This is a genomic window from Nitrosospira sp. Nsp18 (assembly GCF_900103145.1).
In the GTDB taxonomy this organism is placed as follows: domain Bacteria; phylum Pseudomonadota; class Gammaproteobacteria; order Burkholderiales; family Nitrosomonadaceae; genus Nitrosospira.
Genome location: NZ_FMWY01000023.1, coordinates 1 through 52,799, shown reverse-complemented (window position 1 = coordinate 52,799; position 52,799 = coordinate 1). Strand labels below are relative to the sequence as shown.

The 52,799-nt window shown below is 52.8% G+C and carries 47 protein-coding genes; 11 read left to right on the top strand and 36 right to left on the bottom strand.

Translation table 11 applies throughout. The features are described 5' to 3' along the window. Positions 1–218, top strand: a 218-nt coding sequence (locus BLS94_RS15065; RefSeq protein ID WP_218124793.1) for a hypothetical protein, incomplete at its 5' end; no start/stop codon positions are given. Positions 219–412: 194 nt separating this feature from the next. Here BLS94_RS15065 and BLS94_RS10750 read toward each other — a convergent pair. After that, a complete protein-coding gene (locus BLS94_RS10750) occupies positions 413–1,162 on the bottom strand; it encodes a Nif3-like dinuclear metal center hexameric protein (protein ID WP_090960819.1) in 750 nt (249 codons plus the stop codon). A 55-nt stretch (positions 1,163–1,217) separates the two neighbouring features. Here BLS94_RS10750 and BLS94_RS10745 point away from each other — a divergent pair, with 55 nt between their 5' ends. Further along, positions 1,218–2,414: a Do family serine endopeptidase gene (locus tag BLS94_RS10745; protein ID WP_090960790.1), complete on the top strand. Its 1,197-nt coding sequence runs from the start codon at positions 1,218–1,220 to the stop codon at positions 2,412–2,414. 268 nt (positions 2,415–2,682) lie between these two features. On the opposite strand, the gene tatC is transcribed toward BLS94_RS10745, so the two are convergent. From tatC to hisG, 13 genes are all read right to left on the bottom strand, one after another. Beyond that, entirely contained in the window at positions 2,683–3,480 is a 798-nt protein-coding gene (gene tatC / locus BLS94_RS10740; RefSeq protein ID WP_090960786.1) for a twin-arginine translocase subunit TatC, read from the bottom strand. 203 nt (positions 3,481–3,683) lie between these two features. After that, positions 3,684–4,127 (bottom strand): Sec-independent protein translocase protein TatB, encoded by a 444-nt coding sequence (tatB, locus tag BLS94_RS10735; RefSeq protein ID WP_090960783.1) that lies wholly within the window; start codon positions 4,125–4,127, stop codon positions 3,684–3,686. Between the two features lie 108 nt (positions 4,128–4,235). Beyond that, complete coding sequence (gene tatA / locus BLS94_RS10730; RefSeq protein ID WP_090960780.1) at positions 4,236–4,463, bottom strand: Sec-independent protein translocase subunit TatA; 228 nt, start codon at positions 4,461–4,463, stop codon at positions 4,236–4,238. Between the two features lie 11 nt (positions 4,464–4,474). After that, complete coding sequence (locus BLS94_RS10725; RefSeq protein ID WP_090960777.1) at positions 4,475–4,828, bottom strand: histidine triad nucleotide-binding protein; 354 nt, start codon at positions 4,826–4,828, stop codon at positions 4,475–4,477. Positions 4,829–4,833: 5 nt separating this feature from the next. Beyond that, positions 4,834–5,157, bottom strand: a complete 324-nt coding sequence (locus tag BLS94_RS10720; protein WP_090960774.1) for a phosphoribosyl-ATP diphosphatase — start codon at positions 5,155–5,157, stop codon at positions 4,834–4,836. Beyond that, positions 5,154–5,543, bottom strand: a complete 390-nt coding sequence (gene hisI, locus BLS94_RS10715) for a phosphoribosyl-AMP cyclohydrolase (RefSeq protein ID WP_090960771.1) — start codon at positions 5,541–5,543, stop codon at positions 5,154–5,156. Before hisI ends, BLS94_RS10720 begins: the two co-directional genes overlap by 4 nt. 363 nt (positions 5,544–5,906) lie before the next feature. Beyond that, complete coding sequence (gene hisF / locus BLS94_RS10710; protein ID WP_090960768.1) at positions 5,907–6,665, bottom strand: imidazole glycerol phosphate synthase subunit HisF; 759 nt, start codon at positions 6,663–6,665, stop codon at positions 5,907–5,909. A 228-nt stretch (positions 6,666–6,893) separates the two neighbouring features. Beyond that, on the bottom strand, positions 6,894–7,661 hold the full coding sequence (hisA, locus tag BLS94_RS10705; RefSeq protein ID WP_090960764.1) for a 1-(5-phosphoribosyl)-5-[(5-phosphoribosylamino)methylideneamino]imidazole-4-carboxamide isomerase: 768 nt from the start codon (positions 7,659–7,661) through the stop codon (positions 6,894–6,896). A gap of 33 nt (positions 7,662–7,694) precedes the next feature. After that, entirely contained in the window at positions 7,695–8,393 is a 699-nt protein-coding gene (hisH, locus tag BLS94_RS10700) for an imidazole glycerol phosphate synthase subunit HisH (RefSeq protein WP_090960762.1), read from the bottom strand. Positions 8,394–8,419: 26 nt separating this feature from the next. Then, positions 8,420–9,007, bottom strand: a complete 588-nt coding sequence (gene hisB / locus BLS94_RS10695) for an imidazoleglycerol-phosphate dehydratase HisB (RefSeq protein WP_090960759.1) — start codon at positions 9,005–9,007, stop codon at positions 8,420–8,422. A 12-nt stretch (positions 9,008–9,019) separates the two neighbouring features. Further along, positions 9,020–10,120 (bottom strand): histidinol-phosphate transaminase, encoded by a 1,101-nt coding sequence (gene hisC, locus BLS94_RS10690; protein ID WP_090960816.1) that lies wholly within the window; start codon positions 10,118–10,120, stop codon positions 9,020–9,022. Between the two features lie 79 nt (positions 10,121–10,199). Next, entirely contained in the window at positions 10,200–11,516 is a 1,317-nt protein-coding gene (hisD, locus tag BLS94_RS10685) for a histidinol dehydrogenase (protein ID WP_176767859.1), read from the bottom strand. A 49-nt stretch (positions 11,517–11,565) separates the two neighbouring features. Beyond that, entirely contained in the window at positions 11,566–12,210 is a 645-nt protein-coding gene (gene hisG / locus BLS94_RS10680) for an ATP phosphoribosyltransferase (protein WP_090960756.1), read from the bottom strand. Positions 12,211–12,950: 740 nt separating this feature from the next. Here hisG and BLS94_RS10675 point away from each other — a divergent pair. Together BLS94_RS10675 and BLS94_RS10665 are read left to right on the top strand one after the other, a co-directional pair. Next, a complete protein-coding gene (locus BLS94_RS10675) occupies positions 12,951–13,976 on the top strand; it encodes a DUF6733 family protein (protein ID WP_256325393.1) in 1,026 nt (341 codons plus the stop codon). Positions 13,977–14,478: 502 nt separating this feature from the next. Next, positions 14,479–14,988, top strand: coding sequence for a hypothetical protein (locus tag BLS94_RS10665; RefSeq protein ID WP_090960750.1), 510 nt, complete (start codon positions 14,479–14,481; stop codon positions 14,986–14,988). Positions 14,989–15,093: 105 nt separating this feature from the next. Here BLS94_RS10665 and lpdA read toward each other — a convergent pair whose 3' ends face one another. The 11 genes from lpdA to sdhC all read right to left on the bottom strand — a co-directional run bounded on the left by lpdA (position 15,094) and on the right by sdhC (position 30,263). Next, positions 15,094–16,554 (bottom strand): dihydrolipoyl dehydrogenase, encoded by a 1,461-nt coding sequence (gene lpdA, locus BLS94_RS10660; RefSeq protein ID WP_090960746.1) that lies wholly within the window; start codon positions 16,552–16,554, stop codon positions 15,094–15,096. Between the two features lie 72 nt (positions 16,555–16,626). Continuing rightward, positions 16,627–17,937, bottom strand: a complete 1,311-nt coding sequence (gene odhB, locus BLS94_RS10655) for a 2-oxoglutarate dehydrogenase complex dihydrolipoyllysine-residue succinyltransferase (RefSeq protein WP_090960743.1) — start codon at positions 17,935–17,937, stop codon at positions 16,627–16,629. Positions 17,938–17,952: 15 nt separating this feature from the next. Further along, complete coding sequence (locus tag BLS94_RS10650) at positions 17,953–20,820, bottom strand: 2-oxoglutarate dehydrogenase E1 component (protein WP_090960741.1); 2,868 nt, start codon at positions 20,818–20,820, stop codon at positions 17,953–17,955. A gap of 31 nt (positions 20,821–20,851) precedes the next feature. After that, the gene (gene gltA / locus BLS94_RS10645; protein WP_072767878.1) at positions 20,852–22,153 is read right to left on the bottom strand and encodes a citrate synthase; all 1,302 of its coding nucleotides are present in this window, start codon (positions 22,151–22,153) and stop codon (positions 20,852–20,854) included. Between the two features lie 201 nt (positions 22,154–22,354). Further along, entirely contained in the window at positions 22,355–22,588 is a 234-nt protein-coding gene (locus BLS94_RS10640; protein WP_072767879.1) for an FAD assembly factor SdhE, read from the bottom strand. Beyond that, positions 22,585–23,280: a succinate dehydrogenase iron-sulfur subunit gene (locus BLS94_RS10635; protein WP_090960738.1), complete on the bottom strand. Its 696-nt coding sequence runs from the start codon at positions 23,278–23,280 to the stop codon at positions 22,585–22,587. Before BLS94_RS10635 ends, BLS94_RS10640 begins: the two co-directional genes overlap by 4 nt. A 157-nt stretch (positions 23,281–23,437) precedes the next feature. Further along, positions 23,438–25,921: a glycogen/starch/alpha-glucan phosphorylase gene (locus tag BLS94_RS10630; protein WP_090960735.1), complete on the bottom strand. Its 2,484-nt coding sequence runs from the start codon at positions 25,919–25,921 to the stop codon at positions 23,438–23,440. Between the two features lie 79 nt (positions 25,922–26,000). Continuing rightward, the gene (zwf, locus tag BLS94_RS10625; RefSeq protein ID WP_072767882.1) at positions 26,001–27,515 is read right to left on the bottom strand and encodes a glucose-6-phosphate dehydrogenase; all 1,515 of its coding nucleotides are present in this window, start codon (positions 27,513–27,515) and stop codon (positions 26,001–26,003) included. Between the two features lie 224 nt (positions 27,516–27,739). Continuing rightward, on the bottom strand, positions 27,740–29,503 hold the full coding sequence (sdhA, locus tag BLS94_RS10620; RefSeq protein ID WP_090960732.1) for a succinate dehydrogenase flavoprotein subunit: 1,764 nt from the start codon (positions 29,501–29,503) through the stop codon (positions 27,740–27,742). Then, positions 29,500–29,856 (bottom strand): succinate dehydrogenase, hydrophobic membrane anchor protein, encoded by a 357-nt coding sequence (gene sdhD / locus BLS94_RS10615; RefSeq protein ID WP_090960804.1) that lies wholly within the window; start codon positions 29,854–29,856, stop codon positions 29,500–29,502. The genes sdhA and sdhD overlap by 4 nt, the downstream gene beginning before the upstream one ends. Then, entirely contained in the window at positions 29,850–30,263 is a 414-nt protein-coding gene (gene sdhC, locus BLS94_RS10610) for a succinate dehydrogenase, cytochrome b556 subunit (RefSeq protein WP_256325392.1), read from the bottom strand. Before sdhC ends, sdhD begins: the two co-directional genes overlap by 7 nt. A 357-nt stretch (positions 30,264–30,620) precedes the next feature. On the opposite strand from sdhC, the gene BLS94_RS10605 reads away from it, so the two are divergent. The 4 genes from BLS94_RS10605 (at position 30,621) to BLS94_RS10590 (ending at position 35,466) form a co-directional block, all read left to right on the top strand. Continuing rightward, entirely contained in the window at positions 30,621–31,604 is a 984-nt protein-coding gene (locus BLS94_RS10605) for a malate dehydrogenase (RefSeq protein WP_090960727.1), read from the top strand. Positions 31,605–31,627: 23 nt separating this feature from the next. Beyond that, a complete protein-coding gene (prpB, locus tag BLS94_RS10600) occupies positions 31,628–32,521 on the top strand; it encodes a methylisocitrate lyase (RefSeq protein WP_090960724.1) in 894 nt (297 codons plus the stop codon). After that, a complete protein-coding gene (gene prpC, locus BLS94_RS10595) occupies positions 32,514–33,671 on the top strand; it encodes a bifunctional 2-methylcitrate synthase/citrate synthase (protein ID WP_090960722.1) in 1,158 nt (385 codons plus the stop codon). Before prpB ends, prpC begins: the two co-directional genes overlap by 8 nt. A 343-nt stretch (positions 33,672–34,014) precedes the next feature. Then, positions 34,015–35,466: a bifunctional 2-methylcitrate dehydratase/aconitate hydratase gene (locus BLS94_RS10590; protein WP_090960719.1), complete on the top strand. Its 1,452-nt coding sequence runs from the start codon at positions 34,015–34,017 to the stop codon at positions 35,464–35,466. Between the two features lie 44 nt (positions 35,467–35,510). Here the strand turns inward: BLS94_RS10590 and BLS94_RS10585 are convergent, their stop codons facing one another. Both BLS94_RS10585 and BLS94_RS10580 read right to left on the bottom strand, forming a co-directional pair. Beyond that, the gene (locus BLS94_RS10585) at positions 35,511–36,968 is read right to left on the bottom strand and encodes a hypothetical protein (protein ID WP_090960716.1); all 1,458 of its coding nucleotides are present in this window, start codon (positions 36,966–36,968) and stop codon (positions 35,511–35,513) included. Between the two features lie 17 nt (positions 36,969–36,985). Beyond that, a complete protein-coding gene (locus tag BLS94_RS10580; RefSeq protein ID WP_090960712.1) occupies positions 36,986–37,708 on the bottom strand; it encodes an esterase/lipase family protein in 723 nt (240 codons plus the stop codon). A gap of 314 nt (positions 37,709–38,022) precedes the next feature. Between BLS94_RS10580 and BLS94_RS10575 the strand changes: the two genes are divergently transcribed. Both BLS94_RS10575 and BLS94_RS10570 read left to right on the top strand, forming a co-directional pair. Continuing rightward, entirely contained in the window at positions 38,023–38,889 is an 867-nt protein-coding gene (locus BLS94_RS10575; RefSeq protein ID WP_256325391.1) for an SDR family oxidoreductase, read from the top strand. A gap of 152 nt (positions 38,890–39,041) precedes the next feature. Further along, positions 39,042–41,879, top strand: a complete 2,838-nt coding sequence (locus BLS94_RS10570; RefSeq protein WP_090960709.1) for an aconitate hydratase — start codon at positions 39,042–39,044, stop codon at positions 41,877–41,879. A gap of 140 nt (positions 41,880–42,019) precedes the next feature. Here BLS94_RS10570 and BLS94_RS10565 read toward each other — a convergent pair whose 3' ends face one another. The 9 genes from BLS94_RS10565 to BLS94_RS10525 all read right to left on the bottom strand — a co-directional run bounded on the left by BLS94_RS10565 (position 42,020) and on the right by BLS94_RS10525 (position 51,112). After that, positions 42,020–42,769 carry a Crp/Fnr family transcriptional regulator gene (locus tag BLS94_RS10565; RefSeq protein WP_090960706.1) on the bottom strand — a complete coding sequence of 250 codons (750 nt, stop codon included), beginning with the start codon at positions 42,767–42,769 and terminating at the stop codon, positions 42,020–42,022. Between the two features lie 569 nt (positions 42,770–43,338). Continuing rightward, positions 43,339–44,178, bottom strand: a complete 840-nt coding sequence (panC, locus tag BLS94_RS10560) for a pantoate--beta-alanine ligase (RefSeq protein ID WP_090960703.1) — start codon at positions 44,176–44,178, stop codon at positions 43,339–43,341. Between the two features lie 14 nt (positions 44,179–44,192). Continuing rightward, positions 44,193–44,984, bottom strand: coding sequence for a 3-methyl-2-oxobutanoate hydroxymethyltransferase (gene panB / locus BLS94_RS10555; RefSeq protein ID WP_072767893.1), 792 nt, complete (start codon positions 44,982–44,984; stop codon positions 44,193–44,195). A 69-nt stretch (positions 44,985–45,053) separates the two neighbouring features. Next, complete coding sequence (locus tag BLS94_RS10550; RefSeq protein WP_072767894.1) at positions 45,054–45,695, bottom strand: deoxynucleoside kinase; 642 nt, start codon at positions 45,693–45,695, stop codon at positions 45,054–45,056. After that, positions 45,695–46,204: a 2-amino-4-hydroxy-6-hydroxymethyldihydropteridine diphosphokinase gene (gene folK / locus BLS94_RS10545; protein WP_072767895.1), complete on the bottom strand. Its 510-nt coding sequence runs from the start codon at positions 46,202–46,204 to the stop codon at positions 45,695–45,697. The genes BLS94_RS10550 and folK overlap by 1 nt, the downstream gene beginning before the upstream one ends. Before the next feature lie 9 nt (positions 46,205–46,213). Beyond that, positions 46,214–47,620 carry a polynucleotide adenylyltransferase PcnB gene (pcnB, locus tag BLS94_RS10540; RefSeq protein WP_090960700.1) on the bottom strand — a complete coding sequence of 469 codons (1,407 nt, stop codon included), beginning with the start codon at positions 47,618–47,620 and terminating at the stop codon, positions 46,214–46,216. Between the two features lie 144 nt (positions 47,621–47,764). Then, the gene (locus BLS94_RS10535; RefSeq protein WP_090960697.1) at positions 47,765–48,550 is read right to left on the bottom strand and encodes an ABC transporter ATP-binding protein; all 786 of its coding nucleotides are present in this window, start codon (positions 48,548–48,550) and stop codon (positions 47,765–47,767) included. A gap of 67 nt (positions 48,551–48,617) precedes the next feature. Beyond that, entirely contained in the window at positions 48,618–50,663 is a 2,046-nt protein-coding gene (recG, locus tag BLS94_RS10530) for an ATP-dependent DNA helicase RecG (RefSeq protein ID WP_090960794.1), read from the bottom strand. Between the two features lie 59 nt (positions 50,664–50,722). Continuing rightward, positions 50,723–51,112, bottom strand: a complete 390-nt coding sequence (locus BLS94_RS10525; protein WP_072767898.1) for a RidA family protein — start codon at positions 51,110–51,112, stop codon at positions 50,723–50,725. A 344-nt stretch (positions 51,113–51,456) separates the two neighbouring features. Between BLS94_RS10525 and murA the strand changes: the two genes are divergently transcribed. Next, complete coding sequence (gene murA / locus BLS94_RS10520; RefSeq protein WP_090960694.1) at positions 51,457–52,707, top strand: UDP-N-acetylglucosamine 1-carboxyvinyltransferase; 1,251 nt, start codon at positions 51,457–51,459, stop codon at positions 52,705–52,707. Positions 52,708–52,799: the final 92 nt, after the last annotated feature.

The following is a 52,799-nucleotide window of genomic DNA, read 5'->3' as shown; positions in this document are numbered from 1 at the left end:
GTGACCAGCTTCAGCCAAGGTTTGACAACCATTTGTTCTCTCCTTTACTCCGTGTTGATTTGTTGTGTTCAATATCCAGACTTGAAACCATGATCAAAGTGCGATCAGGCGATGTCACTGCGGGAGATCAATGCCATGGAGCCGCTCGATGGGCGCTCCTTATAGATAAGGACATGACTCGCGTGATTTTTGAAATTTATTATGACCGTACTTTATAGCTGGTTTATATAAACGTGTAGCACCAGTACTATGACTCTTTCTGGTACCACTGATACCGCTTCAGCAGCCAGATAAAGCCACTGGCAGAGTAGTTGCTTTTATGTGTTTCCGGTAGCGGGTATACCCAGGCTTTGATGAGGAAGTATCGAGCGATACACAGTCAGAAAAATAAGGATAAACATTTTTGGTTTTTTCATACTGGACTGTCGATATCTATGAATTGATGAGTGATACCAAATTTCTGCGCGATATGATCGCCCAATGCCTGTACCCCGTATCGCTCGGTGGCATGGTGCCCGGCCGCAATAAAAGCAACGCCGGACTCGCGGGCTTCATGAACGGTTTGCTCTGAAATTTCGCCGGTGATAAACGCATCTACGCCCAGACGGATAGCCTCGTCGAAATAATCTTGAGCGCCGCCGGTACACCAGGCTATGCGTGTCACCGTCTTCAAATCCTCGCCGATTACCAAAGGTTCGCGCCGTAGGACGCGTTCGATATTCATGCGCAGTTCCTTCACGTTCGACACGCCCGGCAAAAGCGTTCCGTGCATGGCAATATCTTGATCGCCAAAACGGCTGGTTTCAACGAGACCTAACCTATGGGCCAGTTGAGCGTTATTGCCCAGCTCCGGGTGAGCGTCCAGCGGCAAATGATAGGAGAGAAGTCCGATGTCGTGCGCAATCAACCGCGCGATACGGCGGTGCTTCCTGCCAACAAGGCATGGGTCCTCACCGCGCCAGAAATAACCGTGATGTACGAGCAGCGCGTCTGCGCCTGCTTCTATAGCAGCTTGAATGAAATCCAACGAGGCGGTTACACCACTAACCAGATGACGCACCTCACTTCGGCCTTCCACTTGCAGCCCATTTGGGCAATAATCACGGAAATGGGCAATGTTCAGGAGTTGGTTCAAATAGATTTCGAGCTTATCCAATCGCATCATATTCGTCTGGTCTTTATAAAAATCATACTAAATCTCGAAACCTAAATCCCAAATGCACAAGCTCTGGCTGATTTTCGCACAAACGGTAACGATAGTCCTTGCCGCATTGTTTGTCGTTTCCACTTTAAGGCCCGAGCTGTTGCCCTGGCAATCGCGGGGGGGCGGCGGTGCCGTGGTAACTATAAAAGAAGCGGTTTCCGACACGGCGCACCCCAATGCGCCCCTGCCCGCCAGCTTCAGCGCTGCAGCGCAAAAGGCCATGCCATCGGTGGTCAACGTTTTTACCAGTAAAGAGGTGAAGATATCCTCCCATCCCCTGATGGAGGATCCTATGTTCCGGCGTTTCTTTGGCGATCGTTTCGAATCGCCGCAGAGCCGGCGTGCGTCGAGTCTCGGGTCCGGGGTAATTGTCAGTTCCGAAGGCTATATTCTTACCAATCACCATGTGATAGAAGCGGCGGATGAAATCGAGGTTGCGCTGGCCGACGGCAGGAAGGCCAAGGCACGCGTAATCGGTTCAGATCCGGAAACCGACCTTGCGGTTGTAAGAGTGGATATGGAAGCGCTTCCGACAATGACCTTCGGGCATTCCGATAATGCCCGGGTCGGCGATATCGTGCTTGCAATCGGAAACCCCTTCGGTGTGGGACAGACGGTTACGATGGGGATCATCAGCGCGCTGGGGCGGACACATATGGGCATCAATACCTTTGAAAATTTCATTCAGACTGATGCCGCCATCAACCCCGGCAATTCAGGAGGTGCCCTAGTTGACGTTTCCGGCAACCTGATCGGTATCAATACGGCGATTGTGTCTCGTACCGGTGGATCGCTCGGTATCGGCTTTGCCATTACAACCAGCGTGGCCAAACAAATAATGGAGCAGATTATCCAGACGGGTGGCGTAACGCGCGGCTGGATTGGAGTGGAAGTGCAAGACTTGACCGCGGAACTGGCTGAGTCGTTCAAGCGCCCCAACACCAACGGCGCCTTGATCGCGGGAGTGCTCAAGGGTGGACCCGCAGATCGGGCCGGTGTAAAGCCAGGGGATATTATTGTGGCGGTGAAGGGAAGCCCGGTGGTTGATTCATCCGTGATGCTCAATCTGATCGCCGCATTGTTGCCTGGAGAAGCAGCCAACATTACCGTGATGCGCAATCAGACGGAGAAATCCATCCAGATCAATGTGGGCAAGCGACCCATGCCTGCGCCTCAAGACCAGTATCAAGACCCGGATGCAATAGACTAAAAGCTCAGTTATGTAACGTATAAGAAGTCAATTGCAAAATCCGTACGCTTCCTCGAATTTGGCAACATACATCACCCGGTAAATGCTGCCGCCCCCGGAAACTTTAAGGTTGCCCAAAATATTCGGGGGTAGGCAAATCACGCTACCTTTAACGCAAAACGGCAGCGAGGTGCCTCCCATGGCGCAAATAGCGGTGCGGAATGTTGCAGCTGGACTTACCCGGTCGGCTGACGAAATTTGCGATCGCCCAGAGATTCCTAGAGATTCCTTAGTCGTTTCTTTTCCTCGTTTCAGCCTCTTCCAGTTCCTGCTCCGTATGCATGTCGTTTGACGGTCGGTGAGCTAATAGCTTCGCCGGTTGGGTAACGAGCCCTGCCACCAGTATGCCTAATTCGTAGAGTAAATAAAGCGGCACGGCGAGCATGAACTGTGAAACCACATCGGGGGGGGTGAATATGGCGCCGATGACGAATGCACCAACTAGAACATAACGACGTATTGCCTTTAGTTTTTCGACTGAGACAATGCCCGCGCGAACGAGTATCACGACCAATATCGGTACTTCAAAGGTGATGCCGAAGGCAATGAACATGGTCAGCACAAAATCGAGATACCTGCCGATATCAGTCATGACCGCCACGCCCTCTGGCGCGAATTGGGTGATGAATTCGAATACCAGGGGAAGAGCGGCAAAATAAGCAAACCCCATGCCGCATATGAACAGGAGGCTGCTGGTGAAGACGAGCGGCAGGACAAGGCGTTTTTCGTGGGAATACAACCCGGGCGCGACAAACGCCCATATTTGATAGAGCGTGTGTGGCAAAGTAATGATAAAAGCAGCCATCATGGCAACTTTCATCGGCACGAAAAAAGGCGTCACCACTTCGGTTGCAATCATCTGGCCCCCCTGTGGAAGTTTGTCCAGCAGAGGTTGTGCCAGCAATGAATAGAGTTCGCGGGCGTAGTAAGCGCAGGGGATAAAACCAAGCAGGAGCCCGCCGAATGCCCGTAGCAGGCTGGCACGAAGTTCCACAAGGTGGGAAATGAATGTTTCGTCGGTACTCATTATCCTAAATCCGGCAGTTGGCCCCTATAGCGAGCCCACCAAAAAGGTGAAGATCACGGGATAAAAAATGCTTTTCGATTATAGCGTTAAACCGGAAAATAAGCGGTCAACTGCCGGATTTAGGATTATTGTGAGCGGGGCCAAAAGAATTGAACCGGTAGATACCGATTCGTGTCAGCGAGTATATGTTCTCCGGCGCTAAACTACTCGCGATGTACTTCTGGTCCGGCTGCGTCGTGACTTGATTCCGCTTTGACTGATGGCGTAGCGGTGCTGACTGGAGTGGGGGAAGGGAACGATGCTGGAGTATCTTCCTCCGTGGCCTTGGGAGAAGATGCGGAAGCGGTCGTGGAAGGTTTTGGTTTTGGTTCTGCTTCCGTTTCCATCACGTCCTGGAACTGCGTCATTTCTTTTTGTACCGAGTCTTCGATGGAACGAGCAGCTCCCTCCACGGAAGCTTTCCATTTTTTGAGTTCTTCCAGTTCCATTTCTCGCTGGATGTCATTCTTGACATCATTGGCGTAACGTTGCGCCCGCCCGAACAGATGCCCTAGCGTACGCGCCACCTTGGGAAGCCGTTCAGGACCAATAACGACCAGCCCCACGACTGCTATAACGAGAATTTCCGTGAAGCTGATATCGAACATTTTTTATAGGAATTTACCGGTGCGTAGTGAGCGGCTATGAGATGCTATTTCCGCCATGCGCGAGCGATGCATCCCATTAGCTGGATTTTTTACCTTTGCTCACTGGCCTCAGGATTTTGACTGCGCCTTTTCCCTGGCTTCCGCCTCGATGGTCCGGGCACCGGTTTGATGAGGCACAGAAGATAGCTCCTCTTCATCAGCCGTTTTTACGCCTTCCTTGAAGCCTTTCACTGCACCGCCCAGATCACTGCCGATATTGCGGAGCTTCTTGGTCCCAAATACCAGAACAACAATCAGCAGAACGATCAGCCAATGCCAAATGCTGAATGATCCCATCATTTACTCCTTTATCTCGGATGATGAATCATAGCCGGCAAACGCTCGCTGCCGCCTACGATATGAATATGCAGGTGATGAACCTCCTGCCCACCAACGCGTCCGGTGTTGATAATGGTACGAAAGCCGTCCGTGCAGCCTTGCTCCCTCGCCAGCCTGGGTATCAGTACCATCATCTCGCCCAGCAAACTGCGGTGCTTATCTTCGACTTCGTCAAGTGAACCTATGTGTAGCTTGGGTATCAACATGAAGTGTATCGGTGCTGCGGGGTGAATATCGTGAAAAGCAAAAACGTCAGCATCTTCATAGATTTTTTCACTGGGAATTTCTCCCCGCACGATTTTACAGAAAACACAGCTGTCCATTTTTATCACACCTTCCGCGCTGCTTTTTCATCCAGCCCCGAAACTCCTTCCCTGCGGCGGAGCTCGTTCAGCACATCGTCGGGCCCCACGTTGTGGTGGGCTAACAGCACCAGGCAGTGAAACCACAGGTCTGCGACCTCTCGTATTACATGCGATTTGTCCTGCTCTTTGGAGGCCAGCAAGACTTCCGCCGACTCTTCCGCAATTTTCCTCAGAATCTTGTCCTGCCCCTCATACAGCAACTTTGCGACGTACGAAGTTTCAGGATCGGCATTTTTACGGCCTTCAATAACTTCAGTCAGCCGGTAAAGAATAGCTGGATCGGTCATTTTTTGTATATTTCTTCCGGGCTCTTGATTACTGGCGCTGCCACTGCCCATTGGCCGTTTTCAAGTTTATTGAAAAAACAATTATGTCTGCCGGTATGACAAGCGATGCCGTCAACTTGTTCCACTGTCAGCAACAGAACGTCCTCATCGCAATCCAGCCGGATTTCTTTTACTTTCTGAACGTGCCCTGATTCCTCGCCTTTATGCCAGAGCTTCCTGCGAGAGCGCGACCAATAATGTGCCTCGCCGGTTTGCACAGTAAGCTTCAATGCTTCGCGATTCATCCAGGCGACCATCAGCACCGCCTTGCTGTCGGCTTCCTGCGTAACGACTTGCACGAGTCCGTCGTCGGACCAGTTTATCTTGTTGAGCCAAATGTCGGACATGGGTATGCTTTAGGATCAGGTTATTCGGAACGCTTTAAATATAGGTTAAATGGAGCGCTTGGTGGCAAAGAGCTGATTCCGGGTTTCAGCTTGACTGGCATTAATGGATGCTCGGAAAGATGCGATAAAGACCGCCTGATTTGACGGCGCACCGGGGATAATAGATAAACAAGTGAGCGCCTGCTTCTGCAGATCGGGTGGAATGAAGGATTTTCGGAATCTGGTGTATCGGGTTTTCCTCGCTCCATAAAGGAAAGTAGAATAGCGATCATTCTCGTATTCGCCACTCCTTATCTTTTGGGGCATCCCATCCCTGACCCGCTGCGGCGTCGTCGCATCATGTGAACGGACCGTATTCTACTACTAAAGCCGTACCTCAATGCCATGTTCCGCCATATACCCCTTGGCCTGAAGTATACTGTAATCGCCATAGTGAAAAATACTGGCCGCCAGAACTGCGTCGGCATGGCCCTCTACGATTCCTTCCACCAGGTGATGTAAATTACCAACGCCGCCACTCGCGATCACCGGTACATCCACCGCGTCGGATACAGCGCGAGTCAGTGCCAGATCAAACCCGTTGCGAGTACCATCCTTATCCATGCTGGTAAGCAATATTTCGCCTGCCCCCAGCGATTGCAGTTTTTTTGCCCACTCGACCGTATCCATGCCGGTCGCCTGACGTCCCCCGTGAGTGAATACCTCCCAGCCGTTTTCCACCCGCTTGGCATCTATCGCCACTACGATGCACTGAGAACCGTAACGATCCGCTGTATCCGCCACCAGTCGAGGATTCTGTACCGCCGAAGTGTTGATGCTTACTTTATCGGCGCCCGCATTCAACAGCCTTCGCACATCTTCCACCTTGCGCACCCCGCCACCCACTGTTAACGGAATGAATACCTGAGCTGCAACTTCCTCAATGATACGAAGAATCAAGTCACGGTTATCAGAACTGGCAGTGATGTCGAGGAAGGTCAGCTCATCCGCTCCCTGATCACCGTAACGACGTGATATTTCGACAGGATCACCCGCATCCCGAAGCCCGACAAAATTAATGCCTTTGACAACACGGCCATTTGTTACGTCAAGACAGGGAATAATACGCTTGGCAAGACCCATACGATACCTTTATAAATCGCACATTTGCCGGCATCCGCTTCGCGAACAGATGCTCAGCCACTTCGTACCCTTAGTTAACAGATCATCTATCCAGAACGTGAATTCAGGGGTATCCGGAGAATTCAGCACCTCTTCCATAGAGGAAGCAAGATAAAGAAAAAGAGGTTTATAAATCCTGAAGCCGAATTTACCGCAGTTCTATTTTTTCGAAATGAAGGCCGAGCTTTATCAGGAAAGAGATTTATCGCGGGATATTTTCATACTTAGCTCATCCGCCAATGCTTGCGCCCGTTTGAAATCCAGAGCGCCTTCATACAGGGCGCGTCCCGTAATTGCACCCATGATACCTTCCAACTCGAGGTCGCAGAGCGCTTTCACATCGTCAAGATTACCGATGCCCCCGCTGGCAATGACGGGAATGGTAAGTGCCCTGGCCAGTTCCACCGTGGCCTCCACATTGACGCCGCTTAACATGCCGTCACGCCCGATATCGGTATAAATGATCGCTTCGACCCCATAATCCTGAAATTTTTTGGCGAGATCCACGACGTCGTGACCAGTAACTTTGGACCAGCCATTGACGGCCACCTTCCCGTCCTTCGCGTCCAGACCTACCATGATATGGCCGGGGAAAGCGTTGCAGGCATCGTGCAAGAATCCTGGCGTCTTCACCGCTGCGGTGCCGATGATAATGTAAGTTATGCCATCGTCGAGATAACGCTCGATAGTTTCGAGGTCACGTATGCCACCCCCGAGTTGTGTCGGAATTTCGTCACCAATAGCCTCAACAATATCACGTATGGCCGGTTCATTTTTTGGCCTGCCGGCAAACGCGCCGTTCAGGTCCACCAGATGCAATCGGCGCGCGCCCTGGCTCAGCCAATGGCTGGCTATGGCGGCTGGATCTTCGGAAAATACCGTGGCGTTTTCCATCACGCCCTGTTTCAGGCGTACGCACTGGCCGTCTTTCAGGTCTATCGCAGGAATAATCAGCATTTTTGAGTCAGGTTTAAGTGTAGAGGTGAGTTTTTAGGTTTGGAGCGGGAAGAGGTCATGCGTGGATGACTTGACTATCCCTTCCTGAAACTGAAGCGGTTCCCATCGCACAAAATTATTCAGCAGCGTCAACCCAGCGTCATGGCTTTTTTCCGGGTGAAACTGGACGGCAAAAATATTATCCCTGGCCACCGCGCTAGTAAAAGAAAAGGGATAGTTGGTGGTAGCTGCCGTCGATTCCGGGTTGGCGGTTTCCACATAATAACTATGCACGAAATAAAAGCGTGCATCGCTGGGGATATCTTTCCACAAGGGATGTTCAATGGCCTGGTGAACCTGGTTCCAGCCCATGTGCGGCACTTTGAATCGCAGCCCGCTGCTATCTGCCACCGACGTGGAAGGAAAACGCCGCACAGTGCCGGCCACAATGCCGAGGCCTTCTACGTTACCTTCTTCGCTGCTGTCGCACAGCATTTGCAGGCCGATGCAGATACCGAGAAAAGGTTTGCTCATCGCTGCATAGCGCACCGCGTTGCGCAATCCGCGTTTATCCAGTTCGCGCAGGCAGTCGGGCATTGCACCTTGACCTGGAACCACTACACGCCCAGCCTTCCGCACTACCTCCGGATCGTCGGTAATGACAATGGAGGCGGTCGGCGCGACATGTTCCAGCGCTTTGGACACCGAGCGCAAATTACCCATGCCGTAGTCAACGATTGCAATATCAGTCATGCTGGGTAGATGAGGGTTGAGGGCGTCTACAAGGAGCCTTTGGTGGATGGAATCGTATCCAAGGCGCGGGGGTCGGTTTCGATTGCCACGCGTAATGCACGTCCAAATGCCTTGAATATGGTTTCTGCCTGATGATGCGCGTTGCAGCCGGCCAGATTGTCAATATGCACCGTCATCAAGGCATGATTTATAAACCCTTGAAAAAACTCTTTTATCAAATCCACGTCGAACTCGCCGATGCGGGCGCGGGCAAATTTGACATTAAACGCCATGCCGGGGCGTCCCGAGAGATCCACCACCACACGCGTCAACGCCTCGTCCAGCGGCACATAAGCGTGGCCGTAACGTCGCAGGCCCTTCTTGTCCCCAATAGCTTGCTTGAATGCCTGTCCAAGGGTGATGCCGATATCCTCTACCGTATGATGGGCGTCGATATGGAGATCGCCTCTAGCAGCGATCTCCATATCTATCATGCCGTGACGCGCTACCTGGTCCAGCATATGATCGAGAAATGGCACTCCCGTATCCAGCGCTACGTTCCCGGTACCATCCAGATTAACTTTGACGTCAATTTGGGTTTCCAGGGTGTTTCGGTTAATTTGGGCCTGACGCATGGATGGGTTAATTTAATTGTTGGATTTATCAAGCGAGGCCTGAAGCGCCATCAGAAATTTCATGTTTTCGTCGGGTTTGCCCACTGTGACGCGCAGGCAATTCTTCAATAGCGGGTGGTGCCCGTCAAGATTTTTGATCAATATTCCGCGCTCTTTAAGTCCCAGAAATACCCGATTGGCTTCATTCCCGCCACCCTCTCGAGTCACGCGGAACAAAATGAAATTCGCATCCGTCGGAAAAACCTCGATACCGTTCAGTGCTGCCAGCCGTTCACCCATTAACGCGCGTTCGACTTTGATCGCTGTGGCCTGTTGCATCAGGACATCACGATGCTGCAATACCTTTTCCGCGATCAGTTGAGTGACAACGCCTACATTATACGGCAAACGCAATTTTTCAAGCTGTATCAACCATTCAGATCTTCCGGCCAGGAGTCCCAGCCTTAAACCCGCCAGCCCCAGCTTGGAAAGCGTGCGCATCAATAACAGATTGGGGTATTGCGCCAGCTTGCCCATAAAGCTTGCATCGGCGAAGACATGATAAGCCTCATCCACGACCACCACGCCAGGAGCAGCTTCAATAATACGTGAGATTGCTTCGCTGTCAAACAGGTTGCCAGTGGGGTTATTTGGATATGCAATAAAAATTACCGCTGGCTGGTGCTGCGCAATGGCGGCAAGCATCGCGTCCATATCAAGCGAAAAATCAGCATTTAACGGCACCCCTGCATATTTCATCCCGGCGAACACGGCAGTCATGCGAAACATGACAAAGGCGGGTTCGACACTCATCAACACTGCTCCAGGTCTGGCGAAGGCCAAAGCGATGATCTGGATGATCTCGTCCGAACCGTTACCTAGCATGATTTCCATACCTGGCGGGATCGAAAGCGCTTTCCGCAATGCGTTTTTAAGTGAAGCAGCGCTCGCATCGGGATAACGGTTGATCGGCGCGCCGGCCGTGAGCCGTGAAATCTCTTCGCATAACTCGGGTGGAAGAGAATAAGGATTCTCCATTGCGTCCAGCTTCACCATTCCGCTTGCAGGCGGTACGTGATAAGCGGAGAGCGCGAGGATCTCGGGCCGAATGATTTGATCGGGCGATGCTGGCATTTTTATATGACTCAGCTTCGATTTACGGCCGGCAGGATACGGCATAAAGTATGGCTTGGCTCTGAAAGAATCCGTCGAATCATTTCACGTCGACGCCATTCCTGATCCGATATTCCGCAGACATCGCATGGGCTTGCAAACCCTCTCCATGAGCCAGGATGGACGCTATCGGACCTAATTTTGCCGCGCCCTGTTCCGACACTTTGATAATACTGCTACGTTTCTGAAAATCGTACACGCCTAACGGTGATGAGAAGCGTGCGGTACGAGAGGTGGGCAACACATGATTGGGGCCAGCGCAATAATCGCCGAGCGCTTCGGAAGTGTAACGGCCCAGGAAAATGGCGCCGGCATGCCTGATCTTTTCCAGCCATTTTTCCGGCTGTTCAACCGATAGCTCAAGATGCTCCGGTGCGATATGGTTGGCTATGGCGCAGGCTTCGTCCAGATCACGTACCTGGATCAACGCGCCGCGGCCTTCAAGCGAAGCTCGTATTACCGCCTTGCGCGGCATCGCTTCCAGTTGGCGGTCAATACTTGCCGCTACCGCGTCGATAAAATCGGCATCGGGGGAAAGCAGGATCGCTTGCGCCAGCTCATCATGCTCCGCCTGTGAAAACAGATCCATGGCAATCCAGTCGGGATTTGTTTTGCCGTCGCAAATCACCAGGATTTCTGAAGGTCCCGCTATCATGTCTATGCCTACCATACCGAATACGCGGCGCTTAGCCGCTGCCACATACGCGTTGCCGGGGCCGACGATCTTGTCAACGTGCGGCACTGCCGAGGTGCCATAAGCCAGTGCGCCGACGGCTTGAGCGCCGCCAATGGTAAATACTCGCTCAACCTCGCAAATGGCTGCGGCACCCAAGACGAGATCATTTATCTCGCCACCGGGGGTCGGTACGACCATGACGAGTTCGCCCACGCCTGCCACCTTGGCGGGAATTGCGTTCATCAGCACGGAGGAAGGATAAGACGCCTTGCCGCCGGGAACGTACAGGCCAACACGATCCAGCGGGGTTACTTTCTGGCCAAGGAGCGTACCGTCAGGTTCGATATAACTCCAGGATTGTGCCAGCTGCTTTTCGTGGTAAACGCGCACGCGCGATGCGGCTTGTTCCAGGGCCTCACGCTGATCTGCAGGCAGGTCTTGCAGGGCTTGTTGCAAGCGTTGGCGGGGCAATTCGAGTGCCGCTGCCGAAACTGGATCCCAATTGTCGAAACGACGCGTATATTCCAGCAGGGCTTCATCACCCCGCTTCTTGATATCAACAAGAATGTCGGCGACGGCTGCCTCCAGCTTCGCATCCTGGGCGTTTTCAAAAGCCAGCAGTTCCGCTAGTGCTTCGTTGAAGCGGACATCGGTGGAGGACAGCCGTTTGATTTGAATCATGGGAAGGCGCGTGGATTTATTGATTGTGACGTTTTTGCTAATTCATGCTTCATTTGATGATTGCCGCAGAGAAAGCTTCCAGCATTGGCTGTATCGCTTCCCGCTTCAATTTCAGTGCTGCCTGATTGATGACCAGTCGCGCCGAAATCGGCATGATCTCTTCCACTGCCTTCAGATGGTTGGCCTTTAGCGTGCCACCGCTGGAAACCAGATCCACAATCGCGTCCGCCAATCCTACCAGCGGCGCGAGTTCCATCGAACCGTAGAGCTTGATAAGATCCACGTGCATGCCTTTTTCGGCAAAGTGTTCGCGTGCTGTTTGTAAATATTTCGTTGCGACTCGCACTCGCGCTCGCCGGCTTACGGCCTCTTCGTAATTGAAATCATCGCGCACCGCCACCATCATGCGGCAGCAGGCAATATTCAAGTCCAGCGGCTGATAAAGCCCTGCGCCGCCATGCTCCAGCAGTACGTCCTTTCCTGCGATGCCCATATCCGCGGCGCCGTACTGCACGTAAGTGGGTACATCCGAGGCTCGTACAATGATAAGCCGCACGTCACCACGATTGGTCGCAAGGATCAGCTTACGCGACGTTTCAGGATCATCTAGCGCGACGATGCTGGCTGCTTTCAACAACGGCGCAGTATCGTCAAAAATGCGGCCCTTGGAAAGGGCGATCGTAATGCTCGTCATGGAGGATTCTGCAAAGGCCTCATTTTAACCCAAAAGTGGCAAGCCGACGTTACCCGCAAAATATTCAACCACGAATAATCTCCTAAGGAATTCAGGCTGGTGCTTCGGTGAAATTCAAGTCAGCTGACAGATGCGGAGATATACAAAGGTTTCGGTCCCTTAGAGAACAGAAAAACCGACGATAACAACCAACAACCCGAGTGCGACCCATACATGTAGCGCCACGCTATGGTGGTCCCCCGGGCTTTAGGTACTTGCTCTTCAATGCTTTGGCATGGTTGGGCCTGTACAGTCTTTACCTATGGGTGAAAAGGGATTCTGTCGCTGAATTGCTCGCAATAACTCCTGGATAAAGAATTACCCAACCTTCGTTTTGAAGTTCCGCTAAAACTTCGAAACGAGAAAAAAAGCCTTAATTCCTTAAAAAAAATGTGGACTTCACAATTTCTTCACAATTTCTTCACAATTTAATCACACTTAATTCCTGATACTTCACATCTTCTTCACAAGTACTTCACATTAAATTCACACTTACTTCACAGTTACTTCACACTTACTTCACGTTTACTTCACAAAATACTGAGGAAGCGGAATCGAAGGTTGAAGTAAGAATCCACAAAAAGTAAAAGCGAAAATAAAAAATGCCACTAAAGTTTGGAACAAACAATAGCGTTGATAGAAGTTGGATAAGCGGTACTAAAAAACTTTTCGGTCTCTTTCTGTTTCTTGTGACAGCCTGTATGTCTTCTGCCGTACTTGCGAAAACAGACGGCGAGCTTAAGAAGAGGCTCGAAACCCTGGAAGCAAGGATCCTGGAGTTGGAAGCGCGTTTGGAGAGTAAAGGGGGGCAAGGGGACCGAAATACCGCGAGCACAGATCACGGTGTCGGCAAGGAAAAATTACACGATACCGTGACGGTGCAGTCTTCTGCTTCGCCCGCGCAAACAGGTAACGAGTTCAAGAAGAAGCCGGAAGCCGTGGGAACAAGGGTTGCAAACGTGGAAAAACCTGTGGCGGGCGCAGGGTGGCAGGATGCCGATGGTGGAGGTCACGGCCTTGACAGGAAAAAATTTCATGGTGGCGTGACCTTGAAGCAGGATGCGTTTTTTGGTTTCCAAACCATACTCGATGCAGAATATGAAGTCCTCGACAATATCGACTTCACCTTTTATAGCTGGCTATGGACGAGTCCCAATTTCGGCCGCAGCCGGGTGGTTTCCGGTCCGAACGGTACCCAGGTCGATGCTGGCGGTAACGGGTTGTGGACTGAGGTCGGCATGGGTCTGAATTTTCACTTTCTCAACCATGCATTAAGTATCAATCCCCAGATAGGCATGCTGAACGGCGCCTTACTATCCAGCAAAATCGTCGGCAGGGGTATCCGGGCTGGGGAAGGCGTGGTGCCCAGTATGACGATAAACTATAATGACGACCATTTTACTGGGCAGGCGTACCTTGCCTACTATATGGCTATCCGCGATGAGCGGGCCAGGGATTTCATCCATAACTGGATCAGCCTCGGTGTCAAACCGGCGCTGTTCAATTTCAAAAATATACCGGTCAGTTCCGTAGGCGTTCACTGGGAGCATCTGCGATTCCATAAAGACAGGATAGAAGGAAATACCGGGACGGTTTATAACTGGATAGGTCCCTATATCGAATTTGCGCTGCCTATGAATCTCGCCCTGCGCTTCTCGGCTGGCGCTGATCTCAAAGGAGACGTGTCCAAGGAATTCTATCAAGCCAGCATCAAGGTTCATTTCTAGCAGCCTGTCGGACTTAAAGAATCACAGCGAAAAAGTGACTGGGTGAGGGCAGATTTTGAGGATTTGAAGGCCAATAGTTATTCTATTGGTCCAAAAAGCAGCGAAATATCAAACCGACCAGACGCTTTTGCAGCCGATTTCTTTTAAGTCCGACAGGCTACTAAAAGTGAATATGCGCACAGGAATGAAGATCCTTGACTTGTACTCCAGATGAATATGATTATTACATCAGGATTGACCCCCATCAGTATTCTGAAGCGAGCGCTGAAACACAATAGAAGTGTTGTTCCGCAAATATTGTATGCGTAGTCATACCGATGATGGTACAGGCATTGCCCGGCCATGGCGGGCAAAAGGGTGGGAAAAGTGAGCGAATTGGCGTCGCCCAAGTGCAATCGTCGACCTGGCGCGCCAGGTCATTCTTTAACGTCCATGCCGAGATTACCGGTCTTGAGGCCGAACGGCAAATCGGGGAACTGAGATGCAGGAGAAGATGGATTGTATGACAAGCGCTGAGTTGCGCGCCGTGATGGCAGAATTACGGCCGCCGGACGTATGCGATCTGGTGGAGCGCGACCACGAGGTATTGGCTGCCCGGCAGGCTCGCGATTCCTTATCAGAGCAATTGCGGCAGGCCAGAATGGACGTAATTAAGGCGGAGCGTCAGATGGGCAGCTGGAGATCTGCTCACCCCTTGCGGGCCAAGCTTCATGATTTCGGGCTGATGTCGTCCAGATTTCTCGCCGAGCGCAACGAGATAAAGTCCGCAGCGGAAATAGAAGTACTGAAGCTGGTTCCACGTGTTCACGACATTACTGAGTATGTAAGTAACATAGAGAACGAGGTCGAGGCTCGTATTCTGCTAGAGCAGGCGCCTGTGCGCGAGCGCATGGCCGAGTTGGAGCGTCTTGAGCGGCGGAAGGCTATGCGGGAACTGACCGAGCGGTGGCAAACACGGGAGTTGGGCAATACCCATTCAGTGTTTAAGCCCGGGATGAAAGCTTATGATTGAGGCGATGTTGGGAGTAGCTGGAGCGCCTTGCCCAATTGTTGCGTAAAGCCTTTCGGAAAGGTAGTGCAGCGACAGCTCGGTTGGAGCTGGACGCTCCTTCCTTTCCTATATATGAATCGCGCGTTTATCCACGCTCAGCGCCGCCTCGTGCAATACTTCGGAAAGCGAGGGATGGGCATGAACGATGCGCGCGATATCTTCACTGCTGGCCGCGAATTCCATTGCGACCACCGCTTCGGCAATCATCTCTGAAACGTAGGGACCGATCATGTGGATGCCGAGGATGCGGTCGGTGTTCGCGTCAGTCAGTACTTTGACGAAGCCACCTGTCTCTCCGAGCGCGCGTGCACGACCGTTAGCCATGAAGGGGAACTGTCCCGCCTTATATTGAACGCCTCCCGCTTTCAGTTCCTGCTCGGTTTTGCCCACCCAGGCAATTTCCGGTGAGGTATAAATTACCCAGGGGACCGTATCGAGATTCACGTGTCCAGCCTGACCCGCAATGGTCTCGGCAACCGCGACACCTTCCTCGGAAGCCTTATGCGCCAGCATGGGCCCGCGCACCACGTCACCCACAGCATATATATTCGGGAGGTTGGTACGGCAATTGCTGTCTACTTCAATATAACCCCGCTTATCCAGCTTCAGCCCGATATTTTCCGCGCCCAATTCAGCCGTATTGGGAACGCGTCCCACCGCGACAATCAGTTTATCCACTTCGAGTTTTTGTGAGATCCCCTGTATGTCCTCTGCGTCTGCATACTCAACGGTGATACTTTTTTCACCCGTTTTGATCCCGCTTATCTTGATACCTGTTTTTATCACCAGGCCTGATTCTCGGGTGAAGATTTTTCGCGCCTCCTTCGCCACTTGCTCGTCGGCGGCCATAAGAAACCCGGGCAGCGCTTCAAGAATAGTGACTTCCGAACCGAGCCTCCGCCATAGACTGCCCATTTCCAGGCCAATCACGCCCCCGCCGATGACGCCCAGTCGCCCCGGCGCTTCTTTCATCGCCAGTGCACCAGTGTTATCCAGTACTCGCTCATTGTCCACGGGTGCGAACGGCAGTGTGCGCGGTGTTGAACCCGTGGCGATGATGACGTGTTTTGCCTCGATGGCCTCCGTCTGGTCCCCATTCTTCACCTCGATCTGCCAAAGACTATGGTTGCCACTAGCGTCTTTGCCGCCCTTGAGCAACGTGCCATGCCCGTGCATTGACGCGACTTTATTTTTTTTGAGCAGCATGGCCACGCCGCCGGTGAAGCCTGCGACAATCTTGTCCTTGCGAGACATCATTACCGGGATGTCCACCGACAAACCCTCGATCCTGATTCCATGAGCAGAGAATTTATGGGCGGCACGTTCATAATTTTCCGATGATTCAAGGAGCGCCTTCGATGGGATGCAGCCCACATTCAGGCAGGTTCCACCAAGGCTGGGCTTGCCCTGCGGATTTTTCCACTCATCTATACATACGGTATTGAGCCCTAACTGGGCGCAACGGATTGCCGCGACGTAGCCGCCAGGGCCCGCGCCGATTACTGCCACGTCAAAAAGTTGGGACATATTTTCACTTATAAAAAAACAGGATACAGGAGGAATGCGTAGCGCTTATGAAATCGCGGCTTGCCTGGCGTCTCAGGCTTCCAGTAACGGGCTCATGGGATATTCCAAAGCCTCTTTCATCGCCACTAAAGAGAGTACCGCTTCACGTCCGTCGATGATGCGGTGGTCGTAGGAAAGCGCGAGATAACACATCGGACGAACCACCACCTGCCCATTCTCGGCTACTGGCCGCTCCTTCGTGGCATGAATCCCCAGAATCGCGCTCTGGGGGGGATTGATAATGGGTGTTGAAAGCATCGAGCCGAATATGCCGCCATTGGTGATGGAGAAGGTGCCGCCCGTCAGCTCTTCCATCGTTAATTTGCCATCGAGGGCGCGCTTGCCGAAGTCTGCGATCTGCCTTTCAATCCCCGCCTGTGACAAAGCGTCCGCATTTCGAATGATGGGAACCACTAGCCCGCGCGGACTGCTTACCGCGATGCCTATGTCGTAATAGCCGTGATAGACGATGTCATTTCCATCCACGGATGCATTGACGACAGGAAATTTTTTCAGCGCCGCCACCGCCGCTTTGACAAAAAACGACATGAGGCCAAGCTTGATGCCGTGCTCTTTTTCAAAACTCGTCTTGTAGCGGGCGCGCAAGTCCATTATCGCTTGCATGTTCACTTCGTTGAACGTGGTGAGTATCGCGGCGGTGGACTGCGACTGCACGAGTCGCTCGGCGATACGCGCCCGCAGCCGGGACATCGCCATCCGTTGTTCGGGTCTGTCACCCGCAAGCGCGGGCGCGGCTGTTGCGGTCGGTGCCGTAGTCGTGGTTAAAGGTGCAGGTGCAGGTGCAGGAGTTGCCGAAGGTGCGGGGCCTGCCGGTGACGGCGAGGGAGACGGCGCGCCAGAGGGCGAAGGTTTCTTTTCCACATGGGCCGCCACATCCTCTCTCGTAATTCGGCCATCGCGTCCGCTACCTTTAATCGAGCTGATTTCACCCACATCAAGATTTGCCTGCGCCGCCAAATGTTGCGCGGCCGGCATCATCGCCGGGGCTGCCGCAACAGCGGAGGTGGCCTCGGGAGCGGACGTCACGCCTGAGGGAGCAGACCCCGCCGCCGCATCTGGAGCCGCTTTGGTTTCAGCTGGAACCGCCTCGGTGTCTATGGTGGCGATGATCTCGCCGCCTGCTACTATCGTCCCGTCGCCCTTGACGATTTTGGCCAATACGCCAGCGGCCGGCGCCGGCAACTCCATCACGACTTTATCTGTTTCGACATCAATCAGATTCTCATCTCTATCAACATGTTCGCCTTCTTTTTTATGCCAGGAAAGCAATGTGGCTTCCGCCACGGATTCGGATAAAACCGGAACTTTGACATCGACGAGCATGGTTATTCCTTTGGCTTAAATTTTTTCGCGAAACGCTGCCACTATCAATTCGTTCTGCTGAAATTTGTGTTTCGCCAGATACCCTACTGCCGGGGAGGCTGACGACGGCCGCAACGCATAGCCTAAACTTTGGTCGGGACGCTTGTGCCGCAGCAGATAGTGCTGAATACGGTGCCAGGCACCCTGGTTGCCGGGCTCCTCCTGACACCAGAGTATATCTTTAGCTTGAGAATAGCGGTCAACCTCAATCTGGAAATCATCATGTGGAAAAGGGTACAACTGCTCGATACGAACAATTGCGATATCCTTGATTTCGTGTTCCCGGCGATAAGCCAGCAGTTCGTAATATATCTTGCCGCAGCAAGCGATGACGCGCCGTACATTTTGGGGATCGAGCTTGTCCATCTCCGGAATCACGTTCCGGAAACTGCCATTGGCCAGATCTTCGAGACTTGAGAAGGACTCCTTATGCCGCAACAGGCTTTTAGGACTCATGATGATAAGCGGCTTGCGCAACGGCCGGATCATTTGCCGCCGAAGCATGTGAAACATCTGTGCGGCGGTGGATGGAACGCACACTTGAATATTGTATTCGGCGCAGAGTTGCAGAAAACGCTCCAGCCGTGCGGAGGAGTGCTCGGGCCCTTGCCCTTCATAGCCGTGCGGCAGCATCATCACCAGGCCGCATAGACGGCCCCATTTGGCTTCGCCGGAGGCGATGAACTGGTCTATTACAACCTGCGCACCGTTTGCAAAATCGCCAAACTGCGCCTCCCATACTACCAGTTCATTTGGTTCCGCGGTTGTATAGCCGTACTCGAAGCCCAGCACGGCTTCTTCCGAGAGTACAGAATCGATGATAACGAAACCAGGTTGCTCGGGAGCAATATGGCGAAGGGGAACGTACGTTCCCTCGTTCCATCGCGCCCGGTTCTGGTCATGCAGCACAGCATGGCGGTGAAAAAAAGTTCCACGTCCCGAATCTTGTCCGGAAATGCGTACGGCATATCCATCTTTCAGAAGCGCCGCATAAGCAAGGGTTTCAGCCATTCCCCAATCCAGGGGTAATTTTCCTTCGCCCATCAAGCGGCGGTCGGCGATGACCTTTTCCACCCGTGCATGTAACTTGAACTTGGAGGGAACATCCGTTAATCGCGTGGCCAGATTTTTTAATTCCGCTATCGGCAGCCCGGTCTGCACCTTCATGTCCCACTTGTTATTCTTCAGGAAGGGTGTCCAGTCCACCGCGTTCGAAGATTTATAGCCATAAAGAATGGTTTTGTTGGGATTGCGGCCTCCATCCATGTCATCCCGATAGGCTTTTACCATCAGCTCGGCCTGGCCGGCGCCGATGACGCCTTCGGCTTCCAGTTTATCGGCATAGAGCTTGCGGGTGCCGGGATGGCGGCCGATAATCTTGTACATCAGCGGTTGAGTCACCATGGGTTCGTCCTGCTCATTGTGGCCGAGGGTGCGGAAACAAACCATGTCCACGACCACATCCTTATGAAACTTCATCCGAAAATCAAGCGCAATCTCAGCCGCCATGACGACTGCCTCAGGGTCATCCCCGTTGACATGGAGAATCGGCGCTTCGATCATTTTCGACACATCAGTGCAATAAAGTGTAGAGCGCGTATCACGTGGATCAGAAGTTGTGAAACCGATCTGGTTATTGATAATGACGTGTATCGTACCACCGGTACCGTAGCCGCGCGTTTGCGACAGATTCAGGGTTTCCATCACCACGCCCTGAGCCGAGTATGCTGCGTCGCCATGCAGAAGCACAGGCAGCGCCAGATCGCCCTGCCTGTCTCGCAGACGCTGCTGACGGGCGCGCACCGAGCCTTGCACTACCGGGTCTACAATTTCCAGATGTGATGGGTTGAATGCCAGCGTCAGGCGCATCGTACCGCCCGGAGTGGATACCGCGGAAGAAAAACCCTGATGATATTTGACGTCTCCTTCAGTCAGGTCCTGCGCATATTTGCCTTCGAATTCCTGGAACAGATCGCTCGGCAACTTCCCCAGTGTGTTGACCAGGACATTAAGCCGTGCGCGATGGGCCATGCCAATGATAACCTGCTGCACGCCCATCTGGCCCGCGCGCTGCAGCAGGTTATCCAATAGCGGAATCAGGCTTTCGCCGCCTTCGCCAGAAAAGCGCTTCTGTCCGACATAGCGTGTGTGCAGATACTTTTCCAATCCTTCTGCCGCATTGAGGCGTTCCAGGATATGGCGTTTGTATTCAGGGGAAAACCGGGATTGTGCGCGCGAACCTTCGATACGATTCTGTATCCACCGTTTTTGCTCGGTATCGGTAATGTACATATACTCGACGCCGATACTGCCACAGTAGGTTTCCCGCAGTATGCGCAGAATGTCCGCCAACGATGCGCGCGGCGGACCGATCAATGAGCCGGTGCCAAAAACCGTACTCATGTCCGCCTCTGTCAGCCCGTAATAGGTGGGTTCAAGTTCGGGAATATGCGGCTTTTCCTGATGTTTGAGGGGGTCGAGGTCAGCATGGCGCACGCCCAGGAAACGGTATGCGTTGATGATTTGTAAAACCGCTATCTGTTTGCGTTCCGTTTCAAGGTCGTAATCGTCCTGTAGAAGTTCCTGATCGGGGCTATGTCCGCTGAGGCGCCAGGGCGCTGCCGGGGGTCGGCTGAACGATTCGACTTCCGATGAGTACGGAACATTTTGAGAAACCTGTCCAGCCGATCCGGCCGTTCGTTCTGCCTGCCGCAGTTTGTCGAAGTATTCGTGCCATTCCGGCGGAACCGATTCCGGATTGTGCAGGTACTTTTCATAAAGCCCTTCAATGAAGGACGCATTGGTACCAAACAGCAAGGAATCCTCAAACAGTTGCTTCATCATGGCTGGAGATCTCCTGGCTGGCAGAGCGAGACTACTTGCGTAACGCAATCGAGACTACATCTCGTGTGGTGGCCCCAGTATAGAGCTGACGTGGTCGCCCTATTTTATAGTCCGGATCGGAAATCATTTCGTTCCACTGGGCAATCCAGCCTACCGTGCGTGCCATGGTAAAAATGGCAGTGAACATGGAGACTGGAATTCCCAAAGCACGCTGCACAATGCCGGAGTAAAAATCAACATTGGGATAAAGTTTCTTGGAGATGAAATATTCGTCCTCAAGCGCAATTTTCTCCAGTTTCAGCGCCAGCTTGAACAAACGATCGTCGTGCAGCCCCAGTTCGCTCAGCACTTCATGGCAGGTTTCGCGCATCAGCTTGGCGCGGGGATCAAAATTTTTGTATACACGGTGGCCGAAGCCCACCAGCCTGAAACTGTCATTTTTGTCTTTAGCGCGCTCGATGTACTCGCCGATGCGCGAGTCGTCCCCAATTTCCTCCAGCATGTTCAGGCAGGCTTCGTTTGCTCCACCATGTGCAGGTCCCCATAAGCAGGCGATACCGGCGGAGATGCAGGCAAATGGATTGGCGCCGCTGGAGCCGGCGAGCCGCACGGTGGAAGTGGAAGCGTTCTGCTCGTGATCGGCATGCAGGATCAAAATACGATCCAGCGCTCGCGCAAGCACCGGGTTGGGCTTATATTCCTCGGCGGGCGTGGCGAACATCATGTGCATGAAGTTTTCCGCATAGCTAAGATCGTTGCGCGGATATACGAAAGGCTGGCCGATATTATATTTATAGGTCATTGCCGTAATGGTAGGTAGCTTTGCTACCAGCCGGAAGGCCGACAGTTCACGGTGGTTGGCATCGGAAATATCCATTGCGTCATGATAAAACGCCGACAATGCGCCGACTACTCCGACCATCACCGCCATGGGATGGGCATCACGGCGAAAACCGGTAAAAAAGCGCGCGAGTTGCTCATGCACCATCGTATGATCTTTGATGGTCTTGACGAACGCGGACTTCTGACTTCTGGTCGGCAGTTCTCCATTCATCAGCAAATGGCACACTTCCATGAAATCACATCGCTTGGCCAATTGCTCGATCGGGTAGCCCCGATAAAGCAGAATGCCCTTATCGCCATCAATGAAAGTTATTTTGGAACTGCAACTGGCGGTGGACAGGAAGCCGGGGTCGTAGGTGAATACCCCGCTCTTGGCATGCAGAGTACGAATGTCCACCACATCCGGGCCCATACTGCCGGCCATGATAGGAAATTCAGCCGGATGATTGCCGTTATCCAGATTGAGAGTCGCTATATGTTTTTGCTCCATGTCGTTCCCCCCTTATTTTCTTTCCAGCAAAAAAAGCCGCGATGATGCAATTAAACCTAAATCCGGTGGTTGGGCAGGGTGGAGTGTGTTCAATCCACCCCGTAGCCAACTCACCAGAAAGGTGAAGGCCAAGTGATAAAAAAAGTCGTTATGGATCATAACGCTAAACTGAAAAATAAGCGATCAACTGCCGGATTTAGATTAAATAGTCCGCAAGAGATGCAATACGGGTTGCAGTCTCATATCCTCCGCTTCTTTTTTTAGCGCGATCATATCCCACAAGTCATTATCAGGAAGATCCAGCAATATTTCAAATTGCCGGAGCTCGGCTTCATCCAGTTTAACGTAATACGCATCCATAAACCGTTGCAGCACGATATCCAGTTCCAGCAGGCCACGACGGCAACGCCATCGGGCACGCTCCAGTTTCCTCATACCGTTCTTTTAACCATCATATCTTTGATCCGTCCGATGGCGCTGGTGGGATTCAATTCCTTGGGGCATACATCGACGCAGTTCATGATGGAATGGCAGCGGAACAGGCGGTAGGGGTCTTCCAGATAATCCAGGCGCTCGGCTGTGGCCTGGTCGCGGCTGTCGGCGAGAAAGCGATATGCCTGCAACAGTCCGGCTGGGCCCACGAATTTATCAGGATTCCACCAGAATGAAGGACATGCAGTGGAGCAGCATGCGCAGAGTATGCATTCGTATAGTCCATCCAGCTTTGCCCGGTCTTCAGGCGATTGCAACCGCTCGGTTTCCGGGGGGGGGTCATTGTTGATGAGGTAAGGCTTGATCGAATGATATTGCTGGAAAAATTGCGTCATATCCACGATCAGGTCGCGTATCACGGGAAGCCCGGGCAATGGCCGCAGTTCCACGGGCTCTTTCAACCCGGCTACTGGAGTAATGCACGCCAATCCGTTGCGTCCGTTGATATTCATTCCATCCGATCCGCATACCCCTTCACGGCAGGAACGCCGCAGGCTCAAGCTGTCATCCACGGTTTTTATTCGGATGAGCGCGTCCAGCAGCATCCTGTCCGCCGGTTCCAGCGCGATGTCATAGTCCTGCATATAAGGTTTTTCGTCCTTGTCGGGATCGAAGCGAAAAATGGAGAATTTCATAGTCTGTTAACCTTTCAGCGGATGTAAGAAGATATCGGACGCTACTCTTGCGATACGCAAGGGATAACACATAGACGTTTCCTCATCAAGCACCCGTGATAGAAAAACGCAAACAACCGACCAGCCGGAAAGACATTTGAGACTGGCCGGTCAATCTTTACTCGACAGGAATGACCTGTTTTGCATCCCAAATCTTGCTGGCATATTGCATGATGGTATGGTCACTGGAAAATTTACCCATGTTGGCAATATTCAGAATTGCCTTTCGTATCCACTCGTCCTGATTCTGGTATGCGATCGCAACCTTTTCCTGGCAAGCGATGTAAGAGGCATAATCCGCCAACAGCATGTACTTGTCGCCGCCCTGCAAGAGAGAATCTACAATAGGTTTAAAGCGGCCCGGCTCACTTATGGAAAAAAAGCCCGAAGCGATCATATCCAGCGCCCTCCGCAATTCCGCGTTATCGTGATAAAAATCCCACGGACGATAACCCTTTACTTTCGCCTCGGCGACCTCCGCCGCCGTGAGGCCAAATATGAATATGTTGTCCTCCCCGACTTCGTTGCGGATTTCGATATTTGCGCCATCCAGGGTGCCGATGGTGAGTGCGCCATTCAATGCCAGCTTCATGTTCCCGGTACCGGAAGCCTCTGTACCTGCTGTTGAAATCTGCTCGGAAAGGTCTGCCGCCGGAATCATTTCTTCCGCGGTCGATACATCGTAATTGGGTATGAATACCACTTTCAGACGGCCGGCTACCTTTGGATCATTATTGACGATATCCGCGATGTCGTTGATAAGCTTGATTATGAGCTTGGCCGTGGCGTAGCCGGGCGCCGCCTTGCCACCAAAAATTACGGTACGCGGGACATAGTGGGCATCTGGATCCTCACGAAGGCGGTTATATAGTGTGACAATATGCAGCACGTTGAGAAGTTGCCGCTTATATTCATGAATACGTTTGATCTGGACGTCGAACAGCGAATCTGCGCTGACATCAATGTTGTGCTTTTGCTTCAGCATAGTGACGAATCGCTCCTTGTCCGCGCGCTTCACGGCAGCGAACTCCTCGCGGAAAGAAGCCTCATCGGCAAGCGGAATCAGATTTTTCAACTGACTCAAGTTCTTGACCCAGCCAGCGCCGATGCGTGAAGTAATAAGTTCAGCCAAGCGTCGATTAGCCTGATTCAGCCAGCGGCGCGGCGTAATACCGTTGGTGATATTGATGATCTTGCCGGGAAAAAACCTGTCGAAATCCGCAAATATGGTCTGCTTCATCAGTTCGGTATGAATTTGTGCTACCCCGTTCACTTTATGGCTACCTATAATGGCAAGATGTGCCATGCGGACCCGCCTGCCTCCTTCCTCATCAATGATGGACATGCGACGCAGTATTTCGGTATCGCCAGGATATCGGTGCATCACATCTTTCAGAAAGCGGCGATTGATTTCGTAGATGATTTGCATATGGCGCGGCAGGACATTCTCGAACAGGGTGACCGCCCACGTTTCGAGTGCCTCGGGCATCAGCGTATGGTTGGTATAGGCGAAAGTGCGGATCGTGATATCCCACGCTTTGTCCCAGTCGAGACGGTGCAAATCCACCAATATGCGCATCAGCTCCGGAATGGCGATGGCGGGATGCGTATCATTCAGCTGGATCGCGACTTTATCCGGAAGGGCATCGAAATTGGTCTGGTACTTGTTATAGCGATAGAGGATGTCATGCAGTGAAGCGCATACGAAGAAGTATTGCTGTTTCAGGCGCAGTTCGCGCCCCATTGCCGTGGTATCGTCGGGATAGAGTACTTTGGACAAGTTTTCGGAATCGTTCTTATCCTCCACCGCTTTGACATAATTGCCCTCGTTGAAGTAGCGTAATTCGAAATCGCGCGTGGCTTTCGCAGCCCATAAACGCATGTTGTTGACAGTGTGGGTGCCATAGCCGGGGATAGGGGTATCAAATGCCATCGCCATTACGTCATCGGTATCGATCCAGTGATAGCGCGCTACACCATTCTCATCTTCATATTGAACCACACGACCGTGAAATTTGACCTGATGCAACACCTCGGCGCGGGGGAACTCCCAGGGGTTGCCGTAGCGTAACCAGTTATCCGGATGCTCCACCTGCCTGCCGTCTTCGATACGCTGGGCAAACATGCCGTATTCGTAGCGAATGCCATAGCCGTAACCCGGGAGGCTGAGTGTCGCCATGGAATCGAGGAAGCAGGCAGCGAGACGTCCCAGGCCGCCATTTCCCAACGCGGCATCCGGCTCTATTTCACGTACTTTGTCCAAGTCGATCCCCAAATCATTGCACGCCTCCCGGAATTGCTGATCAAAACCGAGATTATGTACGCTATTCATCAGGGTGCGCCCCATCAGGAACTCCAGGGAAAAGTAATAGACACGCTTGGCGTCATTGATGTAATAGCTGCGCATGGTCTCCATCCAGCGGTCGATCAGGCGGTTGCGCACCATATAGGCCGCAGCAAAGAATCTGTCGCGATTGGTAGCGGTAATGGTGTCTTTGCCTACCGAATAGGTCAGGCCGTTGGAAAGAGAGTGTTTGATCGAATCCGTGTCGAAACCAACTTTTTCATGGTCAAAAATGGAAAGCTTTAAGGGATTATTCATGATTTATCCTGTTGGATTTACGATAAATACAAAGATGTCCATTAGAAGATACTGCTCTCATAAAACAGTTACAGCAGCATCAATAAGCTTGCAAATCAGCGCCTTCGGGGTCCAGGGAATGGCGCCAAAACTGATCATCACTATCAAATAGGCGATAGGTACCTCGTGGCCCCCAACTGCCGGCATGATAACCGTTGATGAAATCGCGCTCCATCGCCCATACCTTGATAATGGGATCGACTGCGCGCCAAGCCCATTCCACCTCATCAATACGAAGAAATAATGAATGATCGCCCTGCATCACGTCCAGCAGCAAGCCCTCGTAGGCGTCATGTTCCTGTTCGCTTTCCTTGCGGTATGTGGCATCCAGGCTGATGGTGCGAGTCGTCAGATCAAATCCTGGCACTTTGACCTGAAGTTCCATTTTCAAGGAGTCATTGGGCTGAATTCCCAGCATGATCCAATTTGGGCGTGATGACTCGTGATGCTCCTGGTGCATTCGACGCAGTAAATCCTGAGGCGGCCTCTTGAAGCGGATACAAATTGCGGAACTGTTTTCCGCCATGCGTTTGCCGGTACGCAGATAAAACGGCACGCCAGCCCAACGCCAATTGTCGATGAACAGCTTCAGTGCCGCATAAGTTTCCGTGGCGCTGTCCGGCGCCACGCCGGGTTCGTCCACATAGGCGGGAACGGGCTTGCCATCAATAATGCCGTTGGTATATTGGCCGCGAAAGGCATGGGCGTGTACCGAATTTTGCGTGATCGGCCGTATTGCTTGCAGCACTTTTACTTTTTCGTCCCGCAGGTGTTCCGCAGCCAAAGTTACCGGTGGTTCCATCGCCACCAGGGCGAGCAACTGCATCAGATGGCTCTGGATCATGTCGCGCAGCGCCCCGGCACCCTCGTAATAGTCGGCGCGCCCGGCAATGCCCTGGGTTTCCGAATGCGTAATTTGCACATGGTCAATATAATGATTGTTCCATATCGGCTCCAGCAATATGTTAGCGAAGCGAAATACTATTACGTTTTGCACCGTACCCTTGCCCAGGTAGTGGTCGATGCGATAAATTTGCGGTTCATTCAAATGCCGGTACAGGCTTCCCTGCAAAGTCTGTGCACTCAGCAAGTCATAGCCGAAAGGTTTTTCAATTACCACGCGGCACCAGCCCCTCTGTTGATTAAGCAACCCTATCACGCCGAGCTTGTCGATAATCGCCGGAAAAGCCGAAGGTCGAACGGCCATGTAAAACACGGTGTTAGGTGGAAAGCCGGGGGTTTCTTCCAATACTTGCTTTAATCTGAGATAAGCATCGCCGTTGCCCGGGGGGTTGGCATGGTAATGCAAGCGGGCACTAAAACGCTCGAAGGCCTGCTCATCAATGCCATCAGCAAATTTGGACCGAAGCATCTTCGATACCTCCGCGATCCACTGACCATTGCTCCATGGTTCAAGGCTACAACCCAGTATCGCCATTTTTTCCGGCAAACGCCCGGCTACGTCCAGTCGAAACAGCGCAGGAATCAATTTGAGCCGCGACAGGTTCCCGCTCGCTCCGAAGATCACCAAGACGCAAGGTTCAATAGTTTTCATTCTGTTATTCCCTCTTGTTTTATCGCTGGCGCCGAAGCGGTGCAAATTCTGAAAACATGACTGGCGACAGCCATGACCATTTTTGTCTTATCTGGCCATTCTTAAATGCCCCATCTATACCCGGTTTTCGTTTGACATGGGACGCTCTTGACTTTCGTTATTGCAATTTTTGATGCGTTTAAAACAGTTGATGCTTAATTAAAATTTGTGGTTGTTTGTTTTCGTTAGTAGATTCTTGCCTTCGGCGGGAACGAATCCACGGTCAACGGCTTCAACCGGACCGGCTTGTAATCCAGCCGGCGGCCTGCGCTGAAATACAACGTATGCTTGAGCCATTTGTCGTCATCCCGGTTGGGAAAATCATCGCGCGCATGGGCGCCGCGGCTTTCAGTGCGCGCTTCCGCCGAAATCATGCTGGCCAGGGCTACTTCCACTAAATTGTCGAGCTCCAGCGCTTCTACCCGCGCGGTATTGAATACCCTGCTTTTGTCCCTGATCTCAGTGTGCCCGGCGCGCTTGGCCACTTCTTCGATCTTTTCCACTCCTTGCCTGAGCATGTCCGGGAAACGGAATACGCCGCAATGTGCCTGCATGGTCTTGCGTAAATCGTCGCTTACTTGCGCCACATTCTCACCATCCTTCTGGTTGTTCAGGCGGTCAAGGCGCGTGAGCGCTTTGTCGGCGGCATCGGCAGGCAGTTGTTTGTGATGCGGATGCCTGTTCAAATCCTCGATGATCTCATTGCCCGCGGCACGGCCGAAAACGATGATATCGAGTAGCGAATTGGTTCCAAGGCGATTGGCGCCGTGTACGGATACACAAGCGCATTCCCCCACGGCATAAAACCCCTGCACGACTTCCTCGGGTCCGGTTTTATACGGCGCAACCACCTGTCCATAAAGATTGGTGGGAATGCCTCCCATCATATAGTGCGCGGTAGGCACCACTGGGATCGGATCACGGATCGGGTCTGTATGGGCAAATTTCATGGCGATTTCACGAATGCCTGGCAGTCGCGCCTTGATCACATCCGCACCGAGATGATCGAGTTTCAGCAGCAGATGGTCGGCATCCCTGCCGCAGCCGCGGCCTTCTTTTATTTCCATGGTCAGCGCACGCGATACCACATCCCTGCTGGCCAGGTCTTTAGCGTGAGGCGCGTAGCGTTCCATAAAGCGCTCGCCATTTTTATTGAGCAAATAGCCGCCTTCGCCGCGCACCGCTTCGCTGATAAGTATGCCGACTCCATACACGCCAGTAGGATGAAACTGCCAGAATTCCATATCCTGCAGGGGGATGCCGGCACGTACTGCCATGCCGAGACCATCGCCTGTATTGATCAATGCATTAGTGCTGGCGCTGAATATGCGAGCGCCGCCACCGGTCGCGAATAGCGTCGCCCTTGCTTGCAGGAGCATGACTTCACCGGTTTCGATGTCCAGCGCTGCCACGCCGCACACATCCCCTTCTTCATCACGAATCAGATCCAGCCCCATCCATTCAACAAAAAACTGGGTGTTGGCCTGTACATTGCGCTGATATAACGTATGCAGCATGGCGTGGCCGGTGCGATCCGCCACGGCGCACGAGCGCGTTGCCTGTGCGCCGCCGAAATTCTGTGATTGGCCGCCAAAGGGACGCTGGTAAATTTTTCCGCTCTCCAGGCGATCGAACGGCATGCCGAAATGCTCCAGCTCATACACAACTTCGCTGGCTTGGCGGCACATGAATTCGATAGCGTCCTGATCGCCGAGATAATCCGAGCCTTTCACGGTATCGTACATATGCCAATGCCAGTTATCCTCCGTGACATTTCCGAGCGCCGCGGCAATACCACCCTGCGCAGAAACCGTGTGGGAACGGGTGGGGAAAACCTTGGATAGCACGGCTACCTTGAGTCCCGCCTCGGACAATTGTAATGCCGCACGCATACCGGCGCCCCCGGCGCCCACGATTACCGCGTCGAATTTTCGTTTACTCGTCGTCATGCCATCTCCAAGGCCCACAAAATTTCCGCAGACCAGATCGTATAAAATATCAGGGACAGGATGACCAGTATCTGTAGCGTCAGGCGAATGCCGGTAGGGTGAACATAATCCATCAGGATATTGCGCATCCCGATCCATGCATGCCAGAAGAGGCTGACAAGAAACAGGAAGGAGGCGGTCCGCATCCACCGATTACTGAATATTGCTTTCCAGGACGCCTCATCATGTGGCGGCGAAATCATAAATATTGCCGCAAGTAAAAGAGTAAAGACAATCATGACCACTGCGGTGATGCGCTGAGCCAGCCAGTCACGCAGACCGTAATGAGCGCCGGTTATGACACGCTTTACCATATCCATGCCCCCATCAGTAGCGTGAGAATGATCCCTATGGCCAGCACTATCTTGCTGGTGAGGCGCGCCTGCTCCAGCTTGCCGCCATAATGCAGATCCAGCGCCAGATAGCGAATGCCGGCACAAAAATGATGCAGGAAAAACCACAAAAAAAGTGTTAACGCCACCTTGAAAAGCGGGTTTGTCAGAAACGATTGGAATTGAGCGTAGCCTTGTGGTGAGTTTAATATCAGGTCAAGGCCGCAAAGGAGAAGCGGAATGCCGGGAAAGAACAGCAGCGCTCCGCTCAAGCGATGCAGGATCGAGATGATGGCAGGAAGCGGCTGCCTGATTTCCAGCAGATTAAGATACTTGGGACGTTTTCCCTGCAATTTTTGCTCTCCCGTAACATCGGATTCTGCATCCACGGATTAGTGTAGACCGTTATATCGAGCGGCACAACCTAAGCCTCTTCATAAATAATCCCTAAAAAAAATAAGGCATTACATTCGAATTCAGCCTAAAGGAATCCCCAACGAATTTGAATTGGCAGCAGCGCCCAATATTTTTCCAAGCGGAATTATTTGATGTATTAAAAAGATTCTTTTTTTAAATCCTTCGCATCGAGCAGGATGCTTGAGCATAAAAATGCGAATATGACGGCAAGCGCATGCTCTCCGGTGATGCCTAAATTTCGAAACTGAGCACGTTAGACAAGCATGCCGGATGCGTGGTAAATTCCAGAAAATTTCTTGTCCCGGCAACTCACCTACAGGAGTGCAGGAATGGATCATCCTATTCGCGTGGCGATCACGGGTGCAGCCGGCCAGATCGGTTACAGTCTGCTGTTTCGCATCGCTGCGGGAGACATGCTTGGCAAGGACCAGCCTGTCATCCTGCAATTGCTGGACATACCGCCATCATTGCCTGCGCTCAAGGGGGTCGTAATGGAGCTCGATGATTGCGCATTCCCGCTGCTGGCCGGCGTAACCATCACCGATGATCCCAAATCCGCTTTCCGCGACGCCGACATCGCAATGCTCGTGGGTGCGCGTCCACGCAGCAAGGGCATGGAGCGTAAAGATTTGCTGGAAGCAAATGGCGCCATATTCATCGGACAGGGCAGGGCGCTGAATGAAGTTGCCAGCCGCGACGTGAAAGTTCTGATCGTGGGCAATCCTTGCAATACCAACGCCTACATCGCCATGAAAAACGCGCCTGACCTGAAGCCGGCCAATTTTTCTTCAATGATGAGGCTGGATCATAATCGCGCCTTATCACAAATTGCCAACAAACTTAGACAATCGGTTGGCAGCGTAAGAAAAATGATCGTCTGGGGTAACCATTCCGCTACCCAATATCCCGACTTGAATCATGTCGAGGTTGGCGGCGATAAGGCCACTTCCCTCATCGACGACCCTGCCTGGGTAGAAGATTATTTTATCCCTACCGTGCAGCACCGTGGTACGGAGGTCATCGAGGCGCGTGGCATGTCGAGCGCAGCAAGCGCCGCTAATGCCGCCGTCGATCATATCCGTGATTGGGTTTTCGGCACGCCAGAAAATGACTGGGTATCCATGGGCATCCCTTCCGACGGCAGCTATGGGATTCCTGATGGCGTTATGTATGGTTTTCCAGTGGTCTGCAAGAAGGGGGCCTACCATATCGTTCCTGATCTGGAGATCACCGAATTCAGCAAGGAAAAAATGCAGGCCACCTATCAGGAACTGTTGGATGAGCGAGATTCAGTGAAGCATTCGCTCGGATAATTCCAGTTGATTTTTCAGCTTTTATGATCATCTCCGCTGGTTCCCGTTTTCGCGCCGCGCTTGCCGAGGAGAAGCCTCTGCAGGTTGCGGGTTGCATCAATGCGTATGCGGCGCGCCTGGCCGCCGGTACCGGGTTCAAAGCGCTTTATCTTTCCGGCGGCGGCGTGGCGGCGGCGTCGCTGGGTGTACCCGATCTTGCCATTTCGACGCTGGACGATGTGCTGATCGATGTACGCCGCATCACGGATATTACCGATGTGCCGCTACTGGTGGATGCGGATACTGGCTTCGGTGGCGTTCTCAATGTCGCCCGCGCGGTGAAATCAATGGTTAAAGCCGGCGCAGCGGCGATGCATATCGAAGATCAGGTCGAGGCCAAGCGTTGCGGCCATCTTCCGGGCAAGATGATCGTCAGCGAGGCGCAAATGGTGGACCGTATCAAGGCTGCGGTAGATGCCAGGACCGATCCCGAGTTTGTCATTATGGCGCGCACGGATGCACTGGCGGTCGAAGGTCTGCAATCTGCCATGGACAGGGCCTGCGCTTGTGTGGAAGCGGGCGCGGATATGATCTTTCCGGAAGCCGTGATTGAATTGGACACCTACCGCCGATTCGCCGCAGTTGTGAGAGTGCCGGTCCTGGCGAACATAACCGAGTTTGGCGCGACGCCTCTTTATACGGTGGAGGAATTGGCCAAGGCAGACGTTTCCCTGGTGCTTTATCCGCTATCCGCGTTTCGTGCCATGAGCGCCGCTGCCCTGAACGTGTACCGGGCAATACGCAACGAAGGCACCCAAAAGAAGACGATTGACGCCATGCAGACTCGCGCCGAGCTATATCACTTTCTCGATTACCACGCCTACGAGGAGAAACTGAACAACATGTTTTCCGAATCCAGAAAGCCTGAAAATGAGTAAGACCACCGGAAGTGCTCCTTTCAGAAGCAAGAAATCCGTGGTGTTGTCAGGTGTGATAGCGGGAAATACCGCCATCTGTAGCGTCGGCAGAACCGGCAACGACCTGCATTATCGCGGTTATGACATTCTCGACATGGCCGACAGCTGTGAATTCGAAGAGATTGCCTATCTGCTGGTGCATGAGAAGTTGCCCACGCTGGGCGAACTGGCCGCGTATAAGGAGAAACTCAAAAGCCTGCGTGATCTGCCCGCCGGCGTTAAAACCATTCTGGAAGCGATCCCGGCAACTGCTCATCCGATGGATGTGATGCGTACCGGCGTGTCCGCATTAGGCACGGTATTGCCGGAGGCGGAGAAACATACCGTCGAAGGCGCGCGCGACCTGGCGGACAGGCTTCTGGCCTGCCTCGGCTCAATCTTGCTTTACTGGTACCACTACTCCCACAATAATCGCCGCATAGAATTGGCAGCTGATGAGGATTCCATAGGTGGACATTTCCTGCGTCTGCTGCACGGCAAACCACCGCCTCAGTCGTGGGTGAAGGCCATGCATGCTTCGCTGGTGCTGTACGCCGAGCACGAGTTCAACGCTTCCACTTTTGCTGCTCGCGTGATTGCCGGCACGGGGTCCGATTTTTACTCGGCAATCACCGGCGCTATTGGCGCGTTGCGCGGCCCCAAGCATGGCGGCGCTAATGAGGTCGCATTCGATATCCAGACGCGCTATGCCAGTCCGGATGAGGCCGAGGCGGATGTCCGCCGCCGTGTAGCCGATAAGGAAATCATCATTGGCTTCGGCCACCCCGTGTATACAAGTGGTGACCCGCGTAACAGGATCATCCGGGAGGTTGCGAGGAAACTTTCAGTAGAAGCGGGCGATACGGAAATGTTCAGTATCGCCGAGAGATTGGAAACGGTAATGTGGGATATAAAGAAAATGTTCCCCAATCTCGACTGGTTCTCCGCCGTTGGCTATCACATGATGGGTGTACCGACAGCGATGTTCACACCGCTATTTGCGATTGCACGAACCAGCGGCTGGGCCGCGCACATCGTCGAGCAGCGGGTGGACAACAAGATTATTCGGCCTTCTGCGAATTACATCGGGCCGGAGGAGCGGGAGTTTGTGCCGATTTCGGTGCGGGCTTAGAACTAGCTTAATTACCAGGATCATAAAAATATTTTGGTACCCATTAATCGCTCATGGGGAATGAGAGCTTCGCAACTGAAAGACTATAGCCTCTGGATTAAGAATGAGTACTGCAGTAAAACCTAAGCAATAAAGGTGCGGCAAACAAGGAATGCAGTAACTTCTACAATAACTTGAATGGATGCTTCTTGCTTCCATTGCAGGAAGACCACGTCCTTCCCATCACTCATTTATCCAGCGTTTAAATAGTTTAGAAAAGACCTTGGATTTCAATTAGCGGGAAAGAATACTTACTGTTAGATGATAGGTTTTATAATATGACCCGTTCTTCCGATAAATAATCATGTCATTGCAGGCCTCCAATATTCGCCCCCAACCCGATCAAGTGCTGGTGGACATCGCGAATTACGTTGTTGATCGCCATATCCCAAGCACTCTTGCTTACGATACCGCGCGTCACTGCCTGATGGATTCGCTGGGTTGTGCGATGGAATCGCTTACTTACCCGGCTTGCACCAAACTGCTGGGGCCGCTCATTTCCGGAACCACGGTGCCGGACGGAGCAAGAGTTCCCGGTACCCGATTCCAGCTCGATCCGGTACAGGCGGCCTTCAATATTGGCACGATGATCCGCTGGCTCGATTTCAACGATACCTGGCTGGCCGCGGAATGGGGTCATCCGTCGGATAATCTGGGCGGCATACTTGCCATTGCGGACTGGTGTTCGCGCAAGGCTGTCGCCAGGGGAGGGAAACCGTTCACCATGCGCGACGTGCTGACGGCGATGATCAAGGCTCATGAAATTCAGGGCTGCCTCGCGTTGGAGAACAGTTTCAACAAGGTTGGACTGGATCATGTGGTGCTGGTGAAAGTGGCATCTGTCGCGGTCGTGACGCATCTGCTTGGCGGGAGCCGCGACCAGACCGTAGACGCACTTTCACAGGCCTGGGTGGATGGGCAGTCGCTGCGCACTTATCGCCATGCCCCCAATACCGGGTCGCGCAAATCCTGGGCGGCGGGCGATGCTACCAGTCGAGCCGTCTGGCTAGCGCTGATTACTCTTAGAGGAGAAATGGGCTACCCTTCGGCACTCACGGCCAGGACCTGGGGGTTTTACGATGTATTGTTCAAGGGGCAATCGTTCAAATTCCCGAGGCCGGTCAAACAGTGGGGTTCGTATGTCATGGAAAACGTATTGTTCAAGATTTCCTTCCCCGCCGAATTCCATTCCCAGACAGCGGCAGAATGCGCGATGCAACTGCACGGCCTTGTGAGGGAGCGGATCGCTGATATCAAGAGAATCATAATCCGCACTCACGAGGCTGCGACTCGCATCATCGACAAGAAAGGGCCGCTCAGCAATCCTGCGGACCGCGATCATTGCATTCAGTACATCGCTGCGGTGCCGCTTATTTTTGGAAGACTTACCGCTGCCGATTATGAGGATGATGTTGCTGCCGATCCCCGAATCGATGAATTACGCGAAAAAATGGTGTGTGTCGAGGATCCGCAATTTACGAGGGACTATTACGATCCTGAAAAGCGCGCTATCTCCAACGGCCTGACGGTGGAATTCAAAGACGGCAGCAAACTGGATGAAGTTGTGGTGGAATATCCCATTGGTCATCGGTTTCGCCGCAACGAAGGCATCCCGCTACTTGAAGAAAAATTCAAAATCAACCTTGCGCGCCGTTTCCAGGCAAAGCAACAAAAGGCAATCATTGACCTCTGCCTCGACCAAAGGAAGCTGGAAGCAACACCGGTCAATGAATTTGTCGATATGTTTGTGGTTTAGCCCGAGATTTTCCTTCAGGGAATGGTGCAAGGGCAAGCACAATATCAGCCCGGTTCATGCCCGGTTTCGGCCAGATTTCTGCAATCTTCCCCCGGAGCAGGGCCTATATTCAGCAATATTTTAAGCGCTGTAAGCCGCAACTTCCACGACGCGCTTGCCGTTGGGTCCGCCGATAATCCTGCTACCAGCTGTTCAACGCCATCGATCTTTGCACCATCGCACGTGGATAAAAAGCGCTGCAACTCGTCACTGCTTCCGATACCCGTGCGACGGACGAAGTCAGGATAATCTTCGCGCAAGTGAGCAGCAAGCCAAGCCTGGTCTATCCATTGCTTCAACTGGCCGTAGCTGAAATAGGTGCGTACCGCCAGATCCACGGCATCGGCACTGCTCAGATTTTCAATGTTATCGAAACCTTCTCGTTCCAGCCTCAACTCATGGGAATAGCTCATTCCGGCCAGCATGGAGAGTGGAAGCGCACGGTAGCTGCCTTCGGACATAATATTCTTCATTACCTTGAGCGCCACGCGCTCGATCGCCAGTGATGCGCGTTTGGGGTAAAAGCCAAAGAAAAAGGCCACGACGGGAAGCATGCTCAAGCCTGCAGGGATTGTTGACTCTATCTCATTGGGATGGCGCTTAGAATTTCCCTGCGCATCCTCGCCAGCACGAGCAGTTGAAGCCGGGGTGTCGGACTTAGGCTCGATAGTGGACGAAGATTTAATGGAATCGCCGCCGCGTGTATCGGATGCGGCAGGAGCGGAAATAAGCTCCTCGGGGAGAGCAAGGTCGAAGGCGAAGGAGAGCACTAGCGCCAGTATGCTTGCAACGATCATACGAATGGCGCCATCGACGAAAGTGAGAGAAGTCAAATCCAACGTGAAGTACGCACGCACGACTGAGCCGATGAAATAGACGTAAGCGCCCAGGAAGCCAAATTGGAAAGCGATCTGATTCCGGATCAGGTGAGAATAATATGAGTCTGGATTTTTTCCGTATAACTCGGCGAAAGGTCCCATTGTCAACATGTTTGCGCCAAGACTGAAGTCGACGCCCATACCACCCGGCGAAGAGACAGGTTTGAACAATAGCAGTATGGAAACGCCCAGCATCACCACTGTCGTAGTCAACCAGACGCTACCCCTATATTCGCCAAATGAAGCGCGCCGCCCCATTCTTCTGCGGATTTCGCCGCGACGCTCAGCCGGGACCTCATGTTGCAACCGGCGCTCCTTTCGGTCTGTCATGATTAGCGTATAGCTTAGCGCGAGCGAGGGCACGACCATCACCACCAGCAATGACATGACTAGGTTGTATTGAAAGAACACTGGGTCAAACCAGTGTGCGATAGCGCGGAAATCGTGATACTGCGTCCCATCCGGACGCAAGGGGGAACCAAGGGCCGATTCCAGCCCAAGGCTGATAAAAAAAAGCGACGGCAGCAGAAATATCAGCCAGTCATACCAAACCATGCGCCATTGTTTACCTTCATTCTGATCCATGCCATTTCCTCTTCAGCTTATTTTTCCTCCGCCGCAGCCATAGCCTCAGCGGCGGCCCGGGTCCAGAAAGGGAGGTGATCGAAAGGCCGGGCGGACCGAATATCTGGCAAACCCAGGCTCCATCCGAGCATCTCCACATGATCCGCGCGCATGGTGCCACGAAATTCTCCCCATTGCGCGGAGCTAAGCGGAACCATTCCGTCGTTATCTTCGGAAATAATGCGCCCATAGGATTTGAGCCAGAACGGAAGCTCGTCAGCACGGCGGCAGCTCGTGTAGGAAGCGTAATTTACATCTTCCCGGTCCGGGATAGACATGGCTGCGCATGCCTTCGGGGTCAACTCATCCAGCGCCGGGCGGCCAATATGCCGGAACCAGGCTGGAATTGGTCCGCGTGCTTCGAGCATCCATGCCGCCAATGGACTGCCGCGATGCGGTGTGGAAACAGTAAGCAAGCTTTTTATGCGACGGTCCGGATCTAGATAGGTAATCAGGTATCTGGCGTCAAGCCCACCCATGCTATGCGCCAACAAGGCAAAGGTAGATGTGTTGCCGCAGAGAAGTTTTGAGGCAAGCGTCTCTGCGCGCTCGGCTACGGTGCCAGCGGAAGGCACTTCGGGGATAAGGGGCGTAATATGCATATCGCGCAACGCTCCTTTTACGCCGCGAAAATATTCGATAGGCCCTCGATGTGAGAAACCGAGAAAGCCATGCAACAGAGCCAGCGTGGGGTGTGCCATAAGATGTTCTTATAAGAAAACCTGGCGAGCCGCATCCACATCAGCGGCAAAGTTTGCAGCATAGCGCGCTTTGCCCAGGCACAGGCAGAACTGCGTTATCACCATCCTCTTCTTCATACTAGACAATTTTCGGGATTCAAGCGGTATTTAGCGGGTTATGCCATTAACATTATTGATCAAGGAAAGCAGCCTCTTCCGGGCTCCAATGATAAACTAACCTTTTCCTCTTGTTCCACTGAATACAAGCGTTGGTTGGATCCGGAACCTCAACGGCCCAAGATCGCGGGAAATAGGAAGCTCTGAATAAGGACGCTTTGAATAAGACCTGCGCGGAAGGGTTCAAGCGGAATATAATTGAACACGTGTTCATGGTTACCCAGATCGGCATTGATTCACGTTACGCCAGTGTTATACATAAAATGAAAATAACCTGCGACATCAAAGGCAAGATAGCGCTTGTTACGGGAGCGAATCGCGGAATAGGTAACGCGATAGTCGATGCTTTTTTGCATCACGGAGCAACGAAAGTCTATGCTGCGGTTCGCAACCTGGATTCTGCCATACCCCTGACCGAGCATTATGGCGACATGGTGGAGCCAGTTCAGCTGGATCTGGCTGAACCGGAGACTATCACAGCGCTGGCGGATAGAACGAGTGATGTTCAGGTGGTGGTTAATAATGCGGCTGTCTTTAAGGCTTCAACCCCGCTGGACAGCGACGCGATAGATTCGCTTGAGCTGGCAATGAAGATCAATGTATTCGGGCTAATTCGCATGGCGCAAGCCTTTGCTCCCATTCTCAAGTCAAATGGGGGCGGTGCGTTCGTCCAGCTCAACTCGGTTGCATCATTGAAATGCGCTTCGAACTTTGCGACGCACTCCGCTTCCAAGGCGGCCACTTACTCTCTCACACAGGCGTTGCGCGAGTTGCTGGGCCAACAGGGCACAGCAGTGCTCAGCGTGCATCCCGGCCTTATTGCCACTGACATGTCCGATACGGCTGGCTTGAGTGGAAATGCCGAGCCTACGTCGATTGTTGCGGAAGGTATAATCGCCGCACTGAAATCAGGAGATTTCCATCTTTTTCCCGACAAAATGGCCAAACGCATCGGGCTTGCCTACCAGAGTTTTTCCGAAAGCGTAATCGAAACTGATATTGCAGAATATAAGACAAAAAAATAGCAAAGATATCGCAAGTGATCTTGATTGAGAATCGTCAAATGACCCGCTCAGTTTGGTACGCTCAGTTCAGAGGTCGCGAATTCTGATCCGTGCGGTGGGAATGATTTCTGCAAATCCTGGTTCGACCGATCCGGCACTTTTTAAGGAGTATCATGACTCACAACCTATTCAATACACAAAAGGAAGTTGCTCTTTCAGCGAGCAGGAAAGCAAAATTTTATTCTTTGCCTGCGCTCGAAGCATCGGGCGTGGGCAAGATTTCGCGTCTACCGGTTTCCCTTCGTATTGTGTTGGAATCGGTTTTGCGCAATTGCGATGGCAAGAAAGTTACGGAAGCCCATGTGAGGCGGCTCGCCAACTGGCAACCTAATGCAGCGCGGATGGATGAGATTCCCTTTGTGGTATCCCGCATCCTGCTACAGGATTTCACCGGCGTACCGCTCCTGGTCGACCTGGCGGCAATGCGTGGTGTGGCGGAAAAAATGGGCAGGAACCCAAAGCTCATCGAGCCGCTGGTACCTGTTGATCTAGTGGTTGACCATTCAGTTCAGGTTGATTACTACGGTAACGATCAGGCGCTCAACCTCAACATGGAGATGGAATTCCGCCGCAACAACGAGCGTTATGAATTTATAAAATGGGGCATGCAGGCATTCGACACGTTTAAGGTAGTGCCCCCCGGCGTCGGTATCGTACACCAGGTGAATCTGGAGTATCTCGCCCGTGGAGTACACCAGAAAGATGGCGTGGTGTATCCGGATACATTGGTCGGTACGGATTCACATACTACTATGATCAACGGCATCGGAGTCATAGGCTGGGGCGTCGGTGGGATCGAAGCGGAAGCCGGAATGCTGGGACAGCCGGTTTATCTTCTTACTCCCGACGTGGTTGGAGTAAATCTTACAGGCCGTTTGCGTGACGGCGTCACCGCAACCGATCTGGTGCTGACCGTTACCGAGATGTTGCGCAAAGCTCACGTGGTAGGCAAGTTCGTAGAATTTTTCGGCGAAGGTACCGCGTCGTTAACGGTGCCCGATCGCGCCACTATCGCCAATATGGCGCCCGAATATGGCGCCACTATGGGCTTCTTTCCCGTGGATGATGCCACCATCGAGTATTTCCGCGGTACCGGGCGTAGCGACGAGGAAGTTACGGCCCTTCAATCCTATTTTCAGGCTCAGGAGATGTACGGTACACCCCGCAAGGGCGACATCGATTACACACGTGAGCTGGAGCTTGACCTGCGAACAGTCTCGCCCTCGCTAGCAGGGCCTCGGCGCCCTCAGGACCGCATTGAAATCGACAACATTAAATCCAGGTTTACCGAACTCTTTACCAAACCCGTTATGGAAAGCGGTTATGGTAAAAGTGCGGCGGATTTGAATCTGCGCCATCCAGTGCGCAGTTGTAATGACAAAGAGATAGGCAGGGAGGCTCACATTGTCGGCGCAGGGCAGAAGAACATTCCCTTGCAACTGGGGAGCGCAAGGAATGTTACGGAAATGGTCAGCAATCGTCCGATACTTGATACGGACGAAGCGCCGGTATGCATATCGAACGGCCCATTCGATCTGGGCCACGGGGATGTGGTGATTGCGGCGATTACCTCCTGCACTAATACTTCGAACCCCAGTGTGCTGCTTGCAGCCGGCCTGCTGGCAAAGAAGGCGGTGGAAAAAGGACTGACGGTAAAGCGGCATATCAAGACTTCGCTGGCACCTGGATCGCGCGTGGTGACGGAATATCTCAGGGCCACCGGTTTGTTGGCCTATCTGGAAAAACTTGGTTTTAATCTTGTGGGCTATGGCTGTACCACTTGTATCGGCAACTCGGGTCCGCTATCCGAACCGATCGAGGAAGCGATGGCGACGAATGATCTGGTGTGTGCCGCGGTACTATCCGGCAATCGCAATTTCGAGGCGCGAATTCACTCCAGTATCCGCGCAAATTTCCTTGCTTCTCCACCGCTGGTAGTGGCGTATGCCATTGCCGGGACCATGCTCAGGGATTTGACGACTGAGCCATTGGGTTTTGCGGAGGATGGGACAGCTGTCTTGCTTGCAGACGTCTGGCCGCGCGAGGACGAGATCCACGCGCTGATGAAATTCGCCACCAATGGGGAAACGTTCCGTCGGCTCTACAGCAATTTAACCAAGGATCATCCGTTATGGAATGACGTATCATCGGTTTCAGGTCAAGTATACACTTGGCCAAAATCGACTTATATTGCCGAGCCACCGTTCTTCGAAGATTTTTCCATGCAGCCCAGGCAGATCGGCGAGGTACGGAATGCGCGCGTCCTGGGCATTTTCGGTGACTCGGTGACTACGGATCACATCAGTCCTGCCGGTGCCATCAAGGACACGTCCCCCGCGGGAAAATACCTGCTCGCAAGTGGCGTATCAAAGCCTGATTTCAACAGTTATGGCGCGCGCCGCGGGAATCATGACGTAATGATGCGGGGTACCTTCGCTAATGTACGCATCAAAAATCTGATGATACCCGGCAGCGAAGGGGGCATAACCCTGCATTATCCTGATGGTCAGCAGATGAGCATTTACGATGCAGCCATGAAATATGTCGCAGACGGTGTACCGACGCTGGTATTTGGAGGAGAAGAATACGGCGCGGGATCAAGCCGCGACTGGGCTGCAAAGGGAGCACAGCTACTCGGCGTCAAGGCGGTAATTGCCAGGAGCTTCGAACGCATACACCGCAGCAATCTGGTTGGCATGGGCGTATTGCCGTTACAATTCAAAGGGGACGACAGCGCTCAGTCGCTCGGCATTAAAGGTGATGAACAATTCGATTTGCTGGATTTGCACGATATCCGCCCGCAGCAGGACGTGACACTTGTCATTCGCGACGGAAATGGTTCAAGCCGGAAAATCGACCTACTGTGCAGGATTGATACGGCTATTGAGGTGGACTATTACCTGCACGGCGGTATATTACCTTACGTTCTCAGAGAACTCATGACAGGTTAGCATCCTGTATCACACGCGACAAGCCGGACTACTCAGCTTAAATCAGGTTGGGGAGGGCGAAACCTGATTTTCGCTGAAGTAGTCCGGGGCTCTCCTCAATTTACAGCCCGCAACTCTTCTTTCATGTTTTGGTTTGTGTTTCACACAACCAGATCCAGATCCCGAGCAGGAAAGGGATGGGGGTCGTTCCATAGCAGACGGTCATACTCGCCGTTTACCACCGTATAACATTCACATACCGAGTTTTCCAGCTCTTCACGATCCACAACCGTGATATGGCCTCGGCTGTAGTGGATTGCACCTATCGTTTGCAGCTTGAGAGCAGCCTGGGTCACGCTTTCGCGGCGGACGCCCAGCATGATTGCAATCTGCTCATGTGTCATTTTCAACTCATGGCCCGGCAAGCGATCCAGGCTCATCAGCAGGAAACGGCATAACTGCTGCTCTATATTATGGTGGCGATTGCAAACAGCGTTCTGCGCTGTTTGAGTAATCTGCGCCTGGGTAAAACGGAGTACCAGGTGCTGTAACCTGCCCCTCAAATCGAATTCTTTTTTCAGCACGTTCGCTTTTACCCGGTAGCCATCTCCGGCGCTTTGCACCACCACGCCGGCTGCCATGCTGCCGCTGCCTAACAGAAACGAAATACCGGTGAACCCTTCATTACCGATTATTGAAAGTTGCACGGATGCCCCGTTCTCTACTCCGTACAAAGGCGCAACAATGCTGGTGGTTGGAAAATATGCATAAGTAATAGGCGAACCAGGCTCATGGATTATTTTTCCCAACGGCATCGATATGAACTCAAGAAATGGGAAGAGCCGTCCATAATCCTCTCGCGGCAGGGCGGCGAGAATGCGATTTTGCTTCGGGCTGTGCAGTGGAAACATAATGAGACCTCTTTTATGTTAGGCTGTGCCGCCGAAGTGTACCCTTCGCTCATGACACTACTATGGTGACGCTGTTTAGCGGGAATCCGCTGACCCTGAATTGACGCGCTTCACGCTTCTTCCTCCGAACATACCCCAGCCGGAGGATAAATTCTCGGCGCTCGATTAACAACAGACCTCACGCTGGTAATGCAATTGCTATATATACGAAAGCATTTATCGTGCCAGATTTTATTACTCCTTGCTAAACAGGTGGTTGTATAAAATCAGAAGAAAAAAATGGAATTTGACAATATTTTTATGTTGCCTGTAAGCAACATAAAAGGAGCTTCTAACTATAACCCTTTGATAATAAGTATGTATTATATGTCGTTAAATAGAGACGAGATAAATTTACTATAAAATCAATGGCTTCTGTAGCACTAGGGAAGAGCTTCAGGCTTAGTATCATATAAAATGAGTTTAATTCGTCGCGTATGCGAGGCAAACGTTCCTCGATGCTTCAGGTTGGTCGCATCGTTCCTATTGTCAGTCCGGTACGCACTGATCGCCTGACTTACTCTCTTCATTCAATTTTTGACAGAAATTTCCAGATTGTCTATCAACCGGGTTTTGCCCAGTCGGGCCGCTCCCAGTATTACCAAGTTTTCATCTTCCTTGCACGGTGGAGCCAGCGTATCGCGGTGCCGCACGGCAATGTAATCAATTTTCCAATGGTGTTTGCTAAGCAGTTTCTTTGCGTTTTCCTCCAATCCACTAAAATTTCTATTGCCGTTCTCTATCCCTTGCTTCACCTGCAGCAACACCTGATAAAGCCGTGCTGACTCGGCGCGTTCCTCATTCGTCAGATAGCGATTACGAGAACTCGACGCCAGATTGTCCGGTGCGCGTACCGTTTCTCCTGCGACGATCTCCACCGGCAAATTCAACTGCCGCACCAGTTCACGCATGATGTGCAGTTGCTGGTAATCTTTTTTACCGAATACCGCTGCCTGGGGCTGCACGATATTCAGGAGTTTCAGCACAACCGTGGCTACGCCACGGAAAAACCCGGGGCGAAATTCACCTTCGAGAATATTGGCTACCGGTGGTGGATCCAGCATGAACTGCTGCGGCACAGGATAAAGATCTTTTTCCCCAGGTGCAAAAACCATATTGGCGCACCCGTGATTTTTCAGCAGTTCGCAGTCATCGGCCAGAGCCCGGGGATACCGATCAAAATCCTCTCCCGGCGCGAATTGCAGACGGTTGACAAAAATGCTGACCACTACAAAATCCGCTTCTTGCTGTGCAAGACGCGCTAGCGACAGATGGCCTTCGTGCAGGCTGCCCATGGTCGGCACAAAAGCAATGGAAGGTTCATGCCTGAGGCGCGCCCGCAAGGATGAGATATCGGCAACAAGCTCCATGCTCAACCCACGAGTCAGAATGCATGCTCCGGCCCGGGAAATTCTCCAGCTTTCACCGCCCTGACATAATTTTCAACTGCTTCATGTATCCCGTTTGCGTCGGTCAGGAAATTTTTCATGAACCTGGCTTTCTTGCCGGAATAGATCCCCAGCATGTCATACAGCACCAGTACCTGCGCCGAGCAATCTATCCCGGCCCCGATACCGATGGTGGGAATGGACAGTTTCTTGGTAACTTTTTTCGCGAGCGTAGCGGGGACCACTTCCATCAAGAGCATTGCGGCGCCGGCGTTTTCCAGGGCGACCGCGTCTTCCAGCAACTGTTTTGCCTGGTGGTCAGTCTTGCCTTGCACCTTATAGCCGCTTAACTGGTGAACGGATTGAGGTGTCAAGCCGATATGGGCACAAACCGGAATACCGCGACGAGTCAGGAATTCAACGGTTTCCGCCATGACGGAACCCCCTTCAAGCTTGACCATATTTGCTCCCACGGCCATCAGCTCGGCGGCGTTCTCGAAAGTGTCCTGGGGGCTTACCTGAGACGTGCCGAAAGGCATGTCAGCCATAATGAATGCCTTTGTCGAACCGCGTGAGACGCAACGGGTATGATAGATCATGTCATCGAGCGTAACGGGGAGGGTGCTCTCCTCTCCCTGAAGCACGTTACCCAGCGAATCGCCCACAAGCAGGATATCAACACCCGCATTTTCCAGCAAAGCCGCAAAGCTTGAATCGTAGCAAGTGAGGATCGCGATTTTCTCCCCATCATCCCGCATCTTTTGTAAAGCGTCCTGTGTGGTGCGCATGCTTGAGCTCCTGATGTAGTGCGTCGGATAGTCCCGGTTGAAAATGACCTGATATTGCTATCGGCCTGGCTAAATCCCGAGATTGAAATACTCCCGAGGGCCGCGCATCTGCTCCACCTGCCTCAACAATAGATCAAAATCCGCCTGCCTATCGACAAAGTTGAGATTTTCACTGTTGATTATCATTAATGGCGCATCTTCGTACTGATGAAAAAAACGGGTATAGCTTTCGGTCAGCCGGCACAAATATTCGGATGTAATAGTATTTTCAAAAGCGCTGCCGCGTCGCTTCACCCGTTCAATCAGCGTCGCGGGCGACGCCTGCAGATAAATCACCAGGTCGGGCGAGGGCGCTTCGGGCTGAAGGTGCTGATAAATTTTCCGATACAGATCATATTCGGCATCGCTCAGGGTCAGCCTGGCAAAAAGCGGGTCCTTGTCGAGGAGAAAATCGCTGACAGTGGTTTTGGCGAACATATCAATTTGCGCCAGGCCCTGTAATTGATTGGCCCGCTGGAACAGGAAAAACAGTTGTGTCGATAACGCATGGCGGGGAATATCATCATAGAATTTTGCCAGAAACGGGTTTTCGCCCGGCTTCTCCAGCAGCAATTCGCTGCCCAGGTGACCGGCGATACGCCGCGCCAGACTGGTTTTGCCCACGCCTATCGGCCCTTCCACCACAATGTAGCGATATTCTTCCAGCTTCACTACGCTTGCTCTCGTTCGACTTGCTGTCCAGCGCACGCAGCCAGCAATTCAGCAATAGAACCGCGCCCGGGAATATGGCAGTCCGGCGCAATTTCCCGAAGCGGTTGCAACACAAACGCCCTTTGATGCATGCGCGGATGCGGCAGAATCAGGCAATCCTCGTCCCATTGCAGCCCATCATACATCAGTATGTCGAGATCAAGCGTTCGCGGCGCGTTGAGATATTCACGCACGCGCCCATGATAATGCTCGATTTCAAGCAGGGCTTTGAGCAGATCATGGGGGGCGAGCGCAGTTTCGATCAGCGCCACGGCGTTGATGAAATCAGGCTGATTGGCCTCTCCCAGCGGCGCGCTGCGATAAAGCGAGGAATGCGCCAGTAGATGGCTTGATGGAAGGCGCGCCAACTCCTCAAACGCTTTCCGTATCTGCGCGGCCGGATTATCCAGGTTGCTGCCTAATCCGATATATGCCTGGGAAACGGCGTGACGATCTGACATACGATTCATGATACCGACCTATTCCCGCTCGTCCGCAACTGCATTGTCGGGACTCGGGGCATCGGCGGAGGCGGATGTTCGGCGGCCGCGGCTTCTTCGGCGCTTCTTTTTCGCCTCGTCCTTGAAAAGCATGGCTTCACGGTCGCTGGTACTGGCATGCTGGAACGTTTCCCACCATTTCCCTAGCTCCATGTCGAGCTCGCCGCTTTGGCAACGCAGCAACATGAAGTCATATGCGGCGCGAAAACGCGGATGCTCCAGTAAACGAAATGGCCTGCGTCCTGACCTGCCTATGAAGCGAGGTTGCATCGCCCAGATTTCCTTCATGATGGCATCGTACCTGCGTGGGATCGCAAGATTTCCATTTTGTACCGCCAGCACGTCATCCATCGCCTGATGCAAAGCAGGAATCAATTTTTCCCCCGCAGCTTGACGAACGTTCCACCTCGCGAGTACTTCGTGCCATAACAGGGCTGCAAACAGGAAACCGGGGGAAACCGGTTTTTCCTGACGAACACGCTCATCGGTATTTTTGAGCGCGAGCGTAATAAAGCGCTCACCCAGCGGCTGCTCCAGTATGACGTCCAGCATCGGCAACAAGCCGTGATGCAATCCGCGTTTACGCAAATCGGTCACGCAGGTAAGCGCGTGACCGGACAGAAGCAATTTCAACATTTCGTCAAATAGCCGCGACGGCGGCACATTTCGCAATAAAGGAGCAAGATCGCCAATCGGCTCGGCGGTCGCCGGATCAATCTGCATATCGAGCTTTGCAGAAAGCCGAACTACCCGCAGCATCCGTACCGGATCTTCGCGATATCGGCGCATGGCGTCGCCGATGATGCGCAAGCGTCGTGCCTTGATATCGTCATAACCATTCAGGTAGTCCCAGATTTCTTCGTGGACAGGATCAAAAAATAATGCATTGACGGTAAAATCCCGCCGCCTGGCGTCTTCTTCCTGGCTACCAAATATATTGTCTCGCAGAAGGCGCCCATGCTCGTCAGCGTGCGGCTCGGCTACTACTCCTTCATCCTCGCTCGCGGATGTGCTCCCGCGAAAAGTGGAAACCTCCACTGTCTCAGCTCCGCACATCACATGCACCAGCCGAAAACGACGGCCAATGATGCGCGAACGGCGGAAAATGGCGCGTACTTCCTCAGGCGTCGCATTCGTGGCGATATCATAATCTTTCGGCTCCAGTCCAAGAAGCAGGTCACGTGCGGCGCCACCGACGACGAAAGCGGAATATCCCGCTTCCTGCAGGCCTGATGTTACTTTCAGCGCACAGGGATTGATGTGGCCGCGCATAATGCCATGTTGTTCCCGCGGGATGATATGCAACTCGGCGGAAGAAGAGCGGATAGAAGGGACGGGAGCAGATGAGTTGCGGCTGAAGACGCGGCGGAGCAGTTTACGGATCATTACGAAATCAGGAAGCCTCTGAATAAGTCTCGCGCAGGCGAATTCATCAAGAAGGTGGGGTTAAGTGATGCAGAAAGTACGCTGCTGAACATGGCGCCCACAAAAAGATGAGCTGAAAGGCGCGGTCCGCTGCTGGATATGGAATTATACACGCGGCATTGTTTCCGGCACGAAATGACGCTCGCTTCCGAGAACGAATTCCGTCATATTACACTGGTAAAGTGCTTCGAGATTATTCCGATTAAGTACTTCTTCAGTGGTTCCCGCAATGGTGCGGCCATTATCGAACAGCATGAGGATATGGTCGCAGAAGCGGTTCGCCCAGCCAATATCGTGGAGCACCATGACGAGCGTCTTGCCTTGCGCCGCTAATTTGCTGAACAGTCTCATTGCACTTGCTTGATGGCGCAGGTCCAGGTGTTGCAGCGGTTCATCCAGTAAATAACATTGCGGCGCTTGGGCGAGCAACAAAGCGATACGAGCGCGTTGGCGCTCGCCACCTGAAAGCGTAATAAATGGACGACGGGCGAGTTCGGTCAATTCCATTCCCTCAATGGCTTCGCTTGCAATTTCGTGGTCCACAGCCTGCCAGCCAAACATATTCTTGGCATGGGGGTATCGTCCAAGCAATACATATTCATGCACATTTCCCCAGAACTCGCCCGGCTCTTCCTGCAGCATAACGCCCAGAATACGGGCAAGTTCGCGCTGAGACCAGGCTTGCGGCGTTTTTCCCGCCACCATTACCTGCGGCTCATCTTTTCTATTGATCTGGCTCAAGCCGGCCAATGCATGAATCAAAGTCGTTTTGCCGCAACCGTTCTGGCCGAGTATCGCCCAGCATTCACCCGAATTGATGACCAAGCTCAGGTTTTGGCACAGTATCTTGTCGGGATACCGAAGATTTAGATTCCTGATCTGTAAAACCATTCATTAATATGCGTTCATGTTTAATTCATGAAGCAGCCTGAATCACAGACGTCAATATAAGGGTTTTTTATACCCGCAAGTATTCAGTTTTTCCTCCCATCCAACGCTTAAGATGGTGTCTCGCAGCTTCGGGATAGTCACGCAATAATTCCTCGGCGGCGGCACGAGCCGCGTCAAGTAAATCCGCGTCCTGTTCCGGATCGGCAAAGCGCAGCATGGGTACACCGCTTTGACGGGCGCCGAGAAACTCGCCTGGACCACGAAGCCGCAAATCCTGGCGCGCGATTTCAAAACCGTCGGTTTGCTCGAAAATAATTTTGAGCCGCTCCTGGGCCGTCGCGGATAAAGGCTTCTGATACAGCAATATGCATATCCCTCCTTCCGCTCCCCGTCCCACGCGGCCCCTTAATTGATGCAACTGCGCCAGGCCCATACGTTCGGCGTGCTCGATCACCATTAGCGAGGCATTAGGCACATCCACGCCTACTTCGATAACAGTGGTGGCGATCAGTAGATGAATCTCACCTTGCGCGAACGATTCCATCACTGCCGATTTTTCCTGGGATGGGAGCCGTCCATGCACCAGGCCGATTTTCAATTCCGGAAAAGTCAGGCTCAATGTTTCGTAAGTCTCGAGGGCAGTCTTGAGTTGCAGAGCCTCAGATTCTTCAATCAACGGACAAACCCAGTAGGCCTGTTTTCCCCCACGGCAAGCTTCCCGGATACGGGCGGTGACTTCATCGCGGCGCGTATCTGCGACCAGTTTGGTCAAAACCGGCGTTCTGCCGGGCGGCAGCCCGGCAATCAGCGATACATCAAGATCGGCATAATAGCTCATTGCAAGGGTGCGCGGAATGGGCGTGGCGCTCATCATCAACTGATGCGGCCTGGCGCCGCTTTTCGTGCCCTTTTCTCGTAATGCCAGCCGTTGATGAACGCCAAACCGATGCTGTTCATCAATGATCACAAGGCCCAGTCTGTCGAACTCGACCTGCTCCTGGAATAGTGCGTGGGTGCCGATGGCAAGCATGGCATTACCCTCGGCGATATTGGCAAGCATGATTTCCCGCTGTTTTCTTTTCTGATTGCCGGATAACCGGGCAATCGTCACGTCCAGATGAGCCAGGAGCGGGGCAAGCCAGGCGGAAAGCTTCAGATAATGCTGTTCAGCAAGGATCTCGGTCGGGGCCATCAGTGCGGCCTGATAATTATTTTCAATGGCTTGTAACATGGCCAACGCCGCCACGACGGTTTTGCCGCTTCCCACATCTCCTTGCAACAGTCGTTGCATCGGATGGGCTACAGCCAGATCGCGGCTGATTTCAGAAAAAGCCTTCTTCTGTCCGTTGGTGAGTTCAAACGGCAACGATGCCAGCAACGCTTCAGTCAACTTGTTCCTGGCGCGCAGAACGGGTGCGCTGCCGCTGCGGCGCTGCCGATAATGCAAGCGCATGGACAATTGCTGAGCCAGCAGTTCATCGAACTTGATCCGGCGCCAAGCGGGATGGGTGCGTTCCTGCAATAGAGCGACCGGCGCGTCCGGCGGGGGTTGATGCAAGAATAAGACGCTGTCCCTGAAACTCTGGAGCTGATAATGCGTTAATACCGTGTCAGGCAGCGTTTCCGAAAGATAGTCCCATTGACTGCCCGCATCTCGTGTTTGCTGAAGCACTCGACGGATCAGCTTGCGTACCGTCTCCGAAGAGAGTCCGGCAGTAGTTGGATAAATCGGCGTCAGCGCATCGGCTAGTGGTTGCAGCTCCCCTACAAGCCGGCATTTTGGATGGACCATTTCAACGCCAAAAAAACCTGCCCGGGCTTCTCCAAGCAATCGCACTCGCGTGCCGGCAGAGTAGGCTTTCGCCAGGCTACCGTAGAAATTGAGGAAACGCATAAACAACGTGCCGCTGCCGTCTTCTATCCGGCAAACGAGTTGTCGGCGGGGGCGATACATGATTTCGCTGCGGGTAATGACGCCCTCAACCTGTACTGTCTTGTTGGCAGGCACATCATTGATGGGATAAAGATGTGTTTCGTCTTCATAGCGCAGCGGCAAGTGCAGCACCAGATCGAACTCATCGGCAATGCCCAGCCTGGCGAGTTTCTCCTGCATTGTCTTGCCGCCCAGATGAGAAGGGGCATGAGGCGTGGAAGTACATTCTGTGTTGCCTTTCACCCCGGCAATACCAGTACCGCATCCATCTCCACTAGCGCGCCGCGCGGCAGCGCCGCTATACCGACCGCAGCGCGTGCCGGATAGGGCGCCTCAAAGTAGCTGGCCATGATTTCGTTTACTTTTTGAAAATTGGCAAGGTCTATCAGATAGACATTCAATTTGACGACATCGCCGAGACTGCCGCCACTTGCCGCTGCCACGGCTTTCAAGTTTAAAAATACCCGATGGATTTGCTCCTCGATCCCACTCACCATCTGCATGGAAAGCGGATCCAGGCCGATCTGGCCCGAAACATAAACTGTGTCTCCGCCGCTTACACGTATCCCTTGAGAATAGGTGCCGATTGCCTGGGGCGCATCAGTAGTTTGTATCGTCTTTTTTTTCATGTAATCTCCTCGGATTGTAATGCGACTTTGCTATAGAAGCTTGTAAATTCGGAACTATGAAGGCCGGCTTTGCGATATGATGACTGGAATTTACGTACATTTCAACCGTAAAACCTCAAGCCCGGTGCTCATCATCATCACTAAAAAAATAGAGTGCACTTATAAGCTTATCACCAGCTTCAAGGCGCGGAAGTAAAATCCATTAGCATATGATCAACCACTCGACCGGACCGGAATTTTCCCAGGCGTCCATATTGCCGTGTTATCGGGTTTGAGAAACTTCTCATCGCTAATTCGATAATAAGCAGAGCATTGTATTGCTCACCACTTATAAGTAATAGCCTATGCAAAAACTCATCATACAGGGCGGCGAGCCTCTTTCTGGAGAAGTCCACATTTCCGGTGCGAAAAACGCTGCCTTGCCAATTCTATGCGCTTCTTTGCTTACTGGTGAAACCCTCACAATAGAGAACGTACCGCATCTGAACGACGTAACGACCATGCTGGGTCTTCTTGAACAGATGGGCGTCAGCGTCGCAGTCAACGACGACAGGACAGAATTGACTGCCGCGCAACTTTCTCATCTCGTTGCGCCTTATGAGATGGTAAAAACCATGCGTGCCGCAATTCTCGTGCTGGGCCCGATGCTGGCGCGGGCAGGAGCGGCAAGCGTATCGCTACCGGGTGGTTGTGCTATTGGTCTGCGGCCCGTTGATCAACATATCAAAGGGTTGCAGGCAATGGGTGCGGAGATCGATGTCGAGCATGGCTACATTCATGCAAAGGCAAAGCGCCTTAACGGTGCGCATATCGTCATGGATATCGTCACTGTTACCGGCACCGAAAACCTGATGATGGCGGCAACCCTGGCTGATGGGACAACCGTACTCGAAAACGCAGCGCGAGAGCCGGAAGTAACGGATCTGGCTAACTGTCTTATTGCGATGGGCGCGAAAATTCATGGAGTGGGTACCGATATCATCACTATCGAGGGCGTGGAGGCCTTGCACGGAGCGACCTACCGCGTCATGGCCGATCGCATCGAGACCGGTACGTTCCTGGTCGCTGCTGCTGCCAGCGGTGGTGAGATACACCTTAGGCAAACGTGTTCCGGCACACTCGACGCGGTGCTCGACAAACTAATGGAAGCGGGTGCGGCGATTGAATCCGGAGAAGACTGGATACATTTGAAAATGAATAATCCATTAAAGTCCGTAAATCTGCGAACCGCGCCTTATCCGGCTTTTCCCACCGATATGCAGGCACAGTTCATGGTGTTGAACAGCGTCGCCATGGGTACAGCCATCATTACCGAAACCATATTCGAAAATCGCTTCATGCATGTGCAGGAATTGAAGCGCATGAACGCCGATATCAAGGTCGAGGGCAATACCGCGGTAGTATATGGTGTGGCTCGTCTCGATGGTGCCAACGTCATGGCCACCGACCTTCGCGCGTCCGCCAGTCTGGTGCTGGCGGGACTGATCGCCAAGGGTGAAACGATCATCGATCGCATCTATCACCTTGATCGCGGCTATGAGCGTATCGAGGACAAGCTATCCCGGTTGGGGGCGAGAATCAGGCGAACGAACTAGTCGTCCCTGAAATACGTCCGCAAGCCTTACAGATATTAACGTTGAGGGGTATACAAGGTCTGAGGAAATTGCCAGAATTGGCGTTATTTCCC

Excerpts from the sequence above, each read along its gene's own strand:
- BLS94_RS10750 (WP_090960819.1), bottom strand. The coding sequence starts at position 1,162 with ATGCGATTGGATAAGCTCGAAATCTATTTGAACCAACTCCTGAACATT.
- BLS94_RS10745 (WP_090960790.1), top strand. The coding sequence starts at position 1,218 with ATGCACAAGCTCTGGCTGATTTTCGCACAAACGGTAACGATAGTCCTT.
- tatC (WP_090960786.1), bottom strand. The coding sequence starts at position 3,480 with ATGAGTACCGACGAAACATTCATTTCCCACCTTGTGGAACTTCGTGCC.
- tatB (WP_090960783.1), bottom strand. The coding sequence starts at position 4,127 with ATGTTCGATATCAGCTTCACGGAAATTCTCGTTATAGCAGTCGTGGGG.
- tatA (WP_090960780.1), bottom strand. The coding sequence starts at position 4,463 with ATGGGATCATTCAGCATTTGGCATTGGCTGATCGTTCTGCTGATTGTT.
- BLS94_RS10725 (WP_090960777.1), bottom strand. The coding sequence starts at position 4,828 with ATGGACAGCTGTGTTTTCTGTAAAATCGTGCGGGGAGAAATTCCCAGT.
- BLS94_RS10720 (WP_090960774.1), bottom strand. The coding sequence starts at position 5,157 with ATGACCGATCCAGCTATTCTTTACCGGCTGACTGAAGTTATTGAAGGC.
- hisI (WP_090960771.1), bottom strand. The coding sequence starts at position 5,543 with ATGTCCGACATTTGGCTCAACAAGATAAACTGGTCCGACGACGGACTC.
- hisF (WP_090960768.1), bottom strand. The coding sequence starts at position 6,665 with ATGGGTCTTGCCAAGCGTATTATTCCCTGTCTTGACGTAACAAATGGC.
- hisA (WP_090960764.1), bottom strand. The coding sequence starts at position 7,661 with ATGCTGATTATTCCTGCGATAGACCTGAAAGACGGCCAGTGCGTACGC.
- hisH (WP_090960762.1), bottom strand. The coding sequence starts at position 8,393 with ATGACTGATATTGCAATCGTTGACTACGGCATGGGTAATTTGCGCTCG.
- hisB (WP_090960759.1), bottom strand. The coding sequence starts at position 9,007 with ATGCGTCAGGCCCAAATTAACCGAAACACCCTGGAAACCCAAATTGAC.
- hisC (WP_090960816.1), bottom strand. The coding sequence starts at position 10,120 with ATGCCAGCATCGCCCGATCAAATCATTCGGCCCGAGATCCTCGCGCTC.
- hisD (WP_176767859.1), bottom strand. The coding sequence starts at position 11,516 with ATGATTCAAATCAAACGGCTGTCCTCCACCGATGTCCGCTTCAACGAA.
- hisG (WP_090960756.1), bottom strand. The coding sequence starts at position 12,210 with ATGACGAGCATTACGATCGCCCTTTCCAAGGGCCGCATTTTTGACGAT.
- BLS94_RS10675 (WP_256325393.1), top strand. The coding sequence starts at position 12,951 with ATGTCTTCTGCCGTACTTGCGAAAACAGACGGCGAGCTTAAGAAGAGG.
- BLS94_RS10665 (WP_090960750.1), top strand. The coding sequence starts at position 14,479 with ATGACAAGCGCTGAGTTGCGCGCCGTGATGGCAGAATTACGGCCGCCG.
- lpdA (WP_090960746.1), bottom strand. The coding sequence starts at position 16,554 with ATGTCCCAACTTTTTGACGTGGCAGTAATCGGCGCGGGCCCTGGCGGC.
- odhB (WP_090960743.1), bottom strand. The coding sequence starts at position 17,937 with ATGCTCGTCGATGTCAAAGTTCCGGTTTTATCCGAATCCGTGGCGGAA.
- BLS94_RS10650 (WP_090960741.1), bottom strand. The coding sequence starts at position 20,820 with ATGATGAAGCAACTGTTTGAGGATTCCTTGCTGTTTGGTACCAATGCG.
- gltA (WP_072767878.1), bottom strand. The coding sequence starts at position 22,153 with ATGGAGCAAAAACATATAGCGACTCTCAATCTGGATAACGGCAATCAT.
- BLS94_RS10640 (WP_072767879.1), bottom strand. The coding sequence starts at position 22,588 with ATGAGGAAACTGGAGCGTGCCCGATGGCGTTGCCGTCGTGGCCTGCTG.
- BLS94_RS10635 (WP_090960738.1), bottom strand. The coding sequence starts at position 23,280 with ATGAAATTCTCCATTTTTCGCTTCGATCCCGACAAGGACGAAAAACCT.
- BLS94_RS10630 (WP_090960735.1), bottom strand. The coding sequence starts at position 25,921 with ATGAATAATCCCTTAAAGCTTTCCATTTTTGACCATGAAAAAGTTGGT.
- zwf (WP_072767882.1), bottom strand. The coding sequence starts at position 27,515 with ATGAAAACTATTGAACCTTGCGTCTTGGTGATCTTCGGAGCGAGCGGG.
- sdhA (WP_090960732.1), bottom strand. The coding sequence starts at position 29,503 with ATGACGACGAGTAAACGAAAATTCGACGCGGTAATCGTGGGCGCCGGG.
- sdhD (WP_090960804.1), bottom strand. The coding sequence starts at position 29,856 with ATGGTAAAGCGTGTCATAACCGGCGCTCATTACGGTCTGCGTGACTGG.
- BLS94_RS10605 (WP_090960727.1), top strand. The coding sequence starts at position 30,621 with ATGGATCATCCTATTCGCGTGGCGATCACGGGTGCAGCCGGCCAGATC.
- prpB (WP_090960724.1), top strand. The coding sequence starts at position 31,628 with ATGATCATCTCCGCTGGTTCCCGTTTTCGCGCCGCGCTTGCCGAGGAG.
- prpC (WP_090960722.1), top strand. The coding sequence starts at position 32,514 with ATGAGTAAGACCACCGGAAGTGCTCCTTTCAGAAGCAAGAAATCCGTG.
- BLS94_RS10590 (WP_090960719.1), top strand. The coding sequence starts at position 34,015 with ATGTCATTGCAGGCCTCCAATATTCGCCCCCAACCCGATCAAGTGCTG.
- BLS94_RS10585 (WP_090960716.1), bottom strand. The coding sequence starts at position 36,968 with ATGGATCAGAATGAAGGTAAACAATGGCGCATGGTTTGGTATGACTGG.
- BLS94_RS10580 (WP_090960712.1), bottom strand. The coding sequence starts at position 37,708 with ATGGCACACCCCACGCTGGCTCTGTTGCATGGCTTTCTCGGTTTCTCA.
- BLS94_RS10570 (WP_090960709.1), top strand. The coding sequence starts at position 39,042 with ATGACTCACAACCTATTCAATACACAAAAGGAAGTTGCTCTTTCAGCG.
- BLS94_RS10565 (WP_090960706.1), bottom strand. The coding sequence starts at position 42,769 with ATGTTTCCACTGCACAGCCCGAAGCAAAATCGCATTCTCGCCGCCCTG.
- panC (WP_090960703.1), bottom strand. The coding sequence starts at position 44,178 with ATGGAGCTTGTTGCCGATATCTCATCCTTGCGGGCGCGCCTCAGGCAT.
- panB (WP_072767893.1), bottom strand. The coding sequence starts at position 44,984 with ATGCGCACCACACAGGACGCTTTACAAAAGATGCGGGATGATGGGGAG.
- folK (WP_072767895.1), bottom strand. The coding sequence starts at position 46,204 with ATGAATCGTATGTCAGATCGTCACGCCGTTTCCCAGGCATATATCGGA.
- pcnB (WP_090960700.1), bottom strand. The coding sequence starts at position 47,620 with ATGATCCGTAAACTGCTCCGCCGCGTCTTCAGCCGCAACTCATCTGCT.
- BLS94_RS10535 (WP_090960697.1), bottom strand. The coding sequence starts at position 48,550 with ATGGTTTTACAGATCAGGAATCTAAATCTTCGGTATCCCGACAAGATA.
- recG (WP_090960794.1), bottom strand. The coding sequence starts at position 50,663 with ATGCAGGAGAAACTCGCCAGGCTGGGCATTGCCGATGAGTTCGATCTG.
- BLS94_RS10525 (WP_072767898.1), bottom strand. The coding sequence starts at position 51,112 with ATGAAAAAAAAGACGATACAAACTACTGATGCGCCCCAGGCAATCGGC.
- murA (WP_090960694.1), top strand. The coding sequence starts at position 51,457 with ATGCAAAAACTCATCATACAGGGCGGCGAGCCTCTTTCTGGAGAAGTC.